We start from the raw sequence: 57671 nt of genomic DNA, 5'->3' as shown, positions 1-57671 counted from the left end.
TTATTAATCCCTTTCTCATTGTCTAGATTACGTCTTACTGTTTGTAATGTCTCATCCGCTTTTTGGTGGTACAAGGCTGCATCATCAATCAATTGTTTTAGTTTGTCATCTATGCGACCAAAATGCTCCTCTCTGATTTTGGCAACTTCAGATGTGCCTTCCGTGCGAACCAAGGCATTATGAAGGATCATACGAAATCGGTAATTCTCATACATAGGTTTGTAGACAAAGTAATCAGTAAAAATACCTTTCATACAACACCGAAAGGCCACGCCAGATTCTTTATTTTCACAAAGCAAAATATTTTCATGAGCATAGTTAAGTAAGCCATGTTTGGCGAGCAAGCTATAAATTTCGACACTTTTTGCTACCGTTTTTCGAGCGATAACGATGACATCTGGTGGAGACTCAGTGAGCACTTCTGCTACTTCTTTATGACTAGTGAGAGTACGGTATTCATTGACTTGAGAAGCGACAATATCGACAACGCCAGTCATTTCAGTAGGGTCGTCGCAAATAATAATCACTTTTGGATGTCGTTGTGCGTGTTCAACGTCTTTTTTATGCATAGATTCCCTCTGATTATGAGAATACAACAAAGCCCATTAATTTTAATTATTTACTAGAATGAGACTTTTGCAATCCGGATTCCGAGACAGTTTGCAAGAACTCTGACGGCTTACAAGGATCGGTAGTAATAATAGCCTTAAATGTTAGTGCATTTAGACCGTGGAAGCGTTACAATTGAGACTGTATATCATTGCCATTTAGGGTAATGTTTAAACGATAATTATCCGAAGCTCAGGTTAACTACGTATATTTCTAAATTTATTTCTGTATTTTTGAATCACGGCTTTTTCCTATACGGTATAAAAAGGTAAGGTGGGGCGTATTTAGTGAAATAGCTCTACCTTATGTTGTGGTTGTACGTAGCATCTTATATTAAATTAGGTACACGACTCATTTCATGACAGATATCACTACGCATCAAGCTTCTCGCCGGAGGCTACTGATTGCGCTTGCAATCACTTGCTCTTTTATGATCATTCAAGTTATTGGCGCTTATTACGCTAATTCTCTCGCTGTGTTAGCTGATGCCGGACACTTGTTTGTTCACAATAGTTCCTTGTTTATCGCATTGATAGCGTCAAGTGTGGCAGTTTATCTTGCTAAAACATACAACGATGGTTACAAGCGAGCTGAATATACCGGTGGACTTATCAATGGCATTCTCTATCTTTCAATTGCAGTAATTATCTTGCTCGAAGGAAGTGAACGGTTGTCTCATCATGCGGGTGGTCATGACCTAGAGGTGAACAGCTATTTAATGTCTATGATTGCAGCAATTGGGTTTTTGTTTCATGGGGCTTCCGCTTGGGTGTTGTATAAAGGCCGTAAAGACAGTATCAACGTCTACGCTGTTTTCTTGCACTCATTTTTTGATTTACTTTCCACTATATCAACATTTATTGCGGGTGTGATCATACACCTTACAGGCTGGGAGGTGGTTGATATTCTCTCAAGCATGCTGATTTCTGTCTTTGTATTATTTACAGGTATTAAGGTGATAATTGCTTGTCTTAAAGGGCTTGCTACACCCCCAGAAGTTTTGCCTACGGTTCAAGAAGTTGAGAAAACGATTGTGTCTACGGAGCATGTTGAAAGCGCCCATAATATTACGGTTAGCAAAATCGATGGGGCGGTTGTCGTTGGTGCACATGTGGTATTAAAGCATCATTGCACTATCGAATCTCATGATTCAGCATGCCGTGTGGAAGTGGAAGAAGCGTTGAAAAAGTCCTTTAATGTACTGAGCAGTGTGCTACAAATAGAGAGTCATGACTGCCCTCATCATTAGGGTAAACAGATCTTAATTTGTGATATATTTTTTAGTTATTTGTTACACTACCTTGGCAGGTTTTAAAATATTTTTTATTGTTATACATAGGCAGTATCACAAATTGGTGGTGTAACATTTGAATCAAAAGCAAGCGCTCATCATAACTTTAGTCTTAGGTTTACTAGGCGGGTTGGCCAATCTGCTGCCAATTTGGTTTTTGGATAGCTCTGAATTTCTTTTTGGCCAGCTGTTTGTACTATTTATCCTGCTGCTATGCGGATGGCGCTATGCTATCATTGCTGTGATGATAGGTGCCGGTTTTATTTGGTATCGATGGGGGCATGCTTGGCCCTCTGTGGTTTTTTTCTTCGAAGTGTTGTGGCTTCACTTTGTCTGCGTCCGTTTTGCCAAGCCATTTTTTGTGCGGGGTATCGTTTATTGGATTTCGCTGGGTTTACCTGTATTATTTATTTTTGGCTATTTTGCCCTCGAACTACCGCTACTCGTTATATTCACTGCACTGGCTAAGTACCTAATCAATGCTGGTATTTGCCTCGCTGTGGTTGACTTGCTGAGTTTTTTCTTTACTCGCAACAAGTGGCAAGGGATGCCGCTCAATCAAATTCTTAATTCTATCGTCAACCTTGTTATCGTTTTAGTTGTATTAATGACAACCGTCGTACTGACAAACAATTACTATAAAAGAATTGAAGCAGAGATAAAAACACAGCTTGAAGAAGCCTCCGGCTCTATTGTCGCTCAAATTGATGACTACCTTGACGCATACCGTCGCGCGATGGTGATATCTGCAACGGATGTATCTTTAGGGATTGATGCTGATTATGTTATTGAGCGGTTGCTAAAAACTCATGCAAATTTTAGAACTGCGATTGTCGCGGACAAAGATGCTAATGTTACCCACCTTTATCCGCAGCATTTTGCTGAGTCGATGAAGGGAACAAATGCCAATGTATCAGATAGAGATTATTTTATTAAAGCACCTGAATCCCCCGAAGGATTTGTTTCAGGCATATTTCAAGGACGTGGTTTTGATGAAGCACCTATCGTCGCAATTTCAGCGCCAATCTTTATCGCTGAAGCGTTTAAAGGAATAGTGGAAGGGTCTTTAATATTTGGCTCATTTGAACGCTTTATTCCAAAAATTCTTGCTGAAGACGCTAGTTTGATCGTGTTGGATAAACACAAAAGGGTCGTCTATAGCTCGTTAAAAACCGAATTTAAAACCTTAGATATGCCAAGTGATGTGGTGTTGCAAGCCTTATTTGATAAGGAGTCCTCAACTTTTGAGGACTCGACTGAGCAGATCTTATTTAAACAAGCTGCGGTATCTAAACAATATGAATGGTCAGTTATCACCATGCTCGACCGTAAATATCTTAACTTAGTTGCTGCTGAGGCTTGGTCAGATGCATTGGGGCTTGCGTTTGCTATTATTGTATTGAGTTCTATTTTTGTTCGTCAGCTCACTCGATTGTTGGTGCGTCCAATTGTGGCGCTCAGTCATGATATTCGTGCTTACGAACCCTCAACTTTAATCGAAAATTCGGCCAATGCAGATAGCAGCTTTTTAGAAATAATTGAATTGCAGCAGCAGTTCAATCAGTTGGCTTTCAAGCTAACACTGAGTTTTACAAAACAAAACCAAGCCAGCTTAGAAAACGAAAGGCTTAACCGCAAGCTTACCGACTTCAATCGTGAGTTAGAGCAACAAGTTGCTGAGAAAACGGAAGAGCTAACCAAAGCTGTAGAAGCCGCTAACGCCGCCAACCATTCTAAGAGCCGATTCCTTGCAAACATGAGTCATGAAATTAGAACGCCGTTAAATGGAATCATCGGTATGTCGGATAGCTTGATCAGAGAGCAAAGTCTTAGCAATGAGATGGCAGACCAAATAACAATTATACGGCAGTCGGCAAAGAATCTAATGCTTATCCTCAATGATATTTTGGATTATTCTAAAATTGAAGCGGGGGCTTTGAAAATAGAACGTCGGGCAGTGAATTTGCAAGAAATGCTCGATAGTTTGGTCAGCATTTTCAAAACTTCCAACGTTAAATATGGCGTTGAGTTTAAATACGAGAAAGGTGCTGAACTCCCTACATACCTTGAGTTAGATGAACTACGCGTGTCACAAGTGGTAAATAATTTACTCAGTAATGCTGGAAAGTTTACCAACAAAGGCCACATAACACTCTCCGTCCATTATGAGAGTGGAATGCTAAAGTTTACTGTTGCTGACACTGGAATTGGCATTTCAAAAGCGCAACAGGAAACGTTATTCCATGAGTTTACTCAGGCAGACCTTTCAACCACAAGAAAGTTTGGTGGTACCGGACTTGGCTTAGCTATTTCTAAAAAGCTAGTCGAAGCGATGCATGGCGAGATAAGTATTCATAGTGAACTTGGGCTTGGCAGTCAATTCTATGTAGATATTCCGGCCTCAAAAGGGCGGGGGGTTAAGAGAGAGCAGCAAGAAGTTGGGGCTCCTGATTTCAACGGCCTTGATATTCTATTGGTAGAAGACAATAAAATTAACCAAGTGGTTGTTGGTAAGTTGCTAGAGAAAACGCACTGCTTGTTAGATAAAGTGGACGACGGAGTGGAAGCCTTAGTTGCGATGAAGGCGAAAAAGTATGCCTTGGTTTTAATGGATTGCCAAATGCCGAATATGGACGGTTTTGCTTGTACCAAAGCAATCAGAAACGAGTCAAATATATACGGCAAGCCACATATTATTGCGATAACAGCGAACGCCTACGAAGAAGATAAACAAAAATGTATCCAAGCAGGTATGGATGATTTTATTGCAAAACCCATTGATATTAACGAACTTTATCAAAAGCTTAGTGAATGGCAGCGCTCAGAAGTGCCTGATGGTGAAAGGCTAAATAAGGGCTAACGCTTATGTTAGCCTGCAGTAACCACATTAAAGTATTAAGCCCGAGATCAAGCCCGTGAGCGTTCATGTTGCTCATAAAATGCCAGTAAATCGTCAATCGCCATAGGCTTTGCGAAGTGATAGCCTTGCATATATTCACAGCCTACGTCTCTTAGGTAATTAAGCTGAGATTCTGTCTCAACACCTTCTGCAATACATTTCATGTTTAAGCTTTGCGCCAATAAATAAATGGTTCTAATGATAGATTTATTCGCGGGTTTTGCGCTCATATTACGTACAAAACCTTGGTCAATTTTTATAATGTCAAGAGGGAATTCATTTAGATAGGTGAGTGAAGAAAAGCCAGTACCAAAATCATCAAGTAGCAATACAAAATCTGCCCGCTTCATTTCGTTGATAGTTGCCCGTGCCTTAACCATATCAGACATAAAAATTGACTCGGTGATTTCAAGCCTTAAACACCGATTTGTAAGACCATGCGCTGTTAAAATCTCAGTGAACTGGTGTGCTATATCTGAACGTAAAATATGTACCGCGCTTAAATTAAGAGATAAATAAAAGTCGGGTTCTTGTGTAAACAATGAGCGCAATTCTATCAAGGCTCTGATAAGCGCTTGCTCAGTCAAGATTTCAATCAAGCCGCTTTCTTCAGCGATTGGAATAAAATCGCATGGAGGAATTAGCATGTCATTATTGCGCCAGCGCATGAGTAATTCAACGCCTGCAAGCTGACCCGTTGTGGTATTGATGATAGGCTGATAGTGATTAAAAAATTCTCCGTCTTTAACCGCTGTTTTCATTGCGGTCTCTAACCGAAGCTTTTTACTGATCTCTTCATTCATTGACTCAGTAAAGAATTTGAAGGCATTCCTTCCCGATTGTTTTGCGTGGATCATGGCGATATCCGCGTTACGGATCAAGGATTCTGAATCCGGTGCATCAAACGGGTAAACTGCAACGCCAATACTGGCGGATACACTCATGGTGATCCCATCAATTTCGATACGCTCGGGTATGTGCTTCACTAAGCGGGAGACTACCTCGCTCACATATTCTATGCTAGGGAACGACTTAATTAGCACAAGAAACTCATCGCCGCTCTGCCTTGCTAAGATACAATTATTGTTAATTTGCTCTTTGATCCGCTTAGTTATCGCGACCAATAATTTATCGCCGATATGGTGTCCGTAGGCATCATTTATTGGTTTAAATTTATCTAAATCAATAAATAGTAAGGCGCAGCTTTGCTGTGTGTTGTTTGCGTTAAACAGTGCAAATTCAATATGCTGTAACATCAAGCTGCGATTTGGTAGCTCCGTCAAAGCGTCGAAATTGGCGAGATATCTAAGTTCATTCTCGGCTTTTTTCTGCTCTGTCAGATCGGTAACAACGACCACAAAGTATTGGAGGTTCACATTGTCCTTGGAAACCGCGCTAATGCTAAGTTGAACCGGGTGCACTTTATCCCAGCCGTCTGTAACTTGAACTTCCTGTCTTAGATATTGATTTGGTCCAAGAGATTTTAAATTTGCAATTAAACCGTGGAACTTCTTTTGCCCGATAGCATTAACAAAACGCTCAGTCGTTAGGTCGTTTAACGCTTCGTTTTCCTGCAATTGAAACGCTCTACAAAAGCTACTATTAACCGAAATGGGCTGTAAGTTAGGGTCTAAGATCACAATCCAATCATTCACTTGGCTGAAGGCCTCGCCCAGCATATTTGCGCGCATCTGGTTCGCTTTTTGCGTGGTTACATTGGTATAAATACCGTGTAGTTCAGTGGCTTTACCTTGTGCATCAAACTCCGCAACTTGGCCAAAGTCGTGAAACCAGTGCCAATTGTTATCAGCGCAGCGCAGTCGATAAGATAGAGAAAGCTGCTCTTTAGTTGGGTTAGAAATAAATTTCTTCCAAGCTCGTTCGACGAGTTCTCTATCATCCGGATGAATGGCGTTATAGTGTTCTTGCAGCGTCATAGTATCACTTTCAAAGCCAAGCGCTTCGGCGCGTTGCTGTGTGATCTGGCGTGCAGCGAGATCCGCTGACCAAACGCCGCTTTTGGTTGATTTCAACGCCAGCTTCGTTTGTCTTCCTGCATGTGTAACGGCTTTAAGTACAGTTTCAAGCTGACGTTGTTTCTGTTTGTGCTTTATAACGATGAGAAATATTAGCGCGAATGCACTTAGACCATATAAGATTAATGCAACAGGCGAGCGCCACGGGGAGTGAGCAACATTAAAATGCAAGTTGAGTGCGTTGCTGAGGTCATCACTGTCAAGCGAGCGTGGTGCAATAGTCAATTGATAATCGCCAGGGAGTAATTGATTTAGAAATACTTTATTTCGTTTTAAGTTTGAAAACGAAAGTGCACTTGGGCCATGTAAAGAAGCCCGGTATTGAATGTGATGATTGGCATTGAAGTCAAAATCAGAAAACTGTAGCTCAATGCCCATGTCATCATACTTAAAATCAAGTGCTTGCAAAATTGTATCAGGTGCTAAGTAGGTTTGATCCCGGCTTAAAATATCCATTTGAGTGATCAGAAGTGGATGGCGCTTAACAGCACTGTCTGAAAACTGTTCAGGATCGAAAGTGATAGAGCCGTTGACTGTACCAAACATCAGCTTGCCAGATTCAAGTGCAGCAGCAGCCCCTCCGTTAAACTCAAGCGTCGGCAGACCTTGATTCGTTCCGAAGGTTTCCAATACTTTATTTATTGGGTCAAATTTAAACATGCCGCGTTGACTGCTGGCCCAAATCATCCCATCTCTATCTAACTGGAGGTTGTAAATAGCATTACTCATCAAGCCTTGTTCAGTCGTTAGCTTGTATTCTTCGGTGTAAGTATCTTTATTGATCCCAACAAGGCCTTCGGTTGAGGTTGCCAACCATAGCGTTTCAGCTGTATCTACTACCCAACTATTAACGGCAGAGACCAAGTGTTTATCCGATTTGTTGTAAATCGTTGTTAGGGTATCTGTTGACTCATTATATTTAACTAAACCGATGTCCGTACTTATCCAATATTCATCATCGGTCGCATCCAAAGGCGGCAGGATCAAAAAGCTTTGCGCTGTTGCCAGATGTTTTGATAACCCCTCTAATGCGTGCACTGTATTGGTGGTGGCATCATATTCGTAAAACCCATTGCTATTGATAAATGGAAACTTACTTTCTGAATACTTAGCTATACCCCAACTATATGGCTCAAGCTTGTTACCACCTTTAAGCGTAATTGGGCTTAACTGTTTGGTGTCGATGTTAAACAGCGCGGTCTCTTGAGTTGTTTGGATTAGATAGGTATTTTCGTCGAAATGTGAAGAATTAAAAATAGAGAATACGGCACCTGCTCCGTACAGTGCTTTTGGATCTCTATTTTGCAGGTAGCTAGATTTCAATTGGTGGGTGCTTAAATCAAACTCGTTAATGCCGTTATCCGTACCAAGGAGCACTGTGTTTTTGCTAGTAGGATGAATCGACCAGATATTGTTATTGGCAAACCTGTCTTGAGTACTTATGAATGTGGTAAAACGCAACGAGCTCGAAGGCCATAAATATGCGCCATCGTTATATGTACCCATCCATAGGTTGTTGTTTCTATCTGCGTAAAGCTTAGTGATACTGGGGTTGGTGAGACGATACTGTCCCTCGGTTAAGGAAAGGACTTTTGAGCTGGTTTTTTTTCTTCTATCAATAAGAAACAACCCATGCTCGGTAGCAATAAACTCGCCATAGGGAGTGATTTGGTGTCCCCAAATATTTTTCTCAGAAACAAGCTCATAGCTTTTTGCAGCAACCAGTGTTTGGTTACTGACTGGAATGACAAATAAACCCTCTACAGTACCCACAAGTAGTCCCAACGATGGGTCGCGTTTGAGTAATTTAACATCATGACTGAATTCTGATTTTGAATCTGTGTAACTTATTTGCTCAACATTACCGGTTGCAAGAGAATAAGTGAACAGGCCTTCTGTTGTACCAATAATCACAAAGTTACCGATAACGTTTGTGGCGCGAATATAACTACTAGGTTTAAAGTGAGTAAGTAATTTTGATTTTAACGTACTGCTGTCTAATGTGTAGAGGTCACTTTCAATGGAGAAGATAATATTTTCTTGATGGCCAATGGCTGTAGCGATCGGTTTTGGAACTGCGTTACTGTCTTGGCGTTTACCGTTGTATATTTGTCGAACTGTGTAGTCATCAACATTCAGTAAAAATGCGCCACCGACACCAGTAGAGATCAACAACTCGTCATTCGAGATATTGAATAACCCAACTATTTCTTGCTCATCAAGACCCTTAGCGGCTGCAATACTAACGAGTTTATTGCCGTCATAACGGTTTAACCCTTGCAGTGTTCCTATCCAAATAAAGCCATGCTTATCCTGTGTTATAGCGGTGATTGCAGNTGGCTTAACCCTTCCGCCACAGAGAAGCGAGAAGTATATTGGCTGAAGTTATGAGCTTGGCTAGGCGCGACTATGCAACACAAAGAAAATAATATAAAAAAACACAATAGCGCTTGCTTCATTAAAAGACCTTTCTCTATCCAATCTCATTTAGTCCTTTAATAATATGTTACCAAATCAAACTAAGCTGATCCTCGCTAATAGAACTGTTAGCGGTAACGCGCAGTCTAGCGGAAATACTAGATTGAAATCAACTTAAACCTTGGTTTTTTATGCAATATATTTAACAATTTATACATGTTTAAGGTTTGTCATTTGTAGCAAATAAAACAATCTGCTTGGATGCAAGAGCACCTCTACTCTGATGTGTAAAGTAACGCTTATTAAGTTAACTTAAGCGTAGCAGTTCTATTGGGTTTTTCTTAATTTTATAGAAATAACCATCAGCTAGAGAAAGGGCGTTTTGTGGAGCGTAAATCACTAAGCCTTTGTCACAGCTTACAAAGAAAAATAATTCGCATTTCTAGCCAAGTCATGTGTTGATAATTGTTATCGTTTAGATTAAACTTGTTTGCAGTTAATGAGTTTGAGATTGGTTATCATTTATGTACGTGTGCATTTGTCATGGTGTTACAGATAAAAAGATTGCAGAGACGATAGACAATGGTGCTCGTTCAATGCGTGATCTTAGCCAGACATTATCTGTTGGTAAGCAGTGTGGAAAATGCTGTAACTGTGCGAAGACAATTTTAAATGAAAAGCTGATTGCGATTGTTGATATCACTGATCAGGTTGCGTAACAACACATTATCACGCAACCTCAATTAAATACTTATAGTTGAGACTGTAAGTAGTTTTCTATTCCCATCACCTTAATTAGGTGCTGCTGAGTTTCAAGCCAGTCAATTTGCTCTTCTTGCTCGTTTTGAATTTTATCCAGCGCTTCACGGCTGATGTAATCTTGCTTTTCTTCACACAACTTAATTGCTGCTTGCAGATCAACCAAAGATGCTTGTTCAAATGCCATATTGCAATCAATCATCTCAGCGCTGTTTTCACCAATTTTTAAACGGCCTAAATCTTGTAGGTTAGGAAGGCCTTCCAAGAACAAAATTCGCTCGATAAGGCGGTCGGCGTTTTTCATTTTTTGGATTGAAACTTTATAATCCGCTTTATCTAACTGGCTAAAACCGAAGTCTTTAAACATACGTGCATGCAAAAAGTATTGGTTGATACCTACCAATTCATTGGCCAAAACTTTATTAAGCGCTACGATTACTTCTCTATCACCTTTCATTTGTAGAATCCTTATTAAAGCTGAGATTGGATATAATTCGGTGCGCCAATAAGATCAATCAGGCGAATCTGCTGTTCTAGCCAGTAAACGTGATCTTCTTCCGTATCAAACAACAGCTTTTCAAGCGTTTCACGAGACTGATAGTCTTGCTCTTCTTCGCAGGTTTTGATTGCTTCTTTAACGCATTCGACGACTTCAAGCTCCAGTTTTAGGTCGTTTTCCATCATAGACTTAACATCTTGGCCGATGAGGAGATCACGACGTTTTGTCATGTTAGGTATCCCTTCCAAGAAAAGAATGCGTTTAATCAACCAATCCGCATGCGTAGTTTCTTCTTCACGTTCGTGCTCAAGGCGCTGGTACAGTTTGCTCAAACCCCAATCTTCGTACATACGTGAATGGATGAAATATTGATCGATAGCTGCAAGCTCATTGGCTAATAGCTTATTGAATGCGTCGATGACTTTTTGTTTACCTTGCATGCTGTTACCTCAAACTGTGAATATGCAGCTAGTCTAACGATTTTTTTTTATGTGTCAATAAAAAATCTTTATAAAACAGTGTGTTATATATTGATTATGATTCGCATTTAAGTTGATGTTTTGGCCTCACAATACAAATTATTGTTATTTCATTTTGAGTGGGATCAGCAACGTAAGCAAAAATAAGACTTAAAGCTTAGCGCTACTATTGACAGAGCAAGTGCAGGTGGTAAATTGACAACGATCTTTTGTCTTAAAGAGAAATGTAGATTTGAATAAGTTAGTTTTGATTTTTGTGATGTTTCTACTTGCGGTGCAATCCGTGAGTGTGTTTGCGTCTGAAGCTAGCTTCCATCAAATCGAAGTGTCTCACCTCCAACATACTCACGACCATGCTGAAGATGTGCAAGCAGACTCCAGCGGACATCATACAAAAGACTGCCACCACTGTGGCCATTGTAGTGGTACGCATTTGAATTTAGTGATTTTAAAATCTTTACTCCCCTTTGAAATGCGACCCAATAGTGAAATTTACCCTCAATCAGATACCAAAGTGCGCGCTTTTGTAGAGCAAGCACATCGTCCACCGATCGCTTAAACAGCGGTTATCATTGAAGGCGCGACCTCAATTTGACTTAACTAAGCTGAGCTTAGGTTAATGAGTAAATTGATAAATCCAACTTAGCGCAAATTCGTGCTTGTGAGTAAACAACTAGGCCTGTTTTCTATGCTTATCTGTTTTGCTTTCAGTGATACTGCCTACTCCGTTTATACCGATTGTATTAGGTAATTGAGCTACTTTAACATCAATTGGTATTACTCCTTCTCAGTTATTGACGTTGATTACAGATAACTCACGTTGGCCTGAGAAGCGCATTCTTGTTCGTGAATTGACACCGTAAAAGTACAGCGTGGTGCAATTCGCTAAACAAGTTAACGGTTTTGAACGTCAACTTACGTTCTTGAGTAAAAAGAGTATCGAATGACAAATTTTAAAATTTTCTCCATCTACTTCGCGTTGAACGCACTTTTTAATTCACTGGCATATGCAGGCGACGGCCATGAAGAACATGAAGAGGAAGAAGATGCTATCGTACTAACGCAGCAACAAATGCGTTTTGCCGGAATTCAGACCAAAGAAGTCAAGTTGGAAAGCCATGAGCGATTTTACTTTGCACCAGGAGAAGTAAAAGCCAATGGCTATACCAGCTATTTAGTATCGCCAAGAGCCGATTCAATTGTGTTAAAGCGACACACTACGCTTGGCTCTATGGTTAATGTTAACGACCCACTTATCACCTTATTCTCAGAGGCAATGGCGCAGGCCCAAGCGCAGTATTTGGTTGCTTCAACAGAGTGGGATAGAGTTAAACGCTTAAGTAAAGAAACCATCAGTGAGCGTGAACGCGTTCAAGCAAGTGCTGATTTTAGTTCGGCTTATTCAAAGTTGTTGGCACTTGGAGTAACAGAAAAGGAGATTAAAGAAATAACCACTAAGCCTGCCAGTGAACTTGGCCAATATACGCTCGTTGCTGAGCGCGAGGGGGTGGTGACTCAAGATGCCTTTACTCAGGGCCAGCATGTTGCTTCTGGCACAACTTTAATGGCAATCACTGATGAAAGCGAGCTATGGGTAGAAGCCCGTTTACAACCCAACTCTCAACTTTCGTTAGCGGTTAACTCTAAAGCATTGATTGGCATAGAAGAAGAGCAATATGCGGCTCGCGTTATCCAAGCAGCGCATACTATCGACTCCATTACTCGAACCAGACAGATCCGCCTATTGGTTGAAAATAGTGACGACAAGCTACACGCAGGGATGTTTGTTAACGTCAACTTTATCATACCGTCAAAAGAGCCAACCATTGCGTTACCTGCAGACGCGTTAAGTCGTGGGCCTGACGGCGATTGGGTGGTGTACATCGAAGAAGCACCCGGCGAGTTCCATCCCAAAGAAGTGACTTTAGGTGAAGACTTTGGCGCTCAGGTTGAAGTTATCGGTTTGGCTGTGGGTGAGCGCGTGGCCGTTACCGGGGCGTTCTTTATTGCGTCAGAGCAAGCCAAAGCTGGCTTCGATCCGCATAACCATTAAAGGGGGCCTTACCATGTTTAATCGAATTATCGATTGGTCTGTAAACAATCGGCTTCTAATTATTCTTTTTTTACTCGTTATCACGGCAACTGCTAGCGTGACTATTCCAAAACTCAACTTAGATGCGTTTCCCGATGTAACGAATGTGCAGGTTGCGGTGAATACTGAAGCGCCGGGACTGGCAGCGGAAGAAGTTGAGCAGTTAATCACCTATCCAATTGAGGCTGTGATGTATGCCTTGCCAGATGTGCAGCAAGTGCGTTCAATTTCTAAAACAGGTCTATCTGGCGTTACGGTGGTATTTAAGGAAGGCACCGATATCTATTTTGCCAGACAGTTGGTATTTGAGCGCCTCCAAGCTGCAAAGGAGTTGATCCCAAGTGGTGTGGGTACGCCGGAAATGGGGCCAAATACCTCAGGGCTTGGTCAAGTATTTCAATATATGCTGATGAGCGAGCCGAACTCTGAATATGATGCAATGGCCTTACGTAGTCTCAATGACTGGGTGGTTAAGTTGCTAATTATGCCCATTGATGGGGTAACTGATGTATTGGCTTTTGGCGGCGATGTGCGCCAATATCAAGTCAATATCGACCCAAATAAGCTATTGGCTTATGCGCTCACTCAGCAAGATGTGGTGAGTGCCATCGAGCGTAATAACCAAAATGTTGGCGGCTGGTATTTAGAGCGCGGTCAAGAGCAGTTGGTGATCCGTGGAACCGGTTGGTTTCAAAGTGGGGGGAAGGGGATCCAGGAGATTGCCAACGTGCCTGTTAAAACCATTGATGGCACGGTCGTGACTGTAGCTCAGGTTGCTACTGTATCGATTGGTGGAGAAATCCGTCAAGGCGCAGTCACGATGTCTAGAAAAAGCGCCTCTGGTGAAGTGGAACAGCTCGGTGAAGTCGTAACTGGCATAGTGCTCAAGCGAATGGGAGCAAACACCAAAGCAACCATTGATAGCATTAACAACCGCGTGGAACTTATTAATAAAGCACTACCCGAAGGGGTAAGGTTTGAGCCGTTTTACGACCAGTCTGATCTGATCAGCAAAGCAGTACAAACCGTCGTTGAAGCCTTGGCACTGGCATTTATTTTTATTGTTGTGGTGCTCGCGCTGTTTTTAATGAACCTGAGAGCGACTTTTCTGGTGCTCATTTCAATTCCTATTTCAATTGCCATTGCACTTGTGGTTATGGCGTGGCTTGGCGTCTCGGCCAACTTAATGTCGCTAGGTGGTATCGCAGTCGCGATAGGGATGTTAGTTGATGGCTCAGTGGTGATGGTAGAGAACATCTTTAAACACCTAACAAGGCAAAAGGAAAGTGATGACTTCTCTGTAGGACTCATTGTTGAGCTCGCAGGAAAGGAAGTGGCAAGGCCAATTTTTTTTGCTGCCAGTATTATCTTAGTAGTGTTCACCCCGTTATTTAGTTTTGAAGGGGTTGAAGCTAAACTATTTCAACCCATGGCAATCAGTATTATTTTGGCTGTTGTTGCGGCGATATTTGTTGCCCTTATCATTGTCCCAGCGCTTGCGACCTACTTATTTAAACATGGCGTTAAAGTGCGAGAGAGTATTATTCTCGTCGCGCTAGAAAAAGGCTACCGCTGGACGTTAAATCGAGTGTTGCATAGGCAAAAGTTGTTGATGGCAATCGTCATATTATTGATGGCGGCGGCTGGTTTTACGTTCACTAAAATTGGTACCGAGTTTGTCCCTGAACTTGAAGAAGGCACCATCAACCTAAGGGTAACGTTGGCACCTTCCGCCAGTCTTGAAACCGCGCTTAATGTTGCGCCTGAGCTGGAAAAAATGCTGCTCACTTTTCCTGAAGTAAACTACGCGCTAAGCAGAATTGGTCGAGCGGAGATAGGTGGCGATCCTGAACCGGTAAATAACATTGAAATCTATATTGGCCTTGCGCCAGTAGCACAGTGGCAAAGCGCAAATAATCGCTACGAATTACAAGCTTTGATGGAACAAAAGCTATCGGCTTATCCCGGCTTACTGTTTAATTTTTCACAGCCTATTGCGACGCGTGTCGATGAATTACTCTCAGGTGTTAAAGCGCAGTTGGCGATTAAGTTGTTTGGCCCAGACTTAGCTGTGCTTGCAAAAAAAGGAAAGGAAATTGAAACGGCCGTGGCGCAAGTTGAAGGGACAGAGGGCGTACAACTTGAGCAAATAGCAGGTGAGTCACAACTGATCATCACTCCAAAACGTCAAGCGTTATCGCGCTACGGTTTAGCTGTCGGGGACGTTATGGCATTAGTGCAAGATGGCATTGGTGGCAGTAAAGCGGGGCAGGTCATCAACGGTAACGAACGCTATGATATTTATGTCCGCTTGGCACCTAAGTACCGTCAAAGCAAACAGACCATTGAAGAAATACGCTTACAATCGAGTTCAGGGGCGTGGATCCGGTTGGCTGATGTTGCGAATGTTGAATATCAATCTGGTCCACCGCAAGTAAGACGAGATGACGTTCAACGTCGAGTGGTGATCCAAGCTAATGTGCAAGGTCGGGATATGGGCAGTGTAGTAAGTGATATTCGCGCGGCTATTGATAGTAAAGTTGACTTACCGACAGGTTATGGTGTTGAAATAGGTGGTCAATTTGAAAACCAGCAGAGAGCACAAAAACGCTTGGTAATCGTGGTGCCGCTATCTTTGGCGTTAATAGCATTGTTGCTTTACTTTGCATTTGGTTCAATAGCTCAGGCTGCGCTTATTTTAGTGAATGTGCCGCTTGCGGTCATTGGTGGGGTATTTTCTTTATATATCTCAGGACAATATCTATCGGTCCCAAGTTCGGTTGGGTTTATCACCCTATTCGGTGTCGCGGTACTCAATGGTGTGGTCATGGTTGAGAGCATAAACCAGCGATTGGCTGCGGGAGAATCGCTTCATTCAGGTGTCTTTGAGGGAGCAATTTCAAGGCTTAGACCCGTGCTCATGACTGCGATCACCTCTGCCCTTGGACTCATTCCCATGCTGTTATCGACAGGAGTGGGTGCTGAAATTCAAAGGCCGCTTGCCAGTGTAATTGTTGGTGGATTATTAACGTCAACCTTGCTGACGTTGTTTGTATTGCCAGCACTTTATCCACTATTCTCAAAGCAAATTAAAAATTCGTAATGCCCGTGGGGGCCAGTGAGAGTGGCTCCTTCTTCGAATCAATAAAAATAGGATTGAGTATGTCTCACGCACATCATCACCATCATGGAAACAAGCTCGGTTGGGCTGTATTTGTTAATATTCTACTGAGTGTCGCGCAGGTCGTTGGTGGCATTCTCTCTGGCAGTCTCTCTTTGGTTGCTGATGCGCTACATAATTTAAGTGACGCCGGTGCGCTTATTATCGCGTTAGTCGCGCAAAAAGTTGCAAGAAAGCCGGCCTCACTTGAACTCACTTATGGCTATCAACGTGCTGAAATAATTGGGGCGTTAATTAATAGCGCGACACTCATTGTTGTTGGGGTTTATCTGTTATTCGAAGCGGTTTCTCGATTTTTAAATCCCGAACCAATTGATGGCTGGATAGTGGTGTGGCTTGCGGCCTTGGCGTTAGTTATCGATGTTATCACAGCGCTTATTACTTATTCTGCAGGTGCAAAAACCAGCCTAAATATTCGTGCGGCATTTATTCACAATGTTTCTGATGCTGCGGCTTCCGTTGCCGTGATCGTGGCTGGAACATTAATCATCTTATATCAATGGTATGTGGTGGATCTTATCGCCACAGTGTTGATCTCCGCGTACGTGATCTACCATGGTGTTGAACTGAGTAAAAGTAGCATTAGAATTCTCATGCAGGCTACGCCAGATAATGTGAATATTCAAGAGGTTAAGGAATACCTTGAGACTCAAGAGAATGTTAAGACAGTAAGCCATATTCATGTTTGGCAGCTCAATGAGCATGAATATATTTTAGAGGCGCAAGTTGTCATTACGTCTTTGAGCGACCAAAGCACGCTAGCGCGGTTAAAAGAGAGTTTACAGTCGCGGTTTGGATTGTCGCATACCACACTTGAATTAACGGAGGACTCTTTGGTAACACATCAGTGTGTAGAAATTAAATAAACACAAATGAAAATAGTTTGCATTAATGTTTGTGTGATCATATAGTGCCCCAATAGCTCATACTGGTTTGCTTGCACAAGTAAGCTAGTTCGGTATAAGGGGAAAATATGAAAAATCGCATGGACCTAAGTGCAAATCGCTTATCAAGCGGCTCTTGCGCGTTATCTTCAGTGTTGTCACCTTGGCAAGCTAAAATACTCTCTGGTAATCAAGCATATCAAGCGCAAATATTTCTGCGTGCCCGTGATGAATATCAGGTTGCATTGACACTCGCGACAGGTATTTTAGATGAGTTTTTATTATGCCAAAAGGACAGCGTTGTGATGAGTGCCATAGAGCACAGTTTACCAGCCGTCGTAGTATCCGCGCATAATCTAGCTGATACCTTTATTGCGCTTGACCAACCAAATAGAGCGTGCCAGCAACTTATCTCAATCCATCTGAAGATACATGCAACCTACCTCGAATATAACAACGAACTTGCGCCTATCGTCTTACATCATTTGCATAAAACTCGACAAGAGTTGATCCATTTTGCAACACGCTATCCTCATTTACCTGAGCTTATTCATCAAATTAACGAAGCGATGCTGGTAACGCACCAGCATTCTCGCGTTTTACATTAACATTTGGAGGTCGAATGGCTTATACCTTACCTGAATTACCGTACGCATATGATGCACTGGAACCACATATCGACGCGAAAACGATGGAGATCCATCATACTTTGCATCATCAGACATATATAAATAAAGCAAACGCAGCGTTAGAGGGGACGGAGTTCGCGGGTAAAGACACCGAAACGTTGCTGAGAAACATTAAAACGTTACCTGAAACCTTACAAAAAGCAGTGCAAGAACACGTCGGCGGGCACAATAACCATAGTTTGTTCTGGCAAATTATGACTCCGAATTATGCGCCTTTGTCTGATGGGCCGTTAAAACAAGCGATAGAAAGTGAATTTGGCGGTTTTGATAGTTTTAAAACTGAATTTACAAACGCAGCTGTTAGTCGATTTGGTAGTGGGTGGGCATGGTTAGTCGTCGATGAGAGTGGCAAATTAGCGGTGACGAGTAGTCTCAACCAAGACAGCCCTTACATGGAGCAACATACCCCAATATTGGGTTTAGATGTGTGGGAACACGCTTACTACCTCAAGTATCAAAATCGTCGACCAGAATACATCGCCGCTTTTTACAATGTCATCAATTGGCCTGAAGTTGAACGCAGATATAATCAAGCAATAGGTTAGTACTTTTCATATTTCCTCAGTTAGTTAAGCCCCTTAGTGGGCTTTTTTCATAAATACTCCAAACATGGTTGAGTACCAAAAATGGCTAGTTTGCTATAGTGATAGCTATTAGACTGAGTGAAAACGAAGTACGAGCGAAAGTCATGTATACACCAGAAGTTTGTTCTCAAGCTAGAAATAGTCGCGACGCTAGATTTGATGGGTTGTTTTTTGTTGCGGTAAAGAGTACAGGTATTTATTGTCGGCCAATATGTCCAGCACCTGCTGCGAAAGAAAAGAATGTAGAGTATTTTCAATTTGCCCACAATGCTGCGCAAGCAGGCTTTAGACCTTGTATTCGCTGCCGCCCTGACAGCGCACCTGGGAGTTATGCATGGCTTGGTACGGAAACAACCGCAGTCAGAGCCAAAAAGTTAATCGATGAGGGGGCCTTAATACGTCATTCGACAGAAGATTTAGCCGATAGGTTAGGCATTTCGGTCCGTTACTTAAATAAAGTATTCAATCAATATTGCGGCACCAGTCCCAAACAATATGCACTTTATAAGCAATGTGACTTAGCTAAGCAGCTATTACAGCAAAGTGATCTTCCTGTCACGCAAATCGCGTTTGCCGCCGGGTTTAACTCATTGCGACGCTTTAATGATGCATTTCAAAAGCTGTATCAGTTATCACCAAGTCAACTCAGAAAAGACGCAGGTAGTGGCTCTGCCATTGCGATTTACTTGTCCTATCGACCACCGTACAACTGGGAGAAAATGCAGCAGTTCTTAGCAATGAGAATTGTGCCAGGTATCGAGTGGTTAACAGAAAAAAGTTATGGGCGAACCGTGATGATAGAAGGGGAAATAGGGCGCTTCACCGCGACTATCGAGCCTGAAAAACACCGTTTTAAAGTGGATATCGCGCTCTCTGATTTATCCTTGTTAGTTCCGATGATTGCACAGATCAGACGTGTGCTAGATTTAGATGCGGATACCTGTTTTATCGAGTCTCACCTTCATGAATCAGCGCCTAATTTGCCGCTACAAGAAGGGCTCAGATTACCCGGAATTTGGAGTGAGTTTGAAGCAGGAATGAGAGCTATTTTGGGTCAACAAATCAGTGTTCAAGCGGCGAGAAACTTACTTACTGTATTGGTTGAGACGCTCGGTGAGGTGGCTGAAGATGGCATGCGTTATTTCCCTAAACCAAAGGCCGTATTTGATAGTGATCTCGACTTTTTCAAGATGCCAGCGCGGCGAAAGGCTGCTATTAAAGCTTTCGCTGAGCAATATGTGGGCCCGGAACATGTTGAACTTGATGACTGGTTAAATATTAAAGGCATAGGGCCTTGGACTGTCGATTATGCAAAAATGCGTGGATTGAGTCATCCAGACATTTATTTGGGTGGTGATTTGGGTGTCAAAAAGGTAATGGAAAAATCCTTAAAAACAATAGATATCGAAAAGTGTGCGCCTTTTCGTTCTTATTTAACTTTTCAACTATGGCAACAACTATGATTGAAACTACATTAGCCTCGCCCACTGGAGAGTGGATAATACAAGCATCCAATGATGGTTTACGATATGTTGGCTTTTTTCCAAAAACGCGCTTCGAGCAAGGGGAGAATCTGCATACAGAAACGGCAAAAAAACAGTTAACTGAATACTTTGTTGGCAAACGTCAATGCTTTGATGTGATACTTGATGTAGATGGTACACGTTTTCAAAAGCAAGTATGGCAGGTGCTAGCACAAGTACCATTTGGTGAAACGCATAGCTATGGTTGGATAGCTGAGCGCTTAGGTAACAAAAATGCCGTCCGTGCTGTTGGCGCTGCTAACGGCAAAAATCCAATTAGCATCATCGTACCTTGTCATCGCATTATTGGTGCAAATGGCAAACTAACAGGATATGCTGGCGGACTTGAAGCGAAAGAGTGGTTGTTGCAACACGAGGGAGTGAGCTTTAAAAAATAGAGTATACTAGTGGTTGATCGTTGTTATTTCGATTGACTATATGTTTGGAGTGAATGTTGAGACTGCTATTTATTGCTTTTTGCGTTTTTACTTCGTGGGCCAGTATGGCAACAGAGGTTCGCTTTTGTTATGAAGATAAACATGCTCCACCCTTTATTCATGGTGCAGGACAAACCGTGCCATCGGCAAATCCTGGCGTCACGATCCAGATAGTGCAACAGCTTGACGAGCACGTAAAAGAGGTGAGCTTCACATACACTCGAAAGCCATGGAGCCGTTGTTTGCNAAAATGGCAAAGTCGATGCTGTGGTAGCAAGCCACCGAGCGTCTAGAGAAGGGCAAATGGCGTATCCAAAAAATCCAGATGGCACTATTGCACAGCAATATGCAATTAATCGGATCAGCACGTGTTTACTCAAAAGCAAAACGAATAAAGCAGCATTAAATCTGAGTAAAGAAATAGAACTCGCGGTCCCTCGTGGCTATGCTATTCGAGAAAGTATGCCTAAGCATTTTTCCATATTTGAAACCGACTCGTTGGAACATGCTATTGCACTGGTTGAAAATGAATTACTTGATGCGACCATTGGCCTTTGCCAAATCGGTAATATGCCAATTTCATTATCGCCCCCCTTTAACCACTTAGAAGCGGTCTTTCCACCGTTAGAAATGTCGTTTGGTTTTATGGCATTTTCTGAGCAGTTTTATCAGCAGCACCCTGAATTAAGTTGGAAAGTGTGGCGTGCAAGCCAGCTTATTAATCTCGATACCTTATATAGTGAGTATTTGCGTTCACAACCCAGCCAAATGGATAAGCAATAGACCTTTTAATCGTTAGCCAGTAAACTAGCGCGAATTTTTATTTCGAAATATCTATTATGGCCCAGCTTTATTTTTACTATTCGGCAATGAATGCCGGTAAATCTACGACCTTATTGCAGTCGGCATTTAATTACCGAGAGCGAGGTATGCACCCGCTTATTATCACCGCTGCAATTGATAACCGTGCTGGTGTGGGCAAAGTAGCGTCGCGTATCGGCTTAGAAGCTGAGGCGCAAGTTTTTGAAAGCCAAACCGATGTGAAAGCACTACTGATGTGTGCCCATACCGAAAATAAAATTGACTGTGTATTGGTAGATGAGTGCCAGTTTCTAACAAAAGCTCAAGTCGCAGAGCTGACGGATATCGTCGATGAGCTGCGGATCCCGGTATTATGTTATGGTCTTAGAACTGATTTTCGTGGTGAGCTGTTTGAAGGCTCGCAATATTTGCTGGCGTGGGCAGATAAATTGATTGAGCTAAAAACCATCTGTCACTGCGGTCGCAAAGCAAACCGAGTGCTTCGCACCGATGAGCACGGCAAGGCTATTGCGGATGGCGATCAAGTTGTGATTGGTGGTAACGATAGGTATGTTTCTCTTTGTAGAAAACACTATAAGGATGCGCTAAACGCATAAGTATATTCAAACCTGATGTACAGCGAAGAGTGGCTTCTTAACAGTACAGATCCCGTTCTATGGTCACTCAGTATTTTTTCTTACTATAGTGCCAAATTTATACTATTTTCTGATTCGAATAATTTGGTAAACCTGCAGATTTGTTCCATCCTTAAGAAATAGGAGTAAGGGTGTCATTTTAATGAGTCAATTTTAATGAGTCAGCAGCAGTCATTATCTTTCTTAAACGTTTCAGAGCCTGATGAACAAAGCCTAACCGAGTCAGCATCTCCTTGGGTTGTGTTGATTGTCGATGATGAGCCTGAAGTTCATGATGTGACTAAACTTGTGTTAACGGCCTATCGGTTTGAATTAAAACCGCTCGAGTTGCTTCATGCCTATAGCAAAAAAGAAGCGATTGATATTTTAAGCTATCGAGATGATGTTGCATTGATTTTACTCGACGTCATCATGGAAAGTGAAGAAGCAGGTTTAGAATGTGCGCAATACATACGTGAAGAACTTGGCTATCATAACGTGAGAATAGTACTGCGCACAGGCCAACCAGGCAGTGTGCCGGAACATGAAGTCATGCTGCGCTATGATATCAATGACTATAAAAATAAAACTGACCTCACAAAATCTCGTCTATTCACTATGTTAACCAGCTCGCTGCGCTCTTATCGAGATTTAAATCGACTTGAGTTGTTGACCGATGAACTAACCAGACTCAACGAAGGATTGGAAGAAAAGGTCAAGCAGCGCACCCATGAACTTGAGTCGTCAAATGATGCCTTAAGAGAGGCATATAATCGTATTGCTGAGCAGCAGCAAGCTTTGATCCAATCAGAAAAGCTCGCATCAGTAGGGCAGTTCGCTGCGGGTGTAGCCCATGAAATTAATAATCCGCTTGCGTACTTAAAAAGTAACTTAGAGTTTGTACAAAGTTCGTTGGTTAAGTTGTATCGAGCTTGGCAATTTTTGGCAAATAATTCGCAACTCTCTCCTGAATGTACAAAATCGCTGAGTGAATTGGAAAAAGAGTATCAGCTAAACTGGGCTTTGAGTGAAAGTGATGATGTGATGGCAGAAATGCACTCGGGACTAGACAGGATTCAACTGATTGTTAAAGAGTTGAGTGTGTTTTTTGAGAGCAATCAAACCCAGTTTCAGCAAGTCGAATTCTATTCTCAAATTATGGATTCTGTGATGATTAATTTGGAGTTGGATGGTACAAATTTGAGCCTGATTGAGTTTGAAAAAGGAGAACGGTTTGAATTGCACTGCGCTCCAGCACTCCTAGAACACAGTATTTATTGCCTCATAAAGAACGCGTTAGAAAGTGTGGGGAGAATGCGAAAGGCCATTAAAATCATCACAAAGGTTGAGGACAAAGGTCTCTCTATCGATATCTTTGATTGTGGTGAAGGGATAGCGGATAAGCTGGTACATCGAGTATTTGATCCGTTTTATACCACTAAAGCTGCAGAAAAACACGTGGGGCTTGGGTTAACTATCGCATCTAATATCATTAAATCTCACGGTGGTGAGCTGATCATAAAATCCACGATCGGTAAAGGCACTAGAGCGACTATAAAATTGCCACTTATTTGAGTTCCACTCTGTTTAATGTACTCTCCAGTTATTAAATCTGAACTTAAAGAAATCAGCTAGCATGTTATCTATCCAATCCTCAAGTTATCTCTTCAGTCGATATATTAAGATGCAGAAAAACGACGATTAACACCTATAGCGTACTATAACTTTAGGTGCAGAGTGTCCGTTGCGGACACTTTTTCCGTCCGCGGACACTTTTTCTCTTCCTCAAAAATCTAATAAATCAATATAATCAAAATCTTAAATCTTGGCACAAAGTTCGCCTTTCTTACTACATACAATCTAATAAAGAAGATACGTTATGTGGTTAAGTACAGCTTTTTTAATTTCACCCTTGATGATGTTGGCTGTAGCAACAGTCGTGGTGGTATTTGACTCGTTAATTCAAGGAGAATCATTATGATTAAAGACACAAGCGGACAAGATGAAGTGCTCCAAACTAGTAAATCCAAAAAGAAGCTTGGTCTTGTAATAGCAGGTGCTGTAATTATTGCAGTGCTTACCGCGCAGATCGTGTTTGGTGGGCCCAATGCTAGTAGCTCCGTGGCCAAAGCTAGAGTACAAATCGCAGCTGTGACTTTCGGTGAGTTTACCCGCGATATTGCCGCCACAGGTTTTGTCGTTGCTGCAAATGCACCACAAATTTACAGCCAAGAGCAGGGTTATGTCTCTTTACAGGTTAAAGCGGGTGATAGCGTGACTCAAGGTGAAGTACTAGCCACGGTCAAAAGTCCAACCTTAACTAACCGGCTCCAACAAGAAGAAGCTGAGCTGCAAAGACTGAGTGGTGAGCTTGAAGGGAAGAAGTTAGATGTTAGACGTCAAAATTTGGCATTAAATCGCTCCTTAGATCTCGCTCGCGTTGAACTATTAGCGGCAGATAGAGAGGACCGACGTGCTCAATTGTCTATCCAAAAAAACCTCATCAGCCAAATTGATTTAGAAGCAGCGCAAGACGACCTTGCTCGGGCAAAATTAAACTTCAATCATGCAGAGCAAGAAGTTGCGCTAGGCAAAGATACCTTGGCCTTTGAACTTAAATCTGTTGAGAATCAGCTTGAGCGGCAACGTTTAATTGTTGAAGAATTAAAACGTCAAGTTGCAAGCTTAGATGTGATTGCGCCGGTTTCAGGCATAGTAGGTAATTTATTAGTTGATCAGAATGCGCTTGTGAACGCCAATCAAGGGCTGATGAAACTCGTTGACCTAAGTGCTTATGAAGCGGAGCTTCAGGTTCCTGAAAGTTATGCGGCAGAGCTTGGACTCGGGATGGCCGTCGAGCTCAGGATTGGCAACCAAAATATTTCTGGCGTGTTATCTGCGATTTCTCCAGAAGTAAATAACCGTGAAGTCACCACTCGAGTACGCTTTTCGGACGAAAACATTGATGGCATTAGACAAAACCAACGTTTGTCTGCTCGGATTTTACTAGAGCACAAAGAAAACACCTTAATGGTCAAGCGTGGTGCTTTTATGAGTGAAGGTGGGCACATCGCTTACAAGCTAAGTGGTGATATCGCTGAGCGAATTGAGATCACCACCGGTACCTCTAGCATCAGTGAAGTTGAAGTGCTTAATGGTTTAAAGCAAGGCGATCAAATCATCATCAGTAGTTACGACGCATTCGAACGTGCGCCCAGCATCTTATTAAGATAAGAAGGAAAATAATAATGTTAATTATGAATAATATCGGCAAAGTATACCAAACTGATATGGTGCAAACACACGCGCTCAGAGATTTTAACCTGCAAGTAAATGAAGGAGAGTTTATCGCGGTAACGGGCCCTTCAGGTTCAGGTAAAACGACCTTCTTAAATATTGCTGGGATGCTAGAAGGGTACTCTAGTGGCCAATATATGCTAGATGGAATCGATGTTGGTAAACTTAACGACAATCAAAGAGCTGATCTGCGAAACCAAAAAATCGGTTTTATTTTTCAAGGCTTTAACCTTATCCCGGATTTAAACTTGTACGAAAATGTTGAAGTGCCACTACGTTATCGTGGTATCAAGGCGGCTGAGCGCAAGCGCAGAATTGAAAACTGTCTAGAGCAAGTTGGCCTTGCTGGCCGTGCAAAACATTTGCCACAACAGTTGTCCGGTGGACAGCAGCAGCGTGTGGCGATCGCAAGAGCGCTTGCTGGTGAGCCACGCTTTTTACTCGCCGATGAACCAACGGGGAATTTAGATAGTTTAATGGCGCGTCAGGTGATGGAGTTACTAGAACAAATTAACCGTGACGGCGCAACGATAGTTATGGTTACCCACGACCCGGAGCTCGCAAGGCGTACACCAAGAAATATCCAAATTGTAGATGGACAGGTTGCGGATTTTACTTTGTATCAAGGTAAAGGTGCGGCTTCACAAGCGTTGAAATCTCAAATGGGAGCTTAAGTTATGTTTGCGCATTACCTTGATTTAGCTTGGCGTAGCCTAAAAGCCACGCCGCTTGCGACTAGTCTAATGACGCTGGCCATTGCCATTGGCATTGGCGTCACTATGGTGAGTTTGTCCGTATATCACATGATGTCCGCCGATCCAATTCCAAGCAAAAGTGGCAAACTCTATGCTGTACAGCTACAAGTGATGGATGAGGGGCAAACCTATCATTCAGCTGATGATATTCCCTTTCAGTTGACATTTTTAGATGCGAAAAACCTGTATCAAACGCTAAACGTCGACAAAAAAGTCGCGATGTTTAAATCCGGTTTTGCGGTTCATGTAAGCAACCCCGAAGTGAGGCCCATGCTGCAAACGACACGGCTAATCACCCGAGAGTTTTTTGCCATGTTTGAGTTGAGTTTTTTGTATGGTGGAGTGTGGAGCCAAAGCCAAGCCGACAATGCTGCACCAGTGGTTGTAATTGACGAAACTATCGCACAAAAGTTATTTGGCCGCAGTGATGTGGTTGGAGAAAGTATTTATTTGGCGCAGCGAAGATATCAAGTAGTAGGGGTAACTAAGGAGTGGCAGCCAAACGTCAAAATGTATGACTTAAACAATGGCGCGTTTGCTGATGCCGAGCGTATCTTCATTCCCTTCAATCATGCTGCAGCTTATGAGATTGACACTTGGGGTAATACGAATGGCTGGAAGAGGGAAGAGATTAACAACTTCACGGACAAAATGAATTCAGAAATGCTTTGGACTCAGTTTTGGGTTGAATTAGAGAACGAAAAAGAACAACAAGTGTTAGCAACACAACTGGATAATTACATCCAAACCCAACAAGATTTGGGAAGATTCAACCGTAAAACACGAGAGTTTTCACTTCGAAATGTCACTGAATGGCTTGAGTACAATAATGTGGTTAGTGAAGATAACAAAGTCATGATTGGTTTAAGTTTTATGTTCCTTGCCGTTTGCTTAGCCAATATTCTCGGATTGTTACTAGCGAAATTTCTTAAACGTGCCCCTGATGTTGGCGTAAGAAGAGCGCTTGGTGCAAGTAAAACGCAAGTGTTTTACCAACACTTGGTTGAAGTGGCGTTACTTGGTTTTATGGGGGGAGTGATAGGGATAGTTTTTGCTCAGCTTGGCTTATGGGGGATCCGCAAAACTAGCCATGTCTACGAAAGTCTTGCAACGATGGATGTCTCTATGTTGTTAGCAGCGCCGAGCATCGCTATTGTGACTTGTATTCTTGCAGGGCTTTACCCAGCTTGGATAGTGTGTAAAACATCACCTGCTACTTATCTAAAAGTGCAATAAGGCAATAAGGAGAGTCCCATGTTGGAATTAAAACCCATTATCAATGCGTTATTGCGCTCTAAAGTTGGTGCCGTACTTGCCATCCTACAACTTGCCTTGACGTTGGCAATTGTCAGCAATTCGCTGTCCATTATTAGTGAGCGCGTCAGCTATCTCAATAAGCCAACTGGCTATCCAGAAGAGTCGATAATCACCTTCAGTGTCATGTCGTTTGACGACAAGGTAGATGCAAACCAGCAGCTTATCGTTGATGAGAGAATACTAAAAAGTATCCCAGGTGTTATAGAAGCTGTGGGAGTGAGTTCGGTTCCGCTTTCAGGAGGAGGTAGCAATTCGGGATTCAGCTTAACCTCAGAAGACGATGGTAAACATACAAACTCGGGGCATTTATACGCCAATGAACAAGTGATCCGCACCTTGGGCGTAAAATTGATAGAAGGCCGTGATTTCACATCTGGTGATGTCCTGATCTCAAGTGAATACGCTAAGCAACCAGATGTTGTTATTGCCAGTAAGGCGTTTACGGACGAGATATTTGGTGAGGGTAGAGGATTGGGAGAAACGATTTATTATGGTGGCGGCCCGTTAAAAGTCGTGGGGATTGTTGAGCGTATGACTAATGCTTGGCCGCGTTTTAGAAATGCTGATCGCTTAATTATTTTTCCCATGGTAAATGCGAATGGATTTCAAGATTTCTTAGTTCGCACAGATCCGAGTTTGCGTGGCGAAGTAATGAAAAAAATAGAGTCGGTGCTGCTTCAAGAAAACCCAAATAGAGTGATCACCAATATGAAAGGGCTTGATGAAGTAAAGGAAAGGTACAACTCTAAAGACATATTGATGCTAAGAATGTTGCTAGTGCTAATCACAGCATTAGTCGTCGTGACGGCGCTGGGAATATTTGGTCTTACTCAGTTTAATATTAGTAAACGCACTAAACAGATTGGTACTCGCAGAGCTTTGGGGGCGCGTAAGTCTGCAATTGTTCGTTACTTTGTGGTAGAAAACCTCATTGTTTGTGCAATTGGCTTAGTACTTGGCACTGTGGCTACGGTTTTCCTAGGACAAAAGCTAATGTCTTTGTATTCAGTGCCGCCGCTAGAAGTAAGCTATATTTTGATAACGGCGCTGGGGCTTATCGTGCTCTGTATCGCGTCAGTTATTTTTCCTGCTAAAAAGGCAGCGAACATTTCACCGAGTATCGCAACAAGAAGTGTATAACCCTTATGCTAATCAGGTTGTGCGAGCAGCCTGATTAGCATTACGTAACTTGCCTTGTATTAGTTGTGCTAGTATAGGTAAGTGGCAATATGTAATAACAAGAATAAAATCATATGGATAAAATCTTAATTGTGGATGATAACCCTGCGGTGCTTGATGCACTGTCATTGTTACTAGAGCTGCATGATTATCAAGTGGTTACCGCGTGCTCACCGTTAGAAGCAATTAAAGTGGTATCGTTTCAGCAAATTGCACTAGTTATCCAAGATATGAACTTTAGTGCAGACACCACCTCAGGAGAGGAGGGGGCTGCGCTTTTTCACCAATTAAAAGCACTAAATGCAAAACTCCCTATTATCTTATTAACGGCTTGGACTGAGCTCACCATGGCGGTTGAGTTGGTAAAAGCTGGAGCTGCAGACTATCTAGCCAAGCCGTGGGACGACCAAAAGTTACTCACCACAATTGCAAATCTCGTCGCGCTTGGTGAGGCACATAAGCAAGTTGCAAACTTTGAACGGGCTGAACAAGAACGCCAACAGTTTAATCAAGGCGCGGATTTATGCGGGTTTGTGTATAAATCGGTGGCCATGCAGCGAGTCATAGATATGGCGCTGCAAGTCGCCAAATCTGATGTGTCAGTGTTAATAACCGGTCCAAATGGTAGCGGTAAAGAAAAAATCGCGGAAATTATTCAAGCGAACTCACCACTAAAAAACCAACCGTTTGTCAAAGTGAATGCAGGCGCGCTCCCAAGTGACTTAATCGAAGCTGAGCTTTTTGGTGCTGAGAGCGGTGCTTATACCGGTGCGAATAAGCAGCGTATTGGTCGCTTTGAAGCTGCTGATAAAGGCACGTTATTTTTGGATGAGATTGGTAATTTACCTCTTCCAGGGCAAACAAAATTGCTACGTGTTTTGCAAAGTGGCGAGTTTGAGAGGTTGGGTTCAGTCGAGACAAAAAAAGTATCGGTCCGTGTCATCTCAGCGACGAACGCGGATCTGCTAGCGGATATTCGAGGGGGGAAATTTCGTGAGGATCTATATTATCGCTTAAATGTCATCGAGCTAAACTTACCCGCGTTGTCAGAGCGAGTGGATGATATTTTACCTTTGGTCGCGCATTTTTTACCTGCAAGGGGGCTTACTTCGGATGCCCAGCAAGCATTATGTGAACACCCTTGGCCTGGTAACGTACGGGAGCTTGAAAATGCCTGTAAACGGGCGGCTGTATTGAACCCTGAGGGCGAGCTCAGTGCCAAGGGTTTTGGTCTTGACGTGCAGGCAAATACAGCACAAGTTAGCGCCTCGCATACCATACGAGAACCCAGTAAAGAAGAATTGGAGCAGGCGCTCAAGACTCATCTTGGTGTGATTGCGAAAGTGGCGCGACACTTTAACATGAGTAGACAAGCGCTTTATCGTCGCTTGCAAAAGTTTGGCATTGAATATTAAGGACAATAATGACGACATCGCAGCAACATGCATTGATCATTGCCATCAGTATTATTATTGGCCTTATTCCTTTATGGTTTTTACTCGATGATCACAGCGGTTTCATTGTAATAGTACTGGGCTCCGTCAGTGTAGCACTAGTGCTACATAGACTATTAATGCGTGAAAACAAAGCGGGGTGGGAGGCATTAGAAGTCGGCTTGATGAACTTTAAAGATGGCGAATTTTCTACGTCCATTACCTATAACGCTAACAATGAGCTCGGTCGACTGTGTCAGCTATTCAATGAAACGGCAAAACAGTTAAGAGATGAAAAACAATGGATTTATCAGCGTGAGCTGATGCTTGATAAAGTGCTAGAGTCGTCACCTCAGGTACTTGTCCTCGTCGACTCACAAGATGTGGTGGTATTTGCCAACAATAGTGCGAAAACGTTTTTTAACTGTGAGCATCGCCTTGAAGGTGAGCGTTTTAGTAAATTGTTATCCGAAGTCCCGGATGAACTTCAGCAAGCTGCAAATAACCAACTTGATGGCTTGTTCTCAATACAAAACAGCAGTGGTGAGTCGCAAATGTGGCATCTCGCCAACGGTGAGTTATTACTTAACAACCACTTTCACAAATTATATATTTTTAAGCAATTCACTCGAGAGTTGAGCCGCCAAGAAGTGCAAGTTTGGAAGAAAGTGATCCGCATCATTAGCCATGAGTTAAACAACTCATTAGGGCCTATTTCATCTATGCTGCACAGCGGACAGATCTTGGCTGAACGCGTGGATGAACCTAGGCTAAGTCGAGTATTTGCGACGATAGAAGAGCGCATTGTGCACCTTAGCGAGTTTGTTCAGGGTTATGGTAAGTTCGCCAAACTTCCTCTGCCAAACATTGAACCTGTGAATTTGCAGGTTTTGTGTGCGCGACTGCAAAGCCATTGGTCATTCCAGTATCAGCTTAATCAAATGCAATTACAGGCAGACACGACACAGTTAGAACAGTTACTCATTAATTTGATAAAGAATGCGACCGAGTCTGGCTCAAAGATAGAGGAAATCCGCGTTCAATCTGAGCAGCGTAACGACGAGGTTTATATATGGGTGCTCGATAGAGGCGAAGGCATGAGTGACACTGTGATGGCCAACGCCTTAATTCCATTTTATTCTACCAAAGCGTCAGGAACTGGGCTTGGTTTAGCGCTGTGCAGAGAAATTGTTGAAGCACACAACGGTAAAATCAGCCTCTATAATCGCGAAGGTAAAGGTTTGTGCGTCGAAATTAGGTTACCGAACAAATTACCCTGAGTTTAACTCAGGATAATAAACTTAAGACTGAGAACATCAATTATTTTGGTGGATCAATCGAATGATTAATGCTGGCGTTAACCCTAAACCACCCTGCAATTGAATAGCGCTTTTCGTTGGCAACCAGTACTTCATGAGGGAATTCATCACTTAAAAAGGTAACTAGCGTGCCATAACTGGGCAGCACCGTAGTGAGTATTTCGTCGTGATTATCGGGATTGAAAACGACTAGTTCGCCGCCATTGTCTGGCGCCCAAGACTGATTTAAGTACAATACCGTGGTCAAAATTCGGTTGGTCTTTCCCTTAAAGGCGTCCATATGCTTTTTGTAAAACGCCCCTGGAGGATAAATGGCAAAGTGGCTTTCATAACTAAAGAGTCCCATAAACAGCCGTCTGTTTAAATAGGCTTTTAGCTCGCCCATGTAGTTGAGCCAAACAGATTCCAACTCATTGCTGCTATCTAGCCAGTGAATTTTATCTCTGCGAATTTTCTTATTTTGCTCGTGAGAGGCTAAACGACCAATTCCAGCTTGCTTAAAATCATCACTGCTTAGCTCTGCTATTCTCAATTCCAACTTGGATAAAATGTCGGGACTGACGAAATTTGGCAAAATACTAATGCCTGTGGTTTGTAAGTCCTGAGCTAATTTCTCGAACGGAAATTCTAAGTCTAAATCTAACAATAGCGGTGCCTCTAAAAAAGGTCTTTTTACCCCTTTGTTTGGTACCGATCCAGCGAGTTAATTTTACCTTGTCGATAAGCGAATTTTGTTAATGATGTTTTCGCTGGCGGCTTCGATTAAATCAAGCACATGTTCAAAACCTTGTTCACCACCATAATAAGGATCAGGCACTTCATGCTCACTCATGTCACCAAATGCTAAAAACAGCTGAACTTTATGCGCCAAGCCGGTAGGACAAATAGAGAGTAGATCGCGGTAATTAGCGTTGTCTGCGCACAAAAGTAAGTCGTAATCTTCAAAATCGCTGGGTTTTACTTGCTGCGCTGATATGCCTGAAAAGTCATACCCTCTTGCGCTGCCTGCCGTGACACTGCGTGGATCTGGAGGGTTACCTTGATGATAGCCAATGGTGCCAGCGGAATCGATACGGGTTGTTAACTCTGTTGCTGCGAGTTTGTGCTTTAATACCGCCTCCATAGTTGGAGAGCGGCAGATATTACCCATGCAGACGACTAAGATACTAGAAATTGCGCTCATATTGTTGTCCTTCAAGTACCTTTTATACCAATAGTATTTATTCTCCAAGTCTACCGATTTTTTAATTCAGAGCAAAATATAAGATTCCGGCTAATACCAGTAGTATTCATTCACCCAGTCTAGCGATTTTTTTAGAGCAAAATATAAGGCGCCGGCTAATACCAACAGTATCAGGACGCCAAATTTAAGCCGTTAGTTTGGAAGGTTTTCGTGAGGGCCAAATACCTCATAGAAGATTTGCTCGGCTTTTACACCGGCATTCATCAGTTGGGTTTTGATAAAGCGCATAAAGGCAACCGGGCCGCATAGGTAGAACTCTCCGTCTGTTAGCGGCAAAGTATCTTTGATTACGTTGATATCCATCAGTCCGGAATGCGTACCGTCGGCTTCTGACTCCAACCAAGTAACCACATTAAAATCTCGGATATTGCTACCAAGCTCATTGATTTCTTGGTTGAAACCTAAGTCACATGCGGTTTTATTCGCGTGTAAAAAGTGTGCTTCGACTTCAGGTGAATGCTGGCTATGAACACCAAGCATGCAAAGCATAGGGGTAATTCCAACCCCTGCGCTAATGTATACCTTTGGACGGGCTGTGTGTTGTCTGACGAAGTCTCCAGCTGGTGGAGTGAGCTTGAGGGTGTCGCCCGCCTTAAGTGTATGAAGATATTGCGATACGGCACCGTCGTGTTTAGTNCCTAAGGTACGAACCATTGGGGGCAACAGACAAAGAGTATTGGCGGATCTGCTGAAACCCTGCCACTTCTTTTGGTATAAAAACAGAAATAAATTGCCCTGCTTGGTAATGAGGCAAGGCTTTACCATCGACAGGCTTGAGATAAAAGCTTTTAATATTTTCAGTATTGCTTATTATCTTTTCAATTGTAAATTCTCGAGTTCCTTGCCACCCACCTTGCTGCTCAAGCGCGGTTTGGTACAGGCCATGCTCTGCGGTGATAAATAAATCGGCTAAATACTGGTAGGCACTAAGCCAAGCTTGCTCTATTTCGTCTGTGAATTGCTCGCTGAACTCGGCTTTGAGCGTTGCAATTAAATGCTGGCCAACAATCGCGTATTGCTCCGGTAAAATCCCAAGGCTAACGTGCTTATGGTTGATACGTAAAATGGCGTCACTGAGCACTTCTGGTTGATCAATGTAAGTGGCATAGGCCGCTAATGCTGCAAATAGTGCCAACGGCTGTTTTCCCGAAGCCTGATGGGATTGGTTGAATACCCCTTTCAGCTCAGGGTGTTGATTGAACATATTATGATAAAACTTGGCAGTGATCTCGGGACCGACCTGAGCCAATAGTGGTGCACTTTGTTTTACCAACTCAATCGTGTTGTTTGTAAGCATTAATATCTCCAATTTGAGAGTAGAGTTAACCCATTCGCCCATCGACGCGTTTTTGTACCAGCATGGGCGCGAAGGTAATGAAAAAAAGCATAAAACCAAAAACCCAAGCCACGGCACTTAACAGCCATGCATTGTGCGGGTTTATAAAATGAATAAGGAAGGCGCGGATAAGACCCGATACCGTGATACAGATAAACGCCAGTGTAGTTGTCGTGCCTACTTGTAATAGTCGACCAGTGTGGCCCAAGGTAACGCGAGTCATCATGGCTAAGATCATTAAGCCCATGCCATTAATTGCCACTAAGTGAAGATGGCTGCGCAAATGCTCTGGTGCAAAGGTGTTGTTGTATGCGCTAAGTATTAAACCCACTGCGATTGCACAATATGAAAGATATAATGACCAAAGCAGTGGTACGTTAAATAATTTACTGTTAAACCAATAAATTGCTTTTATTGAATGCAGTAGCCCAAGGAGCAGAAGTGCAGCACTTAAATAGTGAGTATTTGGTATCGTAAACTGCAGGATATAGGTGAAAACGCAGATGATGGCGAGGTAAAATATCGCCCTGTCTAACCTTGGAGTATGTGGTTTTTGTGCTTGCTGCAATCCTCGGGCAATAAAAAACGGAATAACGCGGCCACCCACCACACCAATCAACAGCATGTAAGCAATAAGCGTTGCTTGGCTTGCAGCGCTTAGCAATAAGAAGTGCTGGTTGTGAAGTAAAATCAAAAATATGATGTTGCAGCCACACAACATACTTACAGCAAAAATAAAAACACGATTGTTTTTGGATTTTGCATCAACAATTACGCTCGTTAAATTGATTAGTACAATAAGCCAAAAACTCAGTTGTAGTAGCAAGGTGATGATGATTGATGAATTTGCCACAAAAAAGCTCAGTCTGGCGGCACACCAAATAATACAGAGTGACAGCAGCGCGCCACCATGTAATGTCTGTCTTTGCGTCCAATTTTTTGCTGCGGTTAGCAAAAATCCGGCGACGACAGCACCGCCAAAACCAAACAGCATCTCGTGGGCGTGCCAATAGGTCGCTGGGTATTCATTACGCCAATCAATATTGCCATTGAGCAGTAAAGCCCACACAGAAATACTCACGACAGCAAATATGCCTGCGAGTAAAAATAGCGCTCTAAAGCCGAGCATCAACACGGGCCAAGTAGATGGTGTATACCAACACACTGCTTTTGGACTGGGCTCTTCTAGTTGGATTAAACTCATTTATTTAACCTCCAAACCTAGGTGGTATAGACAAACAAGGCGGATGACGTAGGCAAGCTTAATCAAGGCGGCCAATACGATAGTACTAATATGTGCTGCAATTTGTGAGAAGAGGCTGAAGCTTTCAGCGCTAAAAAAACTCACTTGCAGTGACAGCATAAACGCTGCGAGAGAAGTGAAAATGGCGATGTTGCTATATCTTAAAAGCTGGTATGCGCGGTTCATCGTTAATTCTGCGAATGTTGATATATAGACTGCACATTGCAGGTGTCACGCCAACTTTAAAATGCTATATAAATCATTGTATTAGTATTCTATTATTGATGTCTGAGTCAAATTGACCTATCTTAATTAGTGTTTATTTGAATAAATTGAGTCTTTTTGACATGAATTCGTTAGAACTCTCCAAGTCGCTTGAGCTTAGTATGTCGTTGTCACGACTTTCGTTAGCGCAAGAGGGTCGCGAGGTTAAGCAATACGCTAAGTCCCTGCTATTAGCATTGAGTCAATCTGTTACCGCTGATGCCATCGCCATTCTTTATGGCGATCAGCATGCATTAACTATCCTAGCTTGCAATGGGTTGAGTGCGGACGCTGTTGGGCGGCAGTTTTTGCTCTCAGAACAACCTAGATTGATGTCTATTTTCGAGTCTGACGAGCTAGTCAGTTTTCCTGCCAATAGCAACTTACCCGACCCCTACGATGGTCTGTTGCTCGCCGAAGAAAGTCGCTTGCCAGTGCATGCCTGCATGGGGTTCAAGGTCGCACTGCAAAGTAGCGCCTTATTGGTGACGTTCGATTGCCTTAAACCTGACAGCTTTGAGCATTTGTCCGACGTTTATATGAAAACCCTACAAACAATTGTCTCAAGCAGTGCATTACGTATGTTTGAGGCTGAGCGTCTCTATGAGCAAGCACGTTCATCTACACATACCCAATCCCAAAAGTCCATTAAAAAGCAAATCTTAGTAGGAGAGAGTGCGGTGATGCACTCGCTTAAATCAGAAATTGAACTGGTAGCAGGCTCTGAGTTTAATGTGCTTATTCAAGGTGATACGGGAACGGGTAAAGAGTTAGTAGCAAAACACGTACATTTTAATTCCCAACGAAATGACAAACCGTTTGTACAAATTAACTGTGCGGCGCTTCCTGACTCGATAGCAGAAAGCGAACTCTTTGGTCACAAAAAAGGGGCGTTTACTGGGGCCGATAAAGACCGATTAGGCAAGTTTGCAGCCGCAGATGGAGGCACACTGTTTTTGGATGAAGTTGGCGAACTGAGTCTGACTTTACAGAGTAAACTATTACGTGTGTTGCAAAGCGGTGAGGTGCAAGCGGTAGGTGCTGACCGCATTCATGTTGTGGATGTTAGAGTGGTTGCTGCCACTAATCGTGATTTAAAAGAAGAAGTGAGACGCGGAAAATTTAGGGCGGATCTTTATCATCGCTTGAGTGTGTATCCTTTATTTGTTCCTCCACTGACTGAAAGGCTAGATGACATTCCGCTGCTGGTTGGGTTCTTTTTAGAGAGGCTAAGAGGCACGCTCAACGCAAAACAAGTGGTGATGGATAGGCAAGCACTCAGCCGATTAATGCATTACGACTGGCCGGGTAATGTCAGAGAGCTTGAACATTGTGTCAGTCGTGCAGCATTAAAAGCTAAGCATCAACAGTGGCAGGCTAATATCATCGAGATCCATGACATAGATATTGAGCCCAAACACAATCAACAAATACGGCAAACTGATCGCCTCATTAAGGAAGAGAAAGCAGGTCCTGTTACCATGAAACTCGCCGTCGAGCTACTACAAAAAGACATGATCGTTAACGCGATGGAACGTAATGGGTTAAATTGGTCCGCAGCTGCGAGAGAGCTGGAAATGGATAGAGCAAATTTAGTTCGACTAGCGAAGCGTTTAGGGCTAGATGTTAAAAAGCAGATGAGTTGAGTAACCTGAGCTGCTGTTATAAATTTCAATAACTTAGCCTGTTTCTTATTCTGAGTTAAGATTGAATACAAGCTATTCAAAAAATGAAACCTGAAATGTAATGAAAATTGTTATTAATACTCTTATAAGTTGTTTATTTTAAAAGGGTATATTAAGAAAACTGTTATTTTTATTTAATCTTGCGAAGAATAAATATTGAACTAGGGTTATAGGGCGTCACTCGACATTATTAGGGGGCCCTATGCAGGGTAATAAACAAGTCATAACAGCGCTAAATCAAGTGCTTACGCTAGAGTTAACATCGATAAACCAATTCTTTCTACACGCAAGAATGTACAAAAATTGGGGGCTGGAAGAGCTAAACGAGAAAGCGTATAAAAAATCTATCAAGGACATGAAGCAAGCAGATGATCTTATCGAGCGCATATTATTCCTTGAAGGGTTACCAAACCTCCAACATTTAGAAAAGTTACGGATAGGTGAGCATACAGAAGAGATGATGGCGTGCGATTTAGCGTTTGAACTCGATCAGTTACCGACACTACGCGATGCGATTGCGCTGTGTGAACATGAACAGGATTATGTTAGTCGAGAGCTACTTGAAGATATTCTTGAATATGAGGAGGGCTATGTGGATTGGCTCGAAACGCAGCACTTCTTAATCAAAAATACTGGCATTGAAAACTATCTGCAATCGCAGATTGAGGGGTAAGTTATGCAAGGCAATTCTACTGTTATCGACTTACTCAACAAACAGCTTACGCTTGAGCTTTCTTCTATGGATCAATATTTGGCTCATGCCAAAATGTATGAAGATTGGGGACTGGAGAAGCTACACAATAAGTTATCTCACGAGTATGAAGAAGAGCTCGATCACGCAAAGCGGATCACCGAACGTATTTTGTTTTTGGAAGGCACACCAGATACCGCTTCTCGTGCGCCAATTCACGTTGGTACTGATGTGAAAGAAATGCTAGAAAATGACTTGGCTGCGGAAATTCTGGTAAAAGATCATTTGAAAAAGGTGATAGCTGTGTGTGAGCAAGCGCAAGATTATGTCACGCGCGAAATGCTCGAAACTCTGTTAGATGATACTGAAATGGACCATATTTATTGGCTTGAACAGCATATTAATTTAATCAAACTAATTGGTTTACCAAACTACATTCAGAGCCAACTTGCTAATAGCCCTGAATGATCCCAACCACCGCACCTATCTTTGGGTGCGGTTCCTTTGTGCGCCATGCATTGTCTGGATGGAGTATAACGTGCAAGGTATTCGCTATAAAATTAAGCAATCACAATGATTTGAACTAAAGTTTAGTTATGTGTTGGGTGGTTAGTAATGCGATGAAAATATTATTATTGTTTTTCTGCCTTTTTAGTAGCTCGGTTTGTCTCGGAGCAAACTCCAAGAAAGTGTTTCGTATTTATCATGACGCTGATTATTCCAATTTAAATGAGTCAGCCGAAGCGATAAAAATGGGGTTTTTAACCGCATTCGATGAAGTAGATAATCAAATCCAAGGTTATAAGATTGAGCTGGTGGCCAAAGACCATCGTGGTAATAGTAATCGTAGCTTGCTTCACTTTAAGCAATTTTTAAAAGACCCAAATGCCTTACTCGTGCTTGGTGGCGTACATTCCCCCCCTTATATTAAATTTCGTAAATTCATCAATGAGAGTGAAGCTCTGTTGTTGGTTCCTTGGGCAGCAGGTGGACCAATTACAAGATATCCGAGTAAGGAAAATTGGATTTTTAGGCTTTCTGTGGATGACACCAAAGCAGGTAAAATACTTATCAATTATGCGAAACAACAGGGTTGTGTTGCACCTCATTTATTACTTGAGGATACTGCATGGGGGCGCTCCAATTACGACACATTGTTAAGAGAGTATAAAAAGGCTAAGCCTAACAGTGCGCTACCCGTATCTTGGTTTAACTGGGCCACTCGAGAGAGTGAAGCAAGGATTATTATTCATAATATCATTGAGAGTGAGCCGCAATGTATCATTTTTGTTGGCAATGCGATTGAGGGGGCCGAGTTCGTAAAAGCCATGGCGAGTATTGACGAGGCGCAGCGCCTGCCCATTGTTAGTCATTGGGGGGTGACTGCGGGTAGCTTTTTTAACGTTATTGGGAAAAAACTATCTGCTGACGTCTCATTGGCGGTCCTACAAAGCTGTTTTTCTTTTGAGAATAAACCGTTAAGTGCGTTTTCGGCACGAGTATTTAATCGTGCCAAACGGCTTTTCCCAACCCAGTTTGCAACGCATGGATTTGTTCAAGCGGCTCCTGGATTTATCCATGGCTATGATATTGCCAAGCTTCTTATTGCGGCAGCGGAGCAAATAAAACTGACAGATTCGGTTGCTACCAATAGAGCCTTGCTAAGAAGTGCGTTTGAGGATTTGCAATCGCCGGTCAACGGTCTAATAAAAACCTACCAACGACCATTTCGGGTGTGGAATGAAAAAAACGATTCCGCCCATGAAGCGCTAACCGTGCAAGACTTGTGTATCGGACAATATCAATCTAATGGCAGTATTAAACTAGTTTATAGTTACTCGGGGTCGTATTGAAAACTAAATTCACCTTAACGAGTAATCGCGCTTTTTACACCTTTTTAGGGTTAACGGCAATTGTTTCACTTCTGCTCAGCGCACTTTTTGTTGGGCTGAGAGCAAACGTCATTATCGAAGACTTAGTGAGAGAAACGAATGAAACTCAAGCCCAACTCGCAGTTAACAACTTAACTCAGTACCTTGAGAGCCGTAAACAAATACTATTCGATCTATCTTCGCACCCTATTGTTGTAAATGGTGCAATGGGAACAGGCCTCTCAGCAACACAATTACGAGATTTTCTGCGCAGTTTTCAAATTATAGGCAAAGCAGAGAAACTGATGGTAATTAACGTTCTCGGAGAAGTGGTCTATGCAAACTTTGACTCTAATGAAATACTAGGGCAACAACCTATTTGGTTGGATAAGGTGATTAATGCTGAAATCAGTAATGCAATAGATTTAACTAAAGTTGCCAACCAGCATTTTTTTACGGTAGCGGTACCTATTTACTATAACGGTTTTGCTGAAGGAGCACTTATTGGTGAGTTTTCGACCAGCCTTGAAATCCTACTGGCGACTTCTTTAGACTCTCAACTTCATAGCATCTCGTTAAAAGGGCAATGGCTTGAGTTTTCCGATGTTGAACGTGTTGAGGATTATCTTAGTATCAAGTCATTAGCTATTGGAACAACGGGGCTTCAATTAGATTATCGCTTGCGAAAAAGCTTGGTTACTAACGACGTACAAATATTTGTCTTGGACCTTTTAGGGGCGATAACCTTTGGGTTGCTCCTGTCCTTTGGCTTGCTTTACCTGTTTGGTAAACAACTATTGTTAAACCCGTTCAAGAAACTTGAAGAGTCCAGAGCAACACTCACGCGAAGTGAAGAACGATTTAAACTCGCAATATTTGGTAGCGATGATGGTCTTTGGGACTGGGATCTTGAGAAAAATACCGTGTTTTATTCAGATAGATTTAAATCTTTGCTAGGCTTTTCTCAAGAGACACAAGCCTTATTTTCTGAGCATATTTCTAGTTTATTTGACCGTGTTCATCCAGCAGATCTCCCCAATCTAGAAAACTCAATTAAGTTTCATATGACGGAAGAAGAGTCTTTTGGTGTCGAGTGCCGAATAAAAACGAGGCAAAACAGCTATCGCTATTTTTGGCTAAAAGGCGCGGCTGCACTTAAAGATGGGCAAGCAAAGCGAATAGTTGGTTCACTGTCGGATATTACCTATCAAAAGCTTCATCAAGAAGCGCTGAAAAAGGCAAAGGAGCAAAATGACTTACTTGCTCAAGCAATAGAATGTGCAAATGTTGGCATTACAATTGTTGATGCAACGAACCCAGAATTACCAATCGTATTTGCCAATAAGGCTTTTAAACAAATCACCGAATATGGAGATGAAATACTTGGTAAGAATTGCCGCTTTTTGCAAGGAGAGCAAAGCCAACAGCAAGCTGTAAACGAAATCAGAGATGCAATAAAAGCCCACGCATTCGTCAAAGTCGAATTGATAAACTACACCAAATCTGGAAAGGCATTTTGGAATAGTTTACAGATCTCCCCAGTATTTAATGAACAAAACCAAATAACAGCATTTGTTGGCATCCAACAGGATATTACCGCTGCTGTTGAAGCGAAAAAAGAGCTAGAACAAGCGAAGCAAGCGGCGGAACAGGGCGCGCAAGCTAAAAGCGAGTTTTTAGCGTCAATGAGCCATGAGATCCGCACACCAATGAATGGTGTAATAGGCATGTTAAGCCTGCTAGAAGATGAACACCTGACTCAAACTCAATTACATAAAGTGAGTCTAGCAATGGGAAGTGCCAAGTCGTTGTTAAATCTTATCAACGATATACTAGACTTTTCTAAAATTGAAGCAGGCAAACTTGAGCTTGAGTCACTAGATTTCGATGTTAGGGCTTTGCTTGGCGAGTTGATTGAATCCGTTGCGTTGCAGGCGCAGAAAAAGGGACTTGAACTTATCCTTGATGTTATTCAACTTGAAAAGCCATTGGTGCAGGGGGACCCGAGCCGCATTCGACAAATCATTACCAACTTAATTAGTAATGCAATCAAGTTTACCGAGCAAGGCGAGATCATCATTCGAGCTTGGTTTAGTGAGGTAGACAATAAGCTGAGGTTTCATTGTTCAGTTGAAGATACTGGCATAGGGATACCAGAGGACAAAGCTGACAGACTTTTTGCTAAGTTTTCTCAAGTAGATGCTTCTACCACAAGGAGATATGGTGGTACTGGTTTGGGGCTGGCCATTGTCAGGCAACTCTGTGAGTTAATGGACGGCGATATCACCGTGAGTAGTCGGTTTGGTCACGGTAGCCAATTTGAATTCTTCGTTACCTTGGTTCATGGTGAGAATACTCAATTCGAAGCTACAAAAGTTGATCTGAAAGGGAGCAAAATACTCTTAGTTGACGATAATCTCGCGACCTTGACGAGCTTAGAATCTCAATTGAAACACTGGGGAGCGGAGGTGCGTAAAGCCAGCTCAGGCATACAAGCTTTATCAATGTGTGAAGCTGAATACCAACGTGATAAAAATGTGTTTAATATAGCTTTGTTGGACATGACGCTTAGAGGTATGTCGGGTGAACAGCTCGGCGCTGTACTAAAAAATGATAAGCGGTTCAAAGCGATAAAGCTTATCATGATGACGAAAATGGGGACCAAGGGGGATGGGCAGTTTTACGCGGAGCGTGGCTATTCGGGTTATTTTCCAAAGCCCGTGACAACCAAAGACCTTTTTGATGCGTTAACCATTTTAGCTGAAGATGGCAGGGCACTGGCTAATGCGAAGCCACTGGTTACAAGTCACTATTTGAAGCTGGTAAGAAAGGCGAATGAAACCGAATGTACTTGGCCAACGCCTTGCCGCATTCTATTGGTCGAAGATAATGAGGTAAACCAAATTGTTGCATTAAGTATGCTCAGAAAATTGGGGATCACAGACGTTGAAGTCGCTGAAAATGGACTTGTTGCTATCGAGCTACTCAAATCTCATCAAGATGAATGCCGCTTTGAGGTGATCTTAATGGATTGCCAGATGCCGGAAATGGATGGCTATCGGACTACCGAGCTAATCCGAGACGGAGTCGCAGGCGAGAGTTATCAGAGAGTGAAAGTATTAGCCATGACCGCTAATGCAATGTCCGGTGATAGGGAAAAGTGTCTAAATGCAGGCATGAACGACTACCTCACAAAGCCCATTTCGGAAGAGCCATTGAGCGAAAAACTACAATATTGGCTATACAAAAGTGAATATGCTTCTACAGACGATACAGAAGAAACAACTTGATGGGTAACTGAAGCAAATTGGCAATATTTTCTATCTATGGTAGTCTTTACTGTATATAAAAACAGTTGTCTTGGTTTGCGTTGAGAAAAGAGTTACCCGCCAAATATTACTTAAGCCACTTTAGTGAGCTTAGCGATTATTTACTTAAAGTATGTCAACCGCTATTAAGTAGTGCTCAGCGTGAGCTGCTGGCTGAGCTACACCGCTTGCCTGAAGGTGAATTGTGTTTGTTAGTGCGGTTTATTTCCCGCAAAACTCCTTTTCTGGATATCAATTCACTGCGCTACGAAGAGATCAATAATATTTGTGAAGTCGCGCTTTCACTAAAAGCAAAAGGGTTCCTTCGCCAAGTACAACAAGACGACTTTCAAGCACTATTACATTGCTTAACTAAACCATGTTTAATTGAACTTGCCGAGCGAGAGAGCTTGACTACACTGCCAAGTAAATCGGCAAAAAAATCGCTCTGGGTAGCGCATATCAATCAATCTGTCTGCGTTGAGCATCTAAATGCACAAGAATACCTATCCCAGTATCTCACGCTCTCATTTCAAGCCGATATCGACTACTTTCTATTTTTGTACTTTGGCAAGGTAGGCTTTAGCTTAGCGCAATTTTCGATGCGAGATCTTGGTGTAATGAATACCCGGAGCGCTGACGCCGCTTACCATGCACATTTTGAACAAAAAGCAGAAGCCGTGAGCGCGTTTTATTATGCAAATGCACTCAGTGAGCTCAAAAATGCCCCTGAAGATGAATTAGTACGGCGCGCTAGACAGGCCGCAGCGCAACAATTGCCTGAGGTTGATGGGCAATATGCAGTGACTGCACATGCAAAGTACCTGTTAACACTTGCCAGAAAGTTAGGTCCTGAATTTTCCCATTTTAAAACCTTACTGTGTATGAGTGAGCACCCTCAAGCTTGTGAGATGTTGATACGACATAATTATAAACAAGGTGAAGTTGAGCTGGTGCGAGAGCAATTAGAGCGCATATTGCAGGGGGAAAGTGATGAAACATTGATGATCTTCGCGGAAGACTTTTATCAGCTTAAATTTAACCAAAAACGCACTTCTGTACTTACGGATATGCTAAGAAAAAGTCAACCTGCGATCCAAGTTGATGAGGCTTTTAAGGGACAAACAGAGGCTGGCGTTATTGCTTATTATAAACGTCATGGCATTGAGGCCTATCATGTTGAAAATGAAATTTGGCTGGCCTTATTTGGATTGACCTTTTGGCAAGAACTGTTTTATCACCCAAAAAGTATCGTAGCGAATGGGTTTTCTAGAACTCCACTGGCATTAAAAGAAAATCGCTTTTACAGCGAATTTGAGGAAGAGATTGAATGTCGCTTAGCGAATTTTACAGATACTTCGGCTTGGATGAACTGGCTTCTACGCCAGATGAGCGAACATTACGGAGAAGCCAATCGGTTGTTTATTTGGCACGATAAGATGCTCGACTCAATAAAAATATTATTGTCTAACTTGTCAATTGAGGATGTCAAATCTGTTTTAAGGCTAATGTGTAGTGATTTTCATCTGATGAAATCTGGTTTTCCCGATCTGATGATAGTCGACAAAAAAGCGGGTTTAAGGTTTGAAGAAATCAAGGCTCCAGGAGATAGTCTTAGCCGAAGTCAGCTAGTTAATATTTCTAAACTCTTGCAATGCAATATTCCCACGCGACTGCAAACCGTTGAATGGCATATTTGCAAAGAGCAACCTTATGTCGTTGTCGATATTGAAACCACCGGTGGCAACAAAGAGTTTGATCGCATTACCGAGGTCGCCATGGTAAAAGTCGTTAACGGCGAGGTCGTTGCTAAATGGCAATCACTTATTAATCCGATGCGTCGTATCCCACGAAAAATCACTGACCTGACAGGGATCACTCAGGCAACGGTGAGTGATGCTCCAAGTTTTTTTGAAATTTTGGATCAAGTTGAACGGTTTAGCCAAGGTGCTATTTTTGTCGCGCACAATGTGAACTTTGATTATGGCTTTATTCGGCAGGAGTTTGCTCGAGTCGGCCGAGAGTTTACTCGTGCGAAGTTATGTACCGTGCAGTTAGGCCGAAAGTTTGTGCCGGGCCTGCGCTCTTATGCGCTCGGGGCGTTTTGCCAAGCGATGAATGTGTCCTTGGTTAATCATCACCGAGCGATGGATGATGCTTATGCTACCGCTGAAATTTTCATTAAAATCAATACAATAAGACAGGAAAAGTAGCATGTCAGCGGTTCGTTTAATGCATCAGCAGATGGGCCTATTTTGGGGGGCTGGCGTGTGGTTAGGGACGCTTTGCGTATCTAAGCTACCTTGGCAAGCGGTTATTTCTGCAGTGGTGTTGTTGGTTATCAATGTATTTATATTTGCACTTTTTTGGTGGGATAAGCGCGCTTCAACGCTTGCTCAATCACGCATTCCTGAGCGTAATTTACTACTGTGTGGGTTACTTGGGCTCAATATTATCACACCAGTGGCGATGTATATGCTCAGGCATAAAACCATCAAGCCTGGCTTTAATTTTAAGCTGTTGATGGTACTCATCATGCAGACCATTGTATCCGGTATACTGTTTATTTGGTTATTTATATAGGCCCCAATACGCTAATAGAGTTTTTAATTGATAAATTTTCTTTGTTGATTAATTATCAGTAGGATAATTGGTATCAATGAGAGAACAATAATGAACAAACTAGAGACGCTATTAAGCCAATATGCCATGTACCATCGCAGCAAAAGGAACATTCTGACTCACTTTTTCGGGATCCCGTTAATTGTAATTGCTGTTGTGGGTATGACTTTTATCCCGCTATTCAGTGTATCAGAAGTGACCATCACCGTTGCCGCGCTGATAGGGGGAATTTTATGTGGCTATTACCTGATATTATCTCCCATTTTAGGGCTCATGATGAGCGCCATCATACTGGCTTTTTATTTCTTTGTTCAAACGTTGAATCCACTCATTGTTAATGCAGGAATAATGACCGTATTGTTTTGGGCTGGTGTTTTTTTTGTAGGCTGGGTGTTGCAGTTTATAGGGCATTATTTCGAGGGAAAAAAGCCTGCGTTTGTCGATGATTTGATTGGTTTAGCAATTGGACCATTGTTTGTGCTTGTGGAGCTTTTATTTGTATTTGGGCTATTCAAAGAGCTCGAAAACAAAATAGTGAATAATGCTGGAGAGTATAAAGCATAGGCAAATAGTTGGGCTGAAATGTGATTTTTGCCCAACTATAAATACTGTTTAAGTTGTCATGCGAGTTTCTAATTTAGAGCCTTTTATTATCGTGATATCTTGGCAATTTAATCTTACTCGGCCACAGCGAGTTTCTAATAAAAAGGTCGCTTCTGGGTAATCTTCGCCACCTGAATCGACAAATTGCTTGCGTGCGCGGTGAACCATAATGTTCATATGGTTTGTTTGTACACCGAGTGCTTTTGCTAAGTCGTCACGATAAACCCAACCTTGAACGTCCGATTCAAGGCCCGCATCTTTATCTTGGATCCGGGTTCTGGCAAGTAGCAACAGTAAGTAGTGATGACTTCTGACGCCTAAATCTAGGTGCTTCTCGTCAACACTTAGTGTTAATTGGGTATCTTCTTCGTCTTGACTAACATTGAACTCTAGCGCCATTGGCTTAGCAGCTTTTTGGCATTCAAGGTGCTTAGTTACAGCAATGGTTGTGGCAGAAAAAAACATCCATTGGTCGTTCATCAACGATACAATACTGCCATCTATTAAGGCTTGGCGATCTGAGGTATTCAGATCTTCTAAAAACCAATAGTTGAGCAATTTATCATAGTAAATGATGTGTTTAGGATCATCTTCACTAGGAAGTAGAAGTTGATTGGTTACTTCTACTACTTTTTGGTTGTTTGATTGAGAAACTAAATATTGACACTCGGTTTGCAAGTTTGCCGCCACAAACGAGTTTTGACCAGGTGCTGCAAAATCAATCTTATCATTTTCGAAGAGCTGATACGGCAGGTTCTTGTCGAGTTTTTTATCGTTTATCCAGATACCGTTTGTACTCACATCTCTGATAAACCATTTGTTTTCATTGAGTTCGATAATGGCGTGATGTCGCGAAACTCCCGGCTTGTCAATCAAGGTATCTACACTATATTTATAGCGGCCTATCGTATGATAGCTTTTAAGGTAGACTCGTTCGAGTTTCTGTTCGTCGATTAAATAAGCCATAGTTAGTTCCGTATAACTTTGATGAAAATTACATGCTTATACAAAATAGATATAACAATTCAACAAAGCGTAAATTTCATCTATATCAATGTATAAGTGCCGTGAAGCATACAATTTTATTTCCTTCTACTCAATGATAAAGACCCACGAGGTGGGTTTCGTTGAGGGAAGAATTCACCAGCACTTACGTACCGGCTTGGTCTAATTTGGAATTACAGTTTTTCTAGTTTGACGCAGAATTCCAATGCCTAAACCAATTGTCTGATATTAGGGTGATAAATCCTAGCAAACATCTTCAGTCTAATTCGTTTACTCAAATTTAGCTATTACACGGCATTACACTGAGATTACAGGAATTTTAGACTTCATTGACTTGAATATATGCACCGTATAAACCATATTTTAACTAGAGAGGTGTGAGGTTAGCTCTCATGTGTTCTAGCTTTCGTAATCTCGCTTACTTTTCCAGTTACCTAAAATAATTTTTTACTGCCGTTGCGCCAGTTGTTCTTTTTATTTTTAGTTGTGGATTGCTCACAGCAACATAAAAAACCAGACTTTCGAAGAGCTTTATAGAAGCAGGAGTATAAAATGGGCCAATACAAAGCGTTAAAAACCGTTAAGTTGGAAGGGGTATTTCAGCTTTGTGATCACTTCGACTCAGAACCTTTAAATATGGACAGTAGTGCGGTGAAGGTGGTGACTGACTTTACCCGCAGGCAGCCTCAGGTGATAGCAAAAGACGTCGATATTGACCATGCTTTATACATGATGAAAAATGGCCATGTGCGCTCAAAGCTTGTTGTTGACGATGATGATAATTTCTTGGGAGTGGTAAACTGTCGCGACCTCACCGGCAGAAAAGTTTTAAGTGTTGCACAGCGAAAACAGGTATCGAGAGAAGATGTGTGTGTTGAAGATGTGATGGTAAGTAAAGAAGAGCTCTATGCTGTTCCTTATGAAATGGTTGCTAAAAGTACGATAGGAGATGTGCTGGAAACATTGCAGAGTTTAGGATTGCAACACGTTTTATTGGTTGGTTCGGAAGGACTCAGAGGCATGATCTCAGCTAGTGACATCGCAAGAGCATTGCATATTCCAGTGAGCATTTTGCAAAAACCGACTTCATTCAAAGAAATCTTTGGGGTTGTTAGCGGTAAGGAAGACTTAGCAAATTAGGTCTTATTATAATAGGTCGTGTTGTTTTCATTGGAAAAGTTTAGTGCTACAAAATATGACATCTAGGTAGATTCTGTTCATTCTCCTATTTCCTAGGTGTGGTTTAAGAAACCACACCTCCTTAAATCTTATAGGCCTTCGCTTTGTAGGTATTTTATTGCCCCTCTAATTGCTGCTACTTGACCCGCGATACAATTTTCTGGTGTTGCATTTTGACCATCAGGGTAAACTTCTGTTGTCGTTACAAAGGCAGCATTTGTCATACCCATACATAAACCTAGCGCAGTGCCATCATAATTAATTACACCGTGCTGCTCTAAATCAACACCGATTAACTGTCCATGGTCATCTGCATCAGCAATTTGGGTTACTGCAGCCACTTCTTCGATAATACGTTTTTGAAATTTAGCTTCCGGTTTTTGTGTATGTCCGACTAAATAGAAACCATCAGGAATGTTCCAATTGTGATTTTCTTTGCCATCTCTTGCCGCCAATGCTGGACGGAATTCAGAATTATCAGAATCAGTGGTTTCGTGTAAATCAACATGACACAGAATATCTGCGGTTTTCTTATTGACAAAGCCCATTGCAGATCGAGACTCAGGTGCTGGACTATCCGCATAAAAAGAGCGATTAGGGTCAACGGCTTCTGGGTTCCAGCGATTTATCGTTTCATAGCCCCAAGGACTTAAGCAAGGCAAGATAATGAAATTATAAGCCTGTTCATATTGTTGTACTTCTGATTTGGCAAAAGCGAGCGCACCATGTACACCGCTTGTTTCATAGCCATGTACGCCACCGGTAACCAGTATGGTTGGTTTGTTTTGCTGCCAGTTTTTTGTTGTTAATGCATATAGAGAATAAGTTTGGTTGGGGTAGTCAAGCTGACCATACTCGCTGACATCAAAAGTGTGTTTGAGCGCTTCTATTTGAGTTACAACCTCTTCAGAGTATGAGCGTTTGATCGATTGGCTTTCTAACCACAATGTTTTTTCTTTGGAAGTCCAAGGTACGCCGGGCGTACCTATAGCATATTGTCTTTGCATAATAACCTCGTTATAAATTTAGGTTATCTTACTCAATGCCTCGTTTTGAAAGCAACTTTATAAGGCCTACTACACACCAATAAGCTTGGGACTAAATGTATCCGAGTAGTTTAAGGCTATGTTGTTGCGCAAGATTGGGTTTGAAAGACCAAATTCTCAGTACACCGCTCGTCAAATAAAGTTTGGTGTAACTAAACCATAGTAATCGTTCTACGGAAATTTTTTCCACTTCTTCTGCTGGAATATAGTGTTTTTGGCCTAACAGGCTGTGATAAACCACACCCTGATTGCAGATTATTACTCGGCTCTGACCACTGAATATAGCCCATAACCCCATAACAATGTAAAACATGATTGCAGCAGATAGCGTTAATTGGGCAAACGAAACCATGCTAACTCTTTTAGACATTACTAAAGTATCTAGGATAAGTAAGCTAAGCGCGATAATAGAAAGGGAAATGAAAAATGATAAGTTCATTCCTAATTTTAACTCTTTCATTGTTGTTCCTATTTTTCTTTGATTGATTTTGAGAGTGTGCAAATTATTTCAACAAAATGAATCAATTGTGGAGGTCTAGAACTTTTCTTACTAATTCAAACTTTAAGATTGATGCTTTTGGGGAGGTTGCTTCTTTATTCGTATGTATTAGTGCTTTTGATCTTTCCAACAAGCTTCGGAATGAGGTGTAAATTAACTTGCACTTTTTTAATATGACAAATGGAAAAAGTTAGCATATGTTTAGACCTTAGTGTCTTTTGTTCCGTCTTGAAATATCTGTGATCTTGTTTTGCAGAAAAGGGTTAAGGAAGAATTATGAAATTTGAACAGCTACTCAATCACTTCGATACAGGCATTTGTGTCGATCAGATGCAAAAAGAAGCCCTAATTGATATTGCATTGCTATTTATTGGTGTTGATGGCGTCATCAATGAAAGTGAAAAGCATGTTGTAAGAAAATGGGCAAAAAGCTTGCAGTGGAACTCTGCAATCGCATTAGACGATTACATCGAAGATAGCCTTTCAAAATCTGTTATTGCGATAAAAAATGATGACATTGAAGCTTATGTGCAACACCGCATGAATAATATTATCGATGAGCCGATGCGTAAACTTGCAAAAGACTTAGCTGTGCGTGTTATTGAGGCCGATGGCAATGTGAAACAGGCAGAGAGGGAGGCGCTCGCCATTCTTGAGGCAGAACTATAACATAGTTTTTATTTGCGAAGTAAGTGGACCTAATTTGTCTAGTAAAATGCTTAGGTCCACTGATATCTAAGAGTAGTTTAGGCTCTAATGTATGCATAAATTAAGTATTGTCTCACTTTGTTTTCTCATGTTTGAGAAAACTGCTGTATTAGGCGTGTTTGCTGCTCAATTTGACTTAGTAACTCTTGACTTAAAATAAAAGATTTCTCGCCATGTTCCGTGCCTTTCTCTGCGAGCGTAGTAACGCTGTCAACGTTTATGCTTATCTGTTTTACCACACAACTTTGTTGTTCAATGGCGGCGGCAACACTGCGATTTAAGTCGGCTAGATGCATCACATGGCTTTGAATGGTATCAAGGCTTGAACCGTTATTTTTTGCAAGCTCAACACTTTGATTTGATAGGCAATTACTTTTTTGCACTGACTCAACAGCGGAGCTGGAAATATCATTTAGCTCTTTAAGTAATTGCGTAATTTCTTCTGTGGAAGTTTGTGTGCGCTGTGCAAGTGTGCGTACTTCATCTGCTACAACTGAGAACCCTCGGCCATGGTCGCCCGCTCGGGCGGCTTCAATTGCGGCATTTAACGCAAGCAAGTTGGTTTGATCGGCAATAGAGTTGATAACACTAAGAATATTTTGAATGCGATCATTACCCGAGACTAAGCGATTTACGGCACTGTTCACTTCCATTAGATGCTCATCAAGATAGTGAATAGAATCGATAACATCCTTAACCGCGGCTTTACCCAGCCCAGCCTGGTGTTCTGAATTATTGGCTGCATCTGCAGCATGGTTTACGTTTTCTGAGAGCTCATCAATTGTTTGCGAAAACTCGTCCATGCAAGCGACCATTTCTTTTGCCTCGCTTGTTTGTTGTTTTAGTAACTCGGCAACAAATTGGCCACTTTGAGTGGTAAGTTTCGCATTTTCACTTACTCGAATAGATACATCGTTCACTCTGCCTACTACCGCAGAAATTTTCGCCTTTTGCATTTCAAATGCCAGTGTAATATCAGCAACTCGATCGCGAGATTGACCGTATATCACAGACATTAAATCATTATCAAAAATCGTTTTGGCTTGTGTGAGTAAAGCTTTATATTTAGAGCGAAAACGTGCGGTTAACGCAATCGTGATGAATAGCAGAGACAAAGGTAGCAGCGTAAACCAATGGTTGTTTAATAGTGGTGCTAGAGGCAAAGTTATTGCGACTAAAAGCAATAAGATAAATAAGAGGAGAGTGCTGTCATAGCGGCTCAATTTTTGTTGGCTATCAAGAGTGCGATAAGCATTTTCTGCGCGTTTAATTACTTTGGGAGAAGGGCAAGTTCTTACAGATTGGTATTCAACTATGTTACCTTGCTCGTCTTTAATTGGAGTGACGAATGCGTTTACCCAATAATAATCCCCATTTTTTGTTAAGTTTTTAACAGGCCCCATCCAAGATTGGCCGTTTTGAATGGTAGACCACATATTTCTAAATGCCGCTTTTGGCATATCCTGATTACGAACTAAGTTGTGCGGCTGACCAAGCATTTCTTCAATGCTAAAACCCGCGATGTCACAAAATGACTGATTTGCGTATGTAATTCGACTGTCCAGATCCGTTGTTGAAAGCAAAACACTGTGCTTATTTAATTTTATTTCCCTACCCATTATTTTTGACATTTGTTTTTTAATCTCGGTAGCTAAATACAAGATGAAATATAAATCTAAGACTTTATAGTCAGAAGGATTTTTTAACCAAACCGCGGTTTAATACCGGGTTTACTGACCAAGATCAGGTTTATTCATGATTACCTCACCCGAGGTTAATTTGATTGTGATACATCAATAAATTCAACCGGTTTTTATGTTACTGAATGTAATCTAGGTGAGGCTCGAAGCCCATTATAGCTGAAATAACTAAACTCAATGGCTTAAGCGAATAAGTTAAAATTATCGTGCAAAATTAGAACGTAATACTATTTCTTTGAAGCGGAGGAATCGCTTTAGTAGCGTCACTCTCATGTCCTACGACCACCTAGATACCTACATCCATGTAGGCGAGGCAACGTTTACTTATTTAGCTGCTCTAGATAAGAAATTTTTAACGTGGTTAGCGTCAGGTTTGCTCCTCCAAATTGAGCAAGTATTAAGGCCTGCATACCTCAGTGGTATTGATGGTAAGTTTGCAAGTCTGTTTTTTGGGGGATTGCCAATGTTGAATGTCAGACCGAGCGGTGCAACCAGCATCTTCAATTAATATTACGTCGTCTTTACATAGCAATAATACAGCGTGATTTGCTTGGGTTTCTATCTTAAGTTGATAACCTTCAAAAAGTGCAATTCTGCTAATATCGTTATTAATAGCGGCCATCAGCAGAGCTTGTGGGTCGTCGTCGGTATTTTCACTAAACTTAAGTGTGCCGTCTACAGCAGCTGCAATATCCTTGAGCTTTGAAGCAAGATTGAACATATCTTCAGGATTATTACCGCATGTCGTCTTTGTACACCCCAATGTTAAAATGGCGATGATGATAAGTGCTAAGTATTTCATATTAACGCTCCCAAGCTGTTAAATGGCCAAGCTCATCTTTACCGGTATCTAAATTCCAGTTTTTAATTTCCCCACACTCTTTGTTCTCAAATACCGCATGGGCGATTATGGCTATATAGAGTTTAATATTAGCAACTGCCTTATCGAAAATTTCATTGTAATGCATAGGAGTATGAGGGGTAGTTAGGTTCATTATGTAGTCTGGGTTGACTTCTTCTGGACGAGGATAAAATAAACCACTACCAGCTGCTACATGCCGCGCTAGAGGGAAAAGTCGGTAACTTTCCTCGACAGTATCGACAACCAGTCGAAAGCCCTTATGCCAAGCCTCAAAGTCTGGTGCTACCTCACTCGCATAGTCAGAGTGTACGAGTGCTAATGTATGCATCCAAATACCTTGGATATCGCTATCAAAAGTGCCGTCTGAGTTTTCACATGACCCGATGTTGAGTTTAACTCTATCAGCGTGACCAATTTCCCCTAAATTTAGCCTCTCCCAGATAAACGAATCTTGATGCATTTCACAATCGCGATGGGCTGTTCGGTTTTGTTCATAGGGGCCAACTTTTAATTCCACAACGGGGTGGATAGTGATGTCAGCTGCAACGTGAGACATATAACCGCAAAGCCAAGCAAAGCATTTTTCTTGCGTTTCTCCCTCTAGTGTTTGGCAATATGCTACAGCCGCTTTAATTACTTCTCCCGTGCGCTCGTAATGCATGAAGTCGGCCCACTTATTTTGCTCCGATTGGCCGATAGCCAAATAAGGGTAATCTGGTGAAACACACCCAAGTTCTACGTACTTTTGTTTAGTACTAAGAATAAGCTTGGCTTTAGTAGGTATATCCATCGCCATCAAAGCGTTGTTTTCAGTTGCTAAATTAACTGCTGCGATATGGGCAAATGCGCCTGGCATAAGTAACTCCTTGTTCTGAAACTTGCCTTTAATATTAGCGTAATAAAGCGAATTTAAAAATCAATGGTCAATATAATCCAATAGTTGCTTTGATTTTTGCGCTGACTTAAGTACCAAAATTTATGCTAAGGGTGAGAATACACACTACGAAAACGCTCTAGTGCTGAGCTAATAAGGTAGTTCGATGTTGTCAAAGCAGAAAATTCTAGGCCGCTACATTGACCAGTGCAAGTGTGTAGAAAGTCAGAACTAAATATCAGATATAGTTTTTAAAAGAGATTTATTCATAGAAACTGAAAGAGCAATATGGTTTTACGGTGAGATCTAACTATGAAAAGGCAGGAAGGGTTATTGATATGACTTATTGAACAGGGTAAGGAAAAGCTGGTCGGCATAGCAGGATTTGAACCTGCGACCCCTGATACCCCATAAAAATTAACTGTGTTCAAACGTGTACAATCATGAACAAACGTGACCCATCGTGAGGTATCCGAATAAAACCTAACATATTGCTGTTGCTAATAATTTCGCTGTAAATTATACATAATTAAGCAACGTGAGAATCGTGAGTTAAAACCAGTTGGTGCGATAACTGTGCGATAAATTTATTGGCTATGTGTTAGGTGTGCGATAAATGGCGTCAATTAAAGCAAAATTAACAGAGTCGGTGATCAAAAATATTCCACTAGAGATCACCCGAATAACAGATACTGAGCTATCAGGTTTTTATCTCAATGTTGGCAAGCCTAACAAAGATGGGAAGCGTTCTTTAGTTTACTACCTGTATTATCGATTAGGTGGCCGAGGCTCAAAAGAAAGGCGTTTAGCATTAGGCCGTGCGCCAGCGTTGAGCGTTGTTAAAGCTCGTGAGCTAGCAAAGCAATACATAGGTGATGTATCACGCGGAATAGATGTATTCCTTGAACAAAAAGAAAAAACCAAAGCGCAAAAACAAGAAACTGAAGCACCAACGATACAAGAGTTAGTTACAGAGTTCCTAGAGCGCTATATCAAGGTTAATCGCAAAGACCCCATAGAAGTTGAGCGTATGTTTGAAAAAGACGTGCTACCAGCGATAGGGGGCGTTAAATTAAAAGACATTACCCGCCGAGACATTTTAAGCAAAGTATTAGACCCAATCACCGACAGGGGAGCAGGCACTCAAGCCAACAAGACCCTTTCAATTCTTAAACAGATGTTCGACTTTGCTGTTGAGCGTGACCTAATGCAGGGCAATCCCATTAGTACCTCCAAGAAAAAGAACGTGGGCGGTATTGAAAAGCCACGTACACGCGCTCTTGAGTTTGAAGAGCTGATACAAGTATTCGAGCGCCTACCTAAGCTAGGCGTAAGCACGCAAGTGATCTATGCCTTAAAGTTTATCGCCTTAACTGGTTGCAGGCCGATAGAGGTGACTGGCGCGCAGTGGCAAGAATTCGACTTTGATAAAATGATTTGGACCATTCCCGCCGAGCGAGTAAAGCAAAACAAAGGCGGGGAGCGAATCCATAAAGTGCCCATCACCCAAAATATGATCATTATGCTTGATGAACTACGCGCTTCATTCAGCTATTTAGGCTCAAAGTATGTGTTCCCAAGTACTACCTGTACCACAAACGCTGTAGGTGAACAGCCCATTGATAGGCACTCACTTTCAAGAGCGGTAAACCGAAAACAAAAAGAGCTAGGCGTTCCAAAGTTTGTGCCCCATGACCTGCGTAGAACAATGGCTACTCGCTTAGGTGATGATGATATTGGCGCTGATCCGATAGTGGTTGAGAAGATACTTAACCACCAGTTGCAAGGGATGCAAAAGGTTTATAACTTGCAAGAGTATATGGAGAAAAGAAGATGTTTACTAAAGCAATGGTCAGAAAAGCTTGAAGTAGCTGTTTTATTCAGAGATTATAAAAAATAAGTTAAACTTTCATTATTTGTCATTTTGCTAAGGGAGAGAGCTTTTGGAGTGGTTTGAAGAACTTTCGAACATGGACTATTTTAAACATGTATGTATTTTTTCTCTTACAGTTTTATTATCGATCTTTCTTCATATGAGCTCTTGTAAGTGGGTGAGGGTACTAGCTGTATCATCGACCAATTCCTTAAGCAGCCTTGTGTTACATTTATCTGGAGTTGCTTGGGCCTCAAGTGTCAGTATTTATAATAATGAACTTAAAGAACAGATAGTGACTGCATCTGTGCCGCTTAGCTTAGTTGGTATTCTTTTTATGTTATCAAACTCAGTAGCAGTAATTTTATTGACACTGCGACATAGGGGAAACCATATCACACTTGAGAGCGAACGTGCATTGCCTCCTGCAAGTGTTATATCTTTTAGCGCTGATATCCATAAGGCAAATTTAGCTCGTGTAATGAAAGCAACTTCAGCTTCTAAGGAGATGTCGATCGAGTCAGATAAAGATGTGAAATCTAAGAATCATAAAAAGCAAGTTGCGAATAGCGTTATTTCAGAGATGATAAAGGAAACCATTAGTTCGATGGTAGAACTAGCAAATAATTGGAATCAAAGCCGACTTGGTGAATTAAAATACTCCGCCAATTTGTTCTCTGTCATCAAAAAAGATGACTTAGACTTTACTAAAGAGGAAGAGCTAAGAGAAGCTGTAGAATCATCACCGTTCTTTCTTTACGTCGATTCATTCGAAAGTCGAACTGCTCATTGTGATTATTTAATTATTTCCCAACAGGAATATTCTACTTGTAATAAAAAAAAGTTGTTAAAAAATGGACAGATGATGGTTTTACCATTTAGTGACAGTAGTACTAACTTACCAAAATTTCATCCAAACTTTGAGGGAGCTCCCCAGTCTCTACTGACAGGACAAGCCAGGTACATCTCTGATACAAAGGTTCTATCCGAAGCTTTTTTTAAAGGAACTGAATCGACAGGACATGCTGAGTTTTTGACTAAGAACTATAAGGCGAAAATAGAGCAGTACTACCTGAAAGACGATACACTTTCCTTATTAAGTATTCCTCTTTTCGATTCTAACAATAACTATTTGGCAGTTTTGAATATTTATAGCGAACAAAAGAATATGCTCTATAGTGAGGATCGAGCAAAAGCTTTTTATGACTTCATTAGGCCACATACTCAATTTGTTGCTACTTTAATTGAAGAACAAATCAAAGTTGCTTCGCTGTAATTATTTCTTTGTGGTATCATTTTAATAGGTTACGTTTAAGGTGGTTAATTATGGCTAAAAATTATTGGATTAAGGCGGCTGAAAATCGCACAAAATCTCAACTTGTTGAGATCTCACCGTTGAACTTAAGCGTTCCTATGATAAAAGATGAGTATAGGGGGGCCATTGATGCTCTTGCTATCAAGCAAAATCAGCATGCTGTTTCTGTGGACCTTGTTGCTTTGGCAGAAGCTAAACCGAGGATTAAAGTGAACTCCGGCGATGTTATGAATTATGAGTTGAGCACTGGGTATATAGAAGGATATAGGGCAGCTAGAGATTACATAGATAGTTGTAGAGCCTTGGCAGAAAATTTGAGAACTTTTAACTCAAAGAAAGATACTTTGAAAGTAATTTAATTGTATCGAGCTTATTCTAGGTAAACTTTGGTAATCTCAGCCCTAAAATGCCCCATCTCTTGCGAAACGGTCTCTAAGGCCGTTTCATATTTATACCCCAAGCTTTTCAGCTCAACCATCCGCTCTTGAGCATAACTATGCCTAAGACCATGTGCGCCAGTCGAAAATAACAACGCGCGGTTTGATGCTTTAGAGNGTAAGCGTACGGCTAACTACACCTAGAGGCTAACATGCCAGGGCAGTAAACTGTCGATATCGCACTGTGGCTG

At 41.9% G+C, this 57671-nt stretch carries 49 protein-coding genes and 1 pseudogene (2 of these 50 only partly in view); 33 read left to right on the top strand and 17 right to left on the bottom strand.

Going from position 1 to position 57671, the window contains the following annotated elements; all coding sequences use genetic code 11:
- Window positions 1-569: the beginning of a response regulator gene (locus tag CKO50_RS17520; RefSeq protein ID WP_095729208.1), read on the bottom strand. It extends 634 nt beyond the left edge of the window; only the first 569 of its 1203 coding nucleotides appear in the window; the start codon lies at window positions 567-569; the stop codon falls past the left edge of the window.
- A gap of 398 nt (window positions 570-967) precedes the next feature.
- Between CKO50_RS17520 and CKO50_RS17515 the strand changes: the two genes are divergently transcribed.
- Both CKO50_RS17515 and CKO50_RS17510 read left to right on the top strand, forming a co-directional pair.
- Window positions 968-1858 carry a cation diffusion facilitator family transporter gene (locus CKO50_RS17515; RefSeq protein WP_039491675.1) on the top strand — a complete coding sequence of 297 codons (891 nt, stop codon included), beginning with the start codon at window positions 968-970 and terminating at the stop codon, window positions 1856-1858.
- A gap of 118 nt (window positions 1859-1976) precedes the next feature.
- Window positions 1977-4760: a hybrid sensor histidine kinase/response regulator gene (locus tag CKO50_RS17510; RefSeq protein WP_095729207.1), complete on the top strand. Its 2784-nt coding sequence runs from the start codon at window positions 1977-1979 to the stop codon at window positions 4758-4760.
- A gap of 47 nt (window positions 4761-4807) precedes the next feature.
- Here CKO50_RS17510 and CKO50_RS17505 read toward each other — a convergent pair whose 3' ends face one another.
- The gene (locus tag CKO50_RS17505) at window positions 4808-9007 is read right to left on the bottom strand and encodes an EAL domain-containing protein (RefSeq protein WP_255230325.1); all 4200 of its coding nucleotides are present in this window, start codon (window positions 9005-9007) and stop codon (window positions 4808-4810) included.
- Between the two features lie 770 nt (window positions 9008-9777).
- Here CKO50_RS17505 and CKO50_RS17500 point away from each other — a divergent pair.
- Window positions 9778-9972, top strand: coding sequence for a (2Fe-2S)-binding protein (locus CKO50_RS17500; protein ID WP_095729206.1), 195 nt, complete (start codon window positions 9778-9780; stop codon window positions 9970-9972).
- Window positions 9973-10004: 32 nt separating this feature from the next.
- Here the strand turns inward: CKO50_RS17500 and bfr (CKO50_RS17495) are convergent, their stop codons facing one another.
- Together bfr (CKO50_RS17495) and bfr (CKO50_RS17490) are read right to left on the bottom strand one after the other, a co-directional pair.
- Window positions 10005-10469 (bottom strand): bacterioferritin, encoded by a 465-nt coding sequence (gene bfr / locus CKO50_RS17495; RefSeq protein WP_010375235.1) that lies wholly within the window; start codon window positions 10467-10469, stop codon window positions 10005-10007.
- A 14-nt stretch (window positions 10470-10483) separates the two neighbouring features.
- On the bottom strand, window positions 10484-10951 hold the full coding sequence (gene bfr, locus CKO50_RS17490; protein ID WP_095729205.1) for a bacterioferritin: 468 nt from the start codon (window positions 10949-10951) through the stop codon (window positions 10484-10486).
- Window positions 10952-11222: 271 nt separating this feature from the next.
- On the opposite strand from bfr (CKO50_RS17490), the gene CKO50_RS17485 reads away from it, so the two are divergent.
- The 17 genes from CKO50_RS17485 (at window position 11223) to CKO50_RS17405 (ending at window position 31077) form a co-directional block, all read left to right on the top strand.
- Window positions 11223-11549 carry a DUF2946 family protein gene (locus tag CKO50_RS17485; protein ID WP_095729204.1) on the top strand — a complete coding sequence of 109 codons (327 nt, stop codon included), beginning with the start codon at window positions 11223-11225 and terminating at the stop codon, window positions 11547-11549.
- A 384-nt stretch (window positions 11550-11933) separates the two neighbouring features.
- Complete coding sequence (locus CKO50_RS17480; RefSeq protein WP_095729203.1) at window positions 11934-13043, top strand: efflux RND transporter periplasmic adaptor subunit; 1110 nt, start codon at window positions 11934-11936, stop codon at window positions 13041-13043.
- Between the two features lie 13 nt (window positions 13044-13056).
- Window positions 13057-16185, top strand: a complete 3129-nt coding sequence (locus CKO50_RS17475; protein ID WP_095729202.1) for an efflux RND transporter permease subunit — start codon at window positions 13057-13059, stop codon at window positions 16183-16185.
- Window positions 16186-16244: 59 nt separating this feature from the next.
- Window positions 16245-17129 (top strand): cation diffusion facilitator family transporter, encoded by an 885-nt coding sequence (locus tag CKO50_RS17470; protein WP_095729201.1) that lies wholly within the window; start codon window positions 16245-16247, stop codon window positions 17127-17129.
- 107 nt (window positions 17130-17236) lie between these two features.
- Complete coding sequence (locus tag CKO50_RS17465) at window positions 17237-17755, top strand: hypothetical protein (RefSeq protein WP_095729200.1); 519 nt, start codon at window positions 17237-17239, stop codon at window positions 17753-17755.
- A 14-nt stretch (window positions 17756-17769) separates the two neighbouring features.
- A complete protein-coding gene (locus CKO50_RS17460; protein ID WP_095729199.1) occupies window positions 17770-18381 on the top strand; it encodes a superoxide dismutase in 612 nt (203 codons plus the stop codon).
- Window positions 18382-18524: 143 nt separating this feature from the next.
- Window positions 18525-19883: a DNA-3-methyladenine glycosylase 2 family protein gene (locus CKO50_RS17455; RefSeq protein ID WP_095729198.1), complete on the top strand. Its 1359-nt coding sequence runs from the start codon at window positions 18525-18527 to the stop codon at window positions 19881-19883.
- Window positions 19880-20341: a methylated-DNA--[protein]-cysteine S-methyltransferase gene (locus CKO50_RS17450; RefSeq protein ID WP_095729197.1), complete on the top strand. Its 462-nt coding sequence runs from the start codon at window positions 19880-19882 to the stop codon at window positions 20339-20341. Before CKO50_RS17455 ends, CKO50_RS17450 begins: the two co-directional genes overlap by 4 nt.
- A 342-nt stretch (window positions 20342-20683) precedes the next feature.
- Window positions 20684-21163 carry a hypothetical protein gene (locus CKO50_RS24855; RefSeq protein WP_255230316.1) on the top strand — a complete coding sequence of 160 codons (480 nt, stop codon included), beginning with the start codon at window positions 20684-20686 and terminating at the stop codon, window positions 21161-21163.
- A gap of 56 nt (window positions 21164-21219) precedes the next feature.
- Window positions 21220-21798 (top strand): thymidine kinase, encoded by a 579-nt coding sequence (locus CKO50_RS17440; protein WP_095729196.1) that lies wholly within the window; start codon window positions 21220-21222, stop codon window positions 21796-21798.
- A 195-nt stretch (window positions 21799-21993) separates the two neighbouring features.
- Window positions 21994-23391 (top strand): ATP-binding protein, encoded by a 1398-nt coding sequence (locus CKO50_RS17435; RefSeq protein ID WP_095729195.1) that lies wholly within the window; start codon window positions 21994-21996, stop codon window positions 23389-23391.
- A 402-nt stretch (window positions 23392-23793) separates the two neighbouring features.
- Entirely contained in the window at window positions 23794-25050 is a 1257-nt protein-coding gene (locus tag CKO50_RS17430; RefSeq protein ID WP_095729194.1) for an efflux RND transporter periplasmic adaptor subunit, read from the top strand.
- A gap of 14 nt (window positions 25051-25064) precedes the next feature.
- A complete protein-coding gene (locus CKO50_RS17425) occupies window positions 25065-25787 on the top strand; it encodes an ABC transporter ATP-binding protein (protein WP_095729193.1) in 723 nt (240 codons plus the stop codon).
- Window positions 25788-25790: 3 nt separating this feature from the next.
- Window positions 25791-27104 carry an ABC transporter permease gene (locus tag CKO50_RS17420; RefSeq protein WP_095729192.1) on the top strand — a complete coding sequence of 438 codons (1314 nt, stop codon included), beginning with the start codon at window positions 25791-25793 and terminating at the stop codon, window positions 27102-27104.
- Between the two features lie 18 nt (window positions 27105-27122).
- Complete coding sequence (locus tag CKO50_RS17415; protein ID WP_095729191.1) at window positions 27123-28325, top strand: ABC transporter permease; 1203 nt, start codon at window positions 27123-27125, stop codon at window positions 28323-28325.
- A 113-nt stretch (window positions 28326-28438) separates the two neighbouring features.
- Complete coding sequence (locus tag CKO50_RS17410) at window positions 28439-29779, top strand: sigma-54 dependent transcriptional regulator (protein ID WP_095729190.1); 1341 nt, start codon at window positions 28439-28441, stop codon at window positions 29777-29779.
- An 8-nt stretch (window positions 29780-29787) separates the two neighbouring features.
- Window positions 29788-31077, top strand: a complete 1290-nt coding sequence (locus CKO50_RS17405) for a PAS domain-containing sensor histidine kinase (protein WP_095729189.1) — start codon at window positions 29788-29790, stop codon at window positions 31075-31077.
- A gap of 40 nt (window positions 31078-31117) precedes the next feature.
- Here the strand turns inward: CKO50_RS17405 and CKO50_RS17400 are convergent, their stop codons facing one another.
- The 5 genes from CKO50_RS17400 to CKO50_RS17385 form a co-directional block, all read right to left on the bottom strand.
- On the bottom strand, window positions 31118-31762 hold the full coding sequence (locus tag CKO50_RS17400) for a 2OG-Fe(II) oxygenase (RefSeq protein WP_010607526.1): 645 nt from the start codon (window positions 31760-31762) through the stop codon (window positions 31118-31120).
- 63 nt (window positions 31763-31825) lie between these two features.
- Window positions 31826-32299 carry a low molecular weight protein-tyrosine-phosphatase gene (locus tag CKO50_RS17395; RefSeq protein ID WP_010607527.1) on the bottom strand — a complete coding sequence of 158 codons (474 nt, stop codon included), beginning with the start codon at window positions 32297-32299 and terminating at the stop codon, window positions 31826-31828.
- 192 nt (window positions 32300-32491) lie between these two features.
- Window positions 32492-33013 carry a hypothetical protein gene (locus CKO50_RS24850; RefSeq protein ID WP_255230301.1) on the bottom strand — a complete coding sequence of 174 codons (522 nt, stop codon included), beginning with the start codon at window positions 33011-33013 and terminating at the stop codon, window positions 32492-32494.
- Window positions 32991-33656 (bottom strand): globin domain-containing protein, encoded by a 666-nt coding sequence (locus tag CKO50_RS24845; RefSeq protein WP_255230299.1) that lies wholly within the window; start codon window positions 33654-33656, stop codon window positions 32991-32993. The genes CKO50_RS24850 and CKO50_RS24845 overlap by 23 nt, the downstream gene beginning before the upstream one ends.
- Before the next feature lie 25 nt (window positions 33657-33681).
- Window positions 33682-34899, bottom strand: coding sequence for an NnrS family protein (locus CKO50_RS17385; protein WP_095729188.1), 1218 nt, complete (start codon window positions 34897-34899; stop codon window positions 33682-33684).
- A 386-nt stretch (window positions 34900-35285) separates the two neighbouring features.
- Here CKO50_RS17385 and norR point away from each other — a divergent pair, with 386 nt between their 5' ends.
- From norR to CKO50_RS17340, 8 genes are all read left to right on the top strand, one after another.
- Entirely contained in the window at window positions 35286-36848 is a 1563-nt protein-coding gene (gene norR / locus CKO50_RS17375) for a nitric oxide reductase transcriptional regulator NorR (protein ID WP_095729186.1), read from the top strand.
- A gap of 241 nt (window positions 36849-37089) precedes the next feature.
- On the top strand, window positions 37090-37560 hold the full coding sequence (gene bfr / locus CKO50_RS17370; RefSeq protein ID WP_095729185.1) for a bacterioferritin: 471 nt from the start codon (window positions 37090-37092) through the stop codon (window positions 37558-37560).
- A 3-nt stretch (window positions 37561-37563) separates the two neighbouring features.
- Entirely contained in the window at window positions 37564-38046 is a 483-nt protein-coding gene (gene bfr, locus CKO50_RS17365) for a bacterioferritin (RefSeq protein WP_010607532.1), read from the top strand.
- Window positions 38047-38267: 221 nt separating this feature from the next.
- The gene (locus CKO50_RS17360) at window positions 38268-39431 is read left to right on the top strand and encodes an ABC transporter substrate-binding protein (protein ID WP_255230279.1); all 1164 of its coding nucleotides are present in this window, start codon (window positions 38268-38270) and stop codon (window positions 39429-39431) included.
- Complete coding sequence (locus CKO50_RS17355; protein WP_095729184.1) at window positions 39428-42739, top strand: response regulator; 3312 nt, start codon at window positions 39428-39430, stop codon at window positions 42737-42739. The genes CKO50_RS17360 and CKO50_RS17355 overlap by 4 nt, the downstream gene beginning before the upstream one ends.
- Window positions 42740-42819: 80 nt before the next feature.
- Entirely contained in the window at window positions 42820-44970 is a 2151-nt protein-coding gene (locus tag CKO50_RS17350) for an exonuclease domain-containing protein (RefSeq protein ID WP_095729256.1), read from the top strand.
- Window position 44971: 1 nt separating this feature from the next.
- Window positions 44972-45340, top strand: a complete 369-nt coding sequence (locus CKO50_RS17345; protein ID WP_095729183.1) for a DUF1294 domain-containing protein — start codon at window positions 44972-44974, stop codon at window positions 45338-45340.
- 90 nt (window positions 45341-45430) lie between these two features.
- Window positions 45431-45943 (top strand): DUF962 domain-containing protein, encoded by a 513-nt coding sequence (locus tag CKO50_RS17340; RefSeq protein WP_095729182.1) that lies wholly within the window; start codon window positions 45431-45433, stop codon window positions 45941-45943.
- 48 nt (window positions 45944-45991) lie between these two features.
- On the opposite strand, the gene CKO50_RS17335 is transcribed toward CKO50_RS17340, so the two are convergent.
- Window positions 45992-46948 (bottom strand): FHA domain-containing protein, encoded by a 957-nt coding sequence (locus CKO50_RS17335; RefSeq protein ID WP_095729181.1) that lies wholly within the window; start codon window positions 46946-46948, stop codon window positions 45992-45994.
- Between the two features lie 591 nt (window positions 46949-47539).
- Between CKO50_RS17335 and CKO50_RS17330 the strand changes: the two genes are divergently transcribed.
- Window positions 47540-48127 carry a CBS domain-containing protein gene (locus tag CKO50_RS17330; protein WP_095729180.1) on the top strand — a complete coding sequence of 196 codons (588 nt, stop codon included), beginning with the start codon at window positions 47540-47542 and terminating at the stop codon, window positions 48125-48127.
- 128 nt (window positions 48128-48255) lie between these two features.
- Here the strand turns inward: CKO50_RS17330 and CKO50_RS17325 are convergent, their stop codons facing one another.
- Together CKO50_RS17325 and CKO50_RS17320 are read right to left on the bottom strand one after the other, a co-directional pair.
- The gene (locus CKO50_RS17325; protein WP_095729179.1) at window positions 48256-49173 is read right to left on the bottom strand and encodes a M14 family metallocarboxypeptidase; all 918 of its coding nucleotides are present in this window, start codon (window positions 49171-49173) and stop codon (window positions 48256-48258) included.
- Between the two features lie 91 nt (window positions 49174-49264).
- Window positions 49265-49672, bottom strand: coding sequence for a hypothetical protein (locus tag CKO50_RS17320; protein ID WP_095729178.1), 408 nt, complete (start codon window positions 49670-49672; stop codon window positions 49265-49267).
- Between the two features lie 315 nt (window positions 49673-49987).
- On the opposite strand from CKO50_RS17320, the gene CKO50_RS17315 reads away from it, so the two are divergent.
- On the top strand, window positions 49988-50380 hold the full coding sequence (locus CKO50_RS17315; RefSeq protein WP_095729177.1) for a hypothetical protein: 393 nt from the start codon (window positions 49988-49990) through the stop codon (window positions 50378-50380).
- 125 nt (window positions 50381-50505) lie between these two features.
- Here CKO50_RS17315 and CKO50_RS17310 read toward each other — a convergent pair whose 3' ends face one another.
- The 3 genes from CKO50_RS17310 to CKO50_RS17300 all read right to left on the bottom strand — a co-directional run bounded on the left by CKO50_RS17310 (window position 50506) and on the right by CKO50_RS17300 (window position 53837).
- Complete coding sequence (locus tag CKO50_RS17310; RefSeq protein WP_095729176.1) at window positions 50506-52038, bottom strand: PAS domain-containing methyl-accepting chemotaxis protein; 1533 nt, start codon at window positions 52036-52038, stop codon at window positions 50506-50508.
- A 478-nt stretch (window positions 52039-52516) separates the two neighbouring features.
- The gene (locus CKO50_RS17305) at window positions 52517-52921 is read right to left on the bottom strand and encodes a hypothetical protein (RefSeq protein WP_095729175.1); all 405 of its coding nucleotides are present in this window, start codon (window positions 52919-52921) and stop codon (window positions 52517-52519) included.
- Window position 52922: 1 nt separating this feature from the next.
- The gene (locus tag CKO50_RS17300) at window positions 52923-53837 is read right to left on the bottom strand and encodes a zinc dependent phospholipase C family protein (RefSeq protein WP_095729174.1); all 915 of its coding nucleotides are present in this window, start codon (window positions 53835-53837) and stop codon (window positions 52923-52925) included.
- 634 nt (window positions 53838-54471) lie between these two features.
- On the opposite strand from CKO50_RS17300, the gene CKO50_RS17295 reads away from it, so the two are divergent.
- From CKO50_RS17295 to CKO50_RS17285, 3 genes are read left to right on the top strand one after another with little or no spacing between them, the layout of a single operon-like run.
- On the top strand, window positions 54472-55755 hold the full coding sequence (locus tag CKO50_RS17295) for a site-specific integrase (RefSeq protein WP_095729173.1): 1284 nt from the start codon (window positions 54472-54474) through the stop codon (window positions 55753-55755).
- Between the two features lie 43 nt (window positions 55756-55798).
- Window positions 55799-57004 carry a hypothetical protein gene (locus CKO50_RS17290; RefSeq protein WP_141240159.1) on the top strand — a complete coding sequence of 402 codons (1206 nt, stop codon included), beginning with the start codon at window positions 55799-55801 and terminating at the stop codon, window positions 57002-57004.
- A gap of 50 nt (window positions 57005-57054) precedes the next feature.
- Entirely contained in the window at window positions 57055-57402 is a 348-nt protein-coding gene (locus CKO50_RS17285; protein ID WP_095729171.1) for a hypothetical protein, read from the top strand.
- A gap of 11 nt (window positions 57403-57413) precedes the next feature.
- On the opposite strand, the pseudogene CKO50_RS24840 reads toward CKO50_RS17285, so the two are convergent.
- Both CKO50_RS24840 and CKO50_RS17275 read right to left on the bottom strand, forming a co-directional pair.
- Window positions 57414-57596, bottom strand: a pseudogene (locus tag CKO50_RS24840) (site-specific integrase); the annotation flags it as partial.
- Window positions 57597-57620: 24 nt separating this feature from the next.
- Window positions 57621-57671 carry part of the coding region annotated (locus tag CKO50_RS17275) for a transposase (protein WP_141240158.1) on the bottom strand (this coding region is incomplete at its 5' end). 270 nt of the annotated region lie beyond the right edge of the window, so 51 of the 321 annotated nt are shown.

This window comes from Pseudoalteromonas sp. HM-SA03, from assembly GCF_002289345.1.
GTDB lineage: Bacteria > Pseudomonadota > Gammaproteobacteria > Enterobacterales > Alteromonadaceae > Pseudoalteromonas.
This window is presented reverse-complemented; position numbering and strand designations above follow the sequence as displayed.

What these genes read in the sequence shown, in the direction of transcription:
- CKO50_RS17515 (WP_039491675.1), top strand. Translation starts at nt 968, where the DNA reads ATGACAGATATCACTACGCATCAAGCTTCTCGCCGGAGGCTACTGATT.
- CKO50_RS17500 (WP_095729206.1), top strand. Translation starts at nt 9,778, where the DNA reads ATGTACGTGTGCATTTGTCATGGTGTTACAGATAAAAAGATTGCAGAG.
- bfr (WP_010375235.1), bottom strand. Translation starts at nt 10,469, where the DNA reads ATGAAAGGTGATAGAGAAGTAATCGTAGCGCTTAATAAAGTTTTGGCC.
- bfr (WP_095729205.1), bottom strand. Translation starts at nt 10,951, where the DNA reads ATGCAAGGTAAACAAAAAGTCATCGACGCATTCAATAAGCTATTAGCC.
- CKO50_RS17480 (WP_095729203.1), top strand. Translation starts at nt 11,934, where the DNA reads ATGACAAATTTTAAAATTTTCTCCATCTACTTCGCGTTGAACGCACTT.
- CKO50_RS17475 (WP_095729202.1), top strand. Translation starts at nt 13,057, where the DNA reads ATGTTTAATCGAATTATCGATTGGTCTGTAAACAATCGGCTTCTAATT.
- CKO50_RS17470 (WP_095729201.1), top strand. Translation starts at nt 16,245, where the DNA reads ATGTCTCACGCACATCATCACCATCATGGAAACAAGCTCGGTTGGGCT.
- CKO50_RS17465 (WP_095729200.1), top strand. Translation starts at nt 17,237, where the DNA reads ATGAAAAATCGCATGGACCTAAGTGCAAATCGCTTATCAAGCGGCTCT.
- CKO50_RS17460 (WP_095729199.1), top strand. Translation starts at nt 17,770, where the DNA reads ATGGCTTATACCTTACCTGAATTACCGTACGCATATGATGCACTGGAA.
- CKO50_RS17455 (WP_095729198.1), top strand. Translation starts at nt 18,525, where the DNA reads ATGTATACACCAGAAGTTTGTTCTCAAGCTAGAAATAGTCGCGACGCT.
- CKO50_RS17450 (WP_095729197.1), top strand. Translation starts at nt 19,880, where the DNA reads ATGATTGAAACTACATTAGCCTCGCCCACTGGAGAGTGGATAATACAA.
- CKO50_RS24855 (WP_255230316.1), top strand. Translation starts at nt 20,684, where the DNA reads ATGGCGTATCCAAAAAATCCAGATGGCACTATTGCACAGCAATATGCA.
- CKO50_RS17440 (WP_095729196.1), top strand. Translation starts at nt 21,220, where the DNA reads ATGGCCCAGCTTTATTTTTACTATTCGGCAATGAATGCCGGTAAATCT.
- CKO50_RS17435 (WP_095729195.1), top strand. Translation starts at nt 21,994, where the DNA reads ATGAGTCAGCAGCAGTCATTATCTTTCTTAAACGTTTCAGAGCCTGAT.
- CKO50_RS17430 (WP_095729194.1), top strand. Translation starts at nt 23,794, where the DNA reads ATGATTAAAGACACAAGCGGACAAGATGAAGTGCTCCAAACTAGTAAA.
- CKO50_RS17425 (WP_095729193.1), top strand. Translation starts at nt 25,065, where the DNA reads ATGTTAATTATGAATAATATCGGCAAAGTATACCAAACTGATATGGTG.
- CKO50_RS17420 (WP_095729192.1), top strand. Translation starts at nt 25,791, where the DNA reads ATGTTTGCGCATTACCTTGATTTAGCTTGGCGTAGCCTAAAAGCCACG.
- CKO50_RS17415 (WP_095729191.1), top strand. Translation starts at nt 27,123, where the DNA reads ATGTTGGAATTAAAACCCATTATCAATGCGTTATTGCGCTCTAAAGTT.
- CKO50_RS17410 (WP_095729190.1), top strand. Translation starts at nt 28,439, where the DNA reads ATGGATAAAATCTTAATTGTGGATGATAACCCTGCGGTGCTTGATGCA.
- CKO50_RS17405 (WP_095729189.1), top strand. Translation starts at nt 29,788, where the DNA reads ATGACGACATCGCAGCAACATGCATTGATCATTGCCATCAGTATTATT.
- CKO50_RS17395 (WP_010607527.1), bottom strand. Translation starts at nt 32,299, where the DNA reads ATGAGCGCAATTTCTAGTATCTTAGTCGTCTGCATGGGTAATATCTGC.
- CKO50_RS17385 (WP_095729188.1), bottom strand. Translation starts at nt 34,899, where the DNA reads ATGAGTTTAATCCAACTAGAAGAGCCCAGTCCAAAAGCAGTGTGTTGG.
- norR (WP_095729186.1), top strand. Translation starts at nt 35,286, where the DNA reads ATGAATTCGTTAGAACTCTCCAAGTCGCTTGAGCTTAGTATGTCGTTG.
- bfr (WP_095729185.1), top strand. Translation starts at nt 37,090, where the DNA reads ATGCAGGGTAATAAACAAGTCATAACAGCGCTAAATCAAGTGCTTACG.
- bfr (WP_010607532.1), top strand. Translation starts at nt 37,564, where the DNA reads ATGCAAGGCAATTCTACTGTTATCGACTTACTCAACAAACAGCTTACG.
- CKO50_RS17345 (WP_095729183.1), top strand. Translation starts at nt 44,972, where the DNA reads ATGTCAGCGGTTCGTTTAATGCATCAGCAGATGGGCCTATTTTGGGGG.
- CKO50_RS17340 (WP_095729182.1), top strand. Translation starts at nt 45,431, where the DNA reads ATGAACAAACTAGAGACGCTATTAAGCCAATATGCCATGTACCATCGC.
- CKO50_RS17335 (WP_095729181.1), bottom strand. Translation starts at nt 46,948, where the DNA reads ATGGCTTATTTAATCGACGAACAGAAACTCGAACGAGTCTACCTTAAA.
- CKO50_RS17330 (WP_095729180.1), top strand. Translation starts at nt 47,540, where the DNA reads ATGGGCCAATACAAAGCGTTAAAAACCGTTAAGTTGGAAGGGGTATTT.
- CKO50_RS17325 (WP_095729179.1), bottom strand. Translation starts at nt 49,173, where the DNA reads ATGCAAAGACAATATGCTATAGGTACGCCCGGCGTACCTTGGACTTCC.
- CKO50_RS17320 (WP_095729178.1), bottom strand. Translation starts at nt 49,672, where the DNA reads ATGAAAGAGTTAAAATTAGGAATGAACTTATCATTTTTCATTTCCCTT.
- CKO50_RS17315 (WP_095729177.1), top strand. Translation starts at nt 49,988, where the DNA reads ATGAAATTTGAACAGCTACTCAATCACTTCGATACAGGCATTTGTGTC.
- CKO50_RS17310 (WP_095729176.1), bottom strand. Translation starts at nt 52,038, where the DNA reads ATGGGTAGGGAAATAAAATTAAATAAGCACAGTGTTTTGCTTTCAACA.
- CKO50_RS17305 (WP_095729175.1), bottom strand. Translation starts at nt 52,921, where the DNA reads ATGAAATACTTAGCACTTATCATCATCGCCATTTTAACATTGGGGTGT.
- CKO50_RS17300 (WP_095729174.1), bottom strand. Translation starts at nt 53,837, where the DNA reads ATGCCAGGCGCATTTGCCCATATCGCAGCAGTTAATTTAGCAACTGAA.
- CKO50_RS17295 (WP_095729173.1), top strand. Translation starts at nt 54,472, where the DNA reads ATGGCGTCAATTAAAGCAAAATTAACAGAGTCGGTGATCAAAAATATT.
- CKO50_RS17285 (WP_095729171.1), top strand. Translation starts at nt 57,055, where the DNA reads ATGGCTAAAAATTATTGGATTAAGGCGGCTGAAAATCGCACAAAATCT.